Genomic DNA, 56,487 nt, shown 5'->3' on the forward strand with positions numbered 1-56,487 from the left:
CTGCCGAAGGACAAGGAAATGGTCATGCCCGGCGACAACGTGTCGATCACGGTCAAGCTGATCAACCCGATCGCGATGGAAGAAGGCCTGCGCTTCGCCATCCGTGAAGGCGGCCGCACCGTGGGCTCGGGCGTCGTGGCGAAGATCCTAGACATCTGATCACGGATTCCACAGGGGTATAGCTCAATTGGCAGAGCGTCGGTCTCCAAAACCGAAGGTTGTAGGTTCGATTCCTACTGCCCCTGCCACTTAGGTGGCTCCGCAAAGCAAGCCCGCCATAGCCCGGCGGGAAGGCAAAAAAAGCCCGTCATAGCCTGACGGGCTTCGGCGTCTCAGACGACGCATTGAATTTGAAGGCCGCAAGGCCGTAGGAACACAGCCCAAGATGGCCACTTCTCAAATCGAAACCGTCAGTACCAACGCGGACAAGGCCAAGCTGGCCGCGGCCGTCGTGCTGGCGGTGGGCGCCATCGTGGCGTTCTATCTGCTCTCGCGCCAGGGCGCGGTGGTGCAGTGGGTCGCTTTGCTGGTCGGTCTCGCGGCTGCCGTGGGTGCGTTTGGAAGCTCCGAGAGCGGCCGCCAGCTGTGGGCCTTCGGCCGCGATTCGTGGCGCGAGGTCAAGAAGGTTGTCTGGCCGACGCGCAAGGAAACGATCCAGATGACGGCTTACGTGTTCGCCTTCGTGGCGATCATGTCCATCTTCCTTTGGCTCACCGACAAGACGCTCGAATGGGTGTTTTTCGACCTCATTCTGGGCTGGAGAAAATAATGACTGACGAAGCCGTCGAAGCAGAAGCCACGCCGGAAATCAATCCGCTGCTGGCCCCCGCGAGCAACCCGGACCTGCGTTGGTACGTGGTGCATGCGTATTCCGGCATGGAAAAGGCCGTCGAGCGCAACATTCTCGAGCGCATCAACCGTGCCGGCATGCAAGGCAAGTTCGGCCGCATCCTGGTGCCGACCGAAGAAGTGGTCGAGATCAAGAACGGCCAGAAGCGCACCACCGAGCGTCGTTTCTTCCCGGGCTATGTCCTGGTCGAGATGATCATGGACGACGAGAGCTGGCACCTGGTGAAGCACACCAACAAGGTCACGGGCTTCGTCGGCGGCGCCAAGAACCGTCCGGCCCCGATTTCCCAGAAGGAAGTCGAGGACATCGTGAACCAGATGCAGCAGGGCACCGAGAAGCCGCGCCACAAGGTCGAGTTCATTGTCGGCGAGTTCGTGCGCGTCAAGGAAGGCCCGTTCACCGACTTCAACGGCACGGTCGAGGAAGTCAACTACGAGAAGAGCAAGGTGCGCGTGTCGGTCATGATCTTCGGCCGCGCGACGCCTGTGGAACTCGAATTCAGTCAAGTCGAAAAAACCTAGACAGACGATAACAAGGCCAGGTGCCCTGGCCTTGAACTTTTGTGGTTTGCGCCCCTCCGACTCGGCGTGAACACTGGTTGGAAAGAGTCGTTTAACCCCGGGGAGCTGCGGCTGAAAAAGCCAAGGCGTCATCACCCGCAAGGAGTAAAGCATGGCGAAAAAAATCGTCGGCTTCATCAAGCTGCAAGTCCCAGCTGGTAAAGCCAATCCCTCACCGCCGATCGGTCCCGCGCTGGGCCAGCGCGGTTTGAACATCATGGAATTCTGCAAGGCGTTCAACGCGCAGACCCAAGGCGTCGAGCCGGGCCTGCCGCTGCCGGTGGTCATCACCGCGTTCGCCGACAAGAGCTTCACCTTCATCATCAAGACGCCGCCGGCGATCACCTTGATCAAGAAGGCGATCAAGCTCGAGAAGGGTTCCGCACGTCCGCACACGGACAAGGTCGGCAAGATCACTCGCGCACAGCTCGAGGAAATCGCCAAGGCCAAGATGAAGGACCTGACCGCTGCCGATCTGGACGCCGCGGTTCGCACCATCGCCGGCTCGGCCCGCTCGATGGGCGTGAATGTGGAGGGCGTGTAAATGGCCAAGATCACCAAGAAGCAAAAAGCCCTCGTGGGCAAGGTCGACAGCAACAAGCTGTACGCACTGGCCGATGCCATCGGTCTCGTGAAGGAAGCCGCCACCGCCAAGTTCGATGAGTCCATCGACGTCGCGGTGCAGCTCGGCATCGACGCGAAGAAGTCGGACCAGGTCGTGCGTGGCGCCGTCGTGCTGCCCAACGGCACCGGCAAGACCAAGCGCGTGGCCGTGTTCGCCCAGGGCGCCAAGGCCGAAGAAGCCAAGGCCGCCGGCGCCGACATCGTCGGCATGGACGACCTGGCAGCGATGGTGAAGGCTGGCGACATGCCCTTCGACGTCGTGATCGCCGCTCCGGACGCGATGCGCGTGGTCGGTACGCTGGGCCAGATCCTCGGCCCCCGCGGCCTGATGCCGAACCCGAAGGTCGGCACCGTGACGCCCGACGTCGCGACCGCCGTCAAGAACGCCAAGGCTGGCCAGGTCCAGTTCCGCGTCGACAAGGCCGGCATCGTGCACGGCACGATCGGCCGCCGTTCGTTCGACACCGACAAGCTGCAGGGCAACCTCGCCGCGCTGATCGAAGCCCTGGTCAAGGCCAAGCCGGCGACCAGCAAGGGCGTGTACCTGCGCAAGGTCGCCGTGTCGTCGACGATGGGTCTGGGTGTCCGCGTGGACACGCAAACCATCGCCGCGAGCTGAGAGCGTTGATGAGATTTGCCTCGCCCGTCAAACGGTGAGGCGGATGTGGTGGGTCGTGGCAGCTTCGGTTGCCGCGAGCCATCCAAGACCGCTGGTGTGCAGGTTGCCTGCACTTAATCGCCCGACCTTCGTCGAGCAGCCAGCGCAGATGGCGACCCCACTGCAAGGAATTTGAATTTTTGTTCCGAAACAGTTGGTCGCTGCATGAAGCGCGATCCGAAGCTTTCGCCGAGGATCGCATTGAAAAGGAGTAGACCTTGAGTCTGAATCGCAGTGAGAAAGAAGCGGTCATCAGTGATGTGACCAGCCTCGCCGCAAAAGCTCAAACGCTCGTGATGGCGGAATACCGTGGCATCACGGTGGCCGACATGACCAAACTGCGCAACGAAGCGCGCAGCAAGGGTGTGACTCTCAGCGTGTTCAAGAACACGCTGGCACGCCGTGCTGTCGCTGGTAGCGCGTTTGAGATCGTCGGCGACCAGATGACCGGTCCGCTGATCTACGGCTTCTCCGAAGACGCTGTGGCTGCCGCGAAAGTGGTGGCCGATTTCGCGAAGACCAACGACAAGTTGGTCATTCGCGGCGGCGCATTCGGTGGCAAGGCCCTGGACGTCGACGGCGTGAAGCAACTGGCCAACATCCCTTCGAAGGAAGTGCTGCTGGCGCAATTGCTGGGCTTGATGCAATCCCCGATCTCTCGTACCGCCCGCGTGCTCGCGGCGCTGGCCGAGAAGCGTGGTGGTGGCGAAGCACAGGCGGAAGCTCCCGCCGCAGAAGAAGTCGCCGCTTGAGCGCGCGACTTTTGACCCAACTTATTTAGGAAACAAAAATGGCATTCGATAAAGACGCATTTCTGACCGCGCTCGACAGCATGACGGTCCTGGAACTCAACGACCTGGTCAAGGCCATCGAAGAGAAGTTCGGCGTGAGCGCCGCCGCCATGTCGGCTCCCGCAGCCGGCGGTGGCGCCGCTGCAGCAGTGGTCGAAGAGCAGACCGAATTCAACGTCATGCTGATGGATGCTGGCGCGAACAAGGTGTCGGCGATCAAGGCCGTGCGCGAAATCACCGGCCTGGGCCTCAAGGAAGCCAAGGACCTGGTGGAAGCCGCTCCCAAGGCCGTCAAGGAAGGCCTGTCGAAGGCTGACGCTGAAGCCGCCAAGAAGAAGCTGGAAGATGCCGGCGCCAAGGTGGAACTGAAGTAATTCAGTTTCCCTGAAGGGCTGGAGGCGCCGAAAGGCCCTCCAGCCTTTGCCGCTTTCAGAGCGCACCCAAAAGCCGGCTTGTTGCCCCGAAAACAAGACGATTTTTGAGTGTCTTCTGACCCCGACTGCAGAAGACCCCCTTGGTTCGGGCGATGTGCAACGCATCGCCGTCCGCCAGGGCTGGTAGTGGCCAGCCGCCAAGGAGAGTGGTGCTCAGGCACCTCACAACGTCGCTGAAGATCTCAAGCTCCGGAGCTCTCATGGCCCAAACGTCCACGTACAGTTACACCGAACGCAAGCGTATCCGAAAGAATTTCGGCAACCGCGACAGCGTCGTCGAAATCCCCTACCTGCTGCAGATGCAGAAAGACGCGTACACCGCGTTCCTGCAAGCCGGCATCGCGCCCCAGAAACGCACTGTGGAAGGTCTGCAGGCCGCGTTCGACGCTGCGTTCCCGATCGTCTCGCACAACGGTTTCGTCGAGATGAAGTTCCTCGAGTACAACCTCGCGAAACCCGCCTTCGACGTCCGCGAATGCCAGACCCGTGGTCTCACCTTCGCCTCGGCCGTGCGCGCCAAGGTCCAGCTGATCATCTATGACCGCGAGTCGTCGACCTCGCAGTCGAAGGTGGTCAAGGAAGTCAAGGAGCAAGAGGTCTACATGGGCGAAGTTCCGCTCATGACCGACAAGGGCTCGTTCATCATCAACGGCACCGAGCGCGTGATCGTGTCGCAGCTGCACCGTTCGCCGGGCGTGTTCTTCGAGCACGACAAGGGCAAGACCCACAGCTCGGGCAAGCTGCTGTTCTCGGCCCGCGTGATTCCCTACCGCGGCTCGTGGCTCGACTTCGAGTTCGACCCGAAGGACATGCTGTACTTCCGCGTCGACCGCCGCCGCAAGATGCCGGTCACGATCCTGCTCAAGGCCATCGGCCTGAACCCGGAATCGATCCTGGCGAACTTCTTCGTCAACGACAACTTCCGCCTGATGGACAGCGGCGCGCAGATGGAGTTCGTCTCCGAGCGCCTGCGCGGCGAAGTCGCCCGCTTCGACATCACCGACAAGGCCGGCAAGGTCGTGGTCGCCAAGGACAAGCGCGTCACCGCGCGCCACACGCGCGAGCTCGAGCAGTCGGAAACGACGCACATCAGCGTGCCGGAAGACTTCCTGGTCGGCCGCGTCGTGGCCCGCAACATCGTTGACCCCGACACCGGTGAAATCCTGGCCAAGGCCAACGACGAACTGACCGAAGCGTTGCTGAAGAAGCTGCGCACGGCCGGCGTGCAGGACGTGCAGGCGATCTACACCAACGAACTCGACCAGGGCGCCTACATCTCGCAGACCCTGCGCATCGACGAGACGGTGGACGAATTCGCCGCCCGCGTCGCCATTTACCGCATGATGCGCCCCGGCGAACCGCCGACGGAAGACGCGGTGCAGGCCCTGTTCCAGCGCCTGTTCTACAACCCGGACACGTACGACCTGTCGCGCGTCGGCCGCATGAAGTTCAACGCCAAGGTCGGCCGCGACGAGTCGACCGGCCCGATGGTGCTGACCAACGAGGACATCCTGGCCGTGGTCAAGATCCTCGTCGACCTGCGCAATGGCCGCGGCGAAGTCGATGACATCGACCACCTGGGCAACCGCCGCGTGCGTTGCGTCGGCGAACTGGCCGAGAACCAGTACCGCACCGGCCTGGCACGTATCGAGAAGGCCGTGAAGGAGCGTCTGGGTCAAGCGGAACAAGAGCCGCTGATGCCGCACGACCTGATCAACAGCAAGCCGATCTCGGCCGCGCTGAAGGAATTCTTCGGCGCCTCGCAGCTGTCGCAGTTCATGGACCAGACCAACCCGCTGTCCGAGATCACGCACAAGCGTCGCGTCTCGGCCCTGGGCCCGGGCGGTCTGACCCGCGAACGCGCCGGCTTCGAAGTGCGCGACGTGCACGTCACCCACTACGGCCGCGTGTGCCCGATCGAAACTCCTGAAGGCCCGAACATCGGCCTGATCAACTCGCTGGCCCTGTACGCCCGCCTGAACGAATACGGCTTCATCGAGACGCCGTACCGCCGCGTGGTCGACAGCAAGGTCACGATGGACATCGACTACCTGTCGGCCATCGAGGAAGGCAAGTACGTCATCGCCCAGGCCAATGCGGCCCTGGACAAGGACGGCCGCCTGACCGGCGACCTGGTGTCGGCGCGCGAAACCGGCGAATCGATCCTGGTCGGCGCCGAGCGCGTGCAGTACATGGACGTGTCGCCGGCGCAGATCGTGTCGGTGGCGGCCTCGCTCGTGCCCTTCCTGGAGCACGACGATGCGAACCGCGCATTGATGGGCGCCAACATGCAGCGCCAGGCCGTGCCTGTGCTGCGCCCGGAAAAGCCGTTCGTCGGTACCGGCATCGAGCGCGTCTCCGCGGTCGACTCGGGCACCGTGGTCACGGCCACCCGCGGCGGTATCGTCGACTACGTCGATGCGACCCGCATCGTGGTCCGCGTCAACGATGCCGAAGCCACCGCCGGTGAAGTCGGCGTCGACATCTACAACCTGATCAAGTACCAGCGTTCGAACCAGAACACGAACATCCACCAGCGTCCGATCGTCAAGCGCGGCGACAAGATCGCCAAGGGCGACGTGGTCGCCGACGGCGCGTCGACCGACCTGGGCGAGCTCGCGCTCGGCCAGAACATGCTGATCGCGTTCATGCCCTGGAACGGCTACAACTTCGAAGACTCGATCCTGATCAGCGAACGCGTGGTGGCCGAAGACCGCTACACCTCGATCCACATCGAGGAACTGGTGGTGATGGCCCGCGACACCAAGCTCGGTGCCGAGGAAATCACGCGCGACATCCCGAACCTGGCCGAGCAGCAGCTCAACCGCCTGGACGAATCCGGGATCATCTACGTCGGCGCCGAAGTGCAGCCGGGCGACACGCTGGTGGGCAAGGTCACGCCGAAGGGCGAGACCACGCTGACGCCGGAAGAGAAGCTGCTGCGCGCGATCTTCGGCGAGAAGGCTTCCGACGTGAAGGACACCTCGCTGCGCGTCGACCAGGGCTCGCAAGGCACCGTGATCGACGTCCAGGTGTTCACCCGCGAAGGCATCACGCGCGACAAGCGCGCCCAGCAGATCATCGACGACGAGCTCAAGCGCTTCCGCCTCGACCTGAACGACCAGCTTCGCATCGTCGAAGCCGACGCCTTCGACCGGATCGAGAAGCTGCTGACCGGCCGTGTCGCCAACGGCGGCCCGAACAAGCTGGCCAAGGGCACCAAGCTCGACAAGGCTTATCTGACGTCGATCGAGAAGTTCCACTGGTTCGACATCCGCCCGGCGGAAGACGAAGTGGCGACCCAGCTCGAGTCGATCAAGAACTCGCTCGAGCAGACCCGCCACAGCTTCGACCTCGCGTTCGAAGAGAAGCGCAAGAAGCTCACGCAGGGCGACGAGCTGCCCGCGGGCGTGCTCAAGATGGTCAAGGTCTACCTGGCCGTCAAGCGCCGCCTGCAACCCGGCGACAAGATGGCCGGCCGCCACGGCAACAAGGGTGTGGTGTCGAAGATCGTTCCGGTCGAGGACATGCCCCACATGGCCGACGGCACGCCGTGCGACATCTGCCTGAACCCGCTGGGCGTGCCCTCGCGGATGAACGTCGGGCAGGTGCTCGAAGTGCATCTGGGCTGGGCCGGCAAGGGCATCGGCCAGCGCATCGGCGACATGCTGCAGGCCGAGGCCAAGGTGGCCGAGCTGCGCAAGTTCTTGGACGAGATGTACAACGGCTCGGGCCGCAAGGAAGACCTGAGCAAGCTCAGCGATTCCGACGTGCTCGAGATGGCGGCCAACCTGTCGAGCGGCGTGACCTTCGCGACGCCGGTGTTCGACGGTGCCTCGGAAGAGGAAATCCGCGGCATGCTGAAGCTTGCCTATCCGGACGAGATCGCCAAGCTCAAGGGCCTGACCGAGACACGCACCCAGGCCTACCTGTACGACGGCCGCACCGGCGACCAGTTCGAACGTCCGACCACCGTCGGCTACATGCACTTCTTGAAGCTGCACCACCTGGTGGACGACAAGATGCACGCCCGCTCGACCGGCCCGTACTCGCTGGTCACGCAGCAACCGCTGGGCGGCAAGGCGCAGTTCGGCGGCCAGCGCTTCGGTGAAATGGAAGTGTGGGCGCTGGAGGCCTACGGCGCCGCCTACGTGCTGCAGGAAATGCTGACGGTGAAGTCCGACGACGTGCAGGGCCGTACCAAGGTCTACGAGAGCATCGTCAAGGGCGAACACTCGATCGAAGCCGGGATGCCGGAATCGTTCAATGTGCTGGTCAAGGAAATCCGTTCCCTTGGCTTGGATATTGAACTGGAACGCTCATAAGCAAACAAGGAAAGAGTCACATGAAGTCATTACTCGACCTGTTCAAGCAATTCACGCCGGACGAGCATTTCGATGCCATCCGCATCGGCATGGCCTCGCCCGAGAAGATCCGCTCGTGGTCCTTCGGCGAAGTGAAGAAGCCCGAGACCATCAACTACCGGACCTTCAAGCCCGAGCGCGACGGTCTCTTCTGCGCCAAGATCTTCGGCCCGATCAAGGACTACGAGTGCCTGTGCGGCAAGTACAAGCGCCTCAAGCACCGCGGCGTGATCTGCGAGAAGTGCGGCGTTGAAGTCACGCAGACCAAGGTGCGTCGCGAGCGCATGGGTCACATCGACCTGGCCGCGCCCTGCGCCCACATCTGGTTCCTGAAGTCGCTGCCGTCGCGCCTGGGCCTGGTGCTCGACATGACGCTGCGCGACATCGAACGCGTGCTGTACTTCGAAGCCTACGTGATCACCGACCCCGGCATGACCCCGCTGAAGAAGTTCGGCATCATGTCCGAGGACGACTATGACGCGAAGCGCAAGGAATACGGCGACGAGTTCATCGCCAAGATGGGCGCCGAAGGCATCAAGGACCTGCTGGAAGGCATCGAGCTCGACAGCGAGATCGAGCGTCTGCGCGGCGACCTGACCGGCTCCGAAGTCAAGGTCAAGAAGAACTCCAAGCGCCTCAAGGTGCTGGAAGCCTTCCGCAAGTCGGGCATCAAGCCCAACTGGATGGTGCTCGAAGTGCTGCCCGTGCTGCCGCCGGACCTGCGTCCGCTGGTGCCGCTGGACGGCGGCCGCTTCGCGACCTCCGACCTGAACGACCTCTATCGTCGCGTCATCAACCGCAACAGCCGCCTGCGCCGCCTGCTCGAACTGAAGGCGCCGGAAATCATCGCGCGCAACGAGAAGCGGATGCTCCAGGAAGCGGTCGACTCGCTGCTGGACAACGGCCGTCGCGGCAAGGCCATGACGGGCGCCAACAAGCGCGCACTGAAGTCGCTGGCCGACATGATCAAGGGCAAGAGCGGTCGCTTCCGCCAGAACTTGCTGGGCAAGCGCGTCGACTACTCGGGCCGTTCGGTCATCGTGGTGGGCCCGACGCTCAAGCTGCACCAGTGCGGCCTGCCGAAGCTGATGGCGCTCGAGCTGTTCAAGCCCTTCATCTTCTCGCGCCTCGAAGCCATGGGCATCGCGACCACCATCAAGGCGGCCAAGAAGGAAGTGGAATCGGGCACGCCGGTGGTCTGGGACATCCTTGAAGAAGTGATCAAGGAACACCCGGTGATGCTGAACCGCGCACCGACGCTGCACCGCCTGGGCATCCAGGCCTTCGAGCCGATCCTGATCGAAGGCAAGGCGATCCAGCTGCACCCGCTGGTCTGCGCGGCTTTCAACGCCGACTTCGACGGCGACCAGATGGCCGTCCACGTGCCGCTGTCGGTGGAAGCGCAGATGGAAGCCCGCACGCTGATGCTGGCCTCCAACAACGTGCTGTTCCCGGCGTCCGGCGAACCGTCGATCGTCCCTTCGCAGGACGTGGTGCTGGGTCTGTACTACACGACCCGCGACCGCATCAACGCCAAGGGCGAGGGCCTGGTCTTCTCCGACATCGGTGAAGTCCAGCGCGCGCTCGACGCCAACGTGGTCGAGCTCACCGCCAAGGTCGCGGTCCGCATCACCGAGTACACCAAGGACAAGGAAAGCGGCGCGTTCGTGCCGTCGACCTCGCTGGTGGACACGACCGTGGGCCGTGCGCTGCTGTCCGAGATCCTGCCGAAGGGCCTGCCGTTCTCGAACATCAACAAGGCGCTGAAGAAGAAGGAGATTTCCAAGCTCATCAACGTCTCGTTCCGCAAGTGCGGCCTGAAAGAGACCGTCGTGTTCGCCGACAAGCTGTTGCAGAACGGCTTCCGCCTGGCGACCAAGGCCGGTATCTCGATCGCGATCGACGACATGCTGGTGCCGGCCGAGAAGCACGGCATCATCGACCGCTCGGCCAAGGAAGTGAAGGAGATCGAGCAGCAGTACGTCTCCGGTCTCGTGACCTCCGGCGAGCGCTACAACAAGGTGGTCGACATCTGGGGCAAGGCCGGCGACGAAGTGTCGAAGGTCATGATGGCCAAGCTGTCGAAGCAGACCGTCATCGACCGCCACGGCAAGGAAGTCGAGCAGGAGTCGTTCAACTCGATCTACATGATGGCCGACTCGGGCGCTCGCGGTTCCGCCGCGCAGATCCGCCAGGTGGCCGGCATGCGGGGCCTGATGGCCAAGCCCGACGGCTCGATCATCGAGACGCCCATCACGGCGAACTTCCGCGAAGGCCTGAATGTGCTGGAGTACTTCATCTCCACCCACGGTGCCCGTAAGGGTCTGGCCGACACGGCGCTGAAGACCGCGAACTCCGGCTACCTGACGCGCCGCCTGGTCGACGTGACGCAGGATCTGGTCGTGATCGAGCAGGATTGCGGCACCCACGACGGCGCATTGATGCGCGCCATCGTCGAAGGCGGTGAAGTGATCGAATCGCTGCGCGACCGTATCCTCGGCCGTACCGCTGCGGAAGACGTGCTGCACCCCGAAACGCGTGCCGTGCTGGTGAATGCCGGCGACATGCTCGACGAGGACGTCATCGACGCGATCGAGGCCGATGGCGTCGACGAAGTCAAGGTGCGCACGGCGCTGACCTGCGCGACCCGCTTCGGCATCTGCGCCAAGTGCTACGGCCGCGACCTCGGCCGCGGCGGCCTGGTCAACAACGGCGAAGCGGTCGGCGTGATCGCGGCGCAGTCGATCGGCGAGCCCGGCACGCAGCTGACGATGCGGACCTTCCACATCGGCGGCGCGGCCTCGCGTGCGGCGGTGGCCTCCAGCGTCGAAGCCAAGTCGAACGGTTCGATCGGCTTCAATGCCACGATGCGCTACGTGACCAACAGCAAGAGCGAGCTGGTCGTGATCTCGCGTTCGGGCGAGATCGTCATCCATGACGAGCACGGCCGCGAGCGCGAGCGCCACAAGGTGCCGTACGGCGCCATCCTGGCGGTCAAGGCCGACCAGCAGATCAAGTCCGGCCACGTGCTGGCCAACTGGGATCCGCTGACGCGCCCGATCATCACGGAATTCGCCGGTCAGACGAAGTTCGAGAACGTCGAGGAAGGCCTCACGGTCGCCAAGCAGGTGGACGAAGTCACCGGCCTGTCGACGCTGGTGGTGATCGATCCGAAGCGCCGCGGCGCTGCCAAGGTCGTGCGTCCGCAAGTGAAGCTGATCGACGCCTCGGGCGCCGAGGTCAAGATCCCCGGCACCGACCACTCGGTGACGATCGGCTTCCCGATCGGCGCGCTGGTGCAGGTGCGCGACGGCCAGGACGTGGGCCCCGGCGAAGTGCTGGCGCGGATTCCGGTCGAAGGCCAGAAGACCCGCGACATCACCGGCGGTCTGCCGCGCGTGGCCGAGCTGTTCGAGGCCCGTTCGCCGAAGGACAAGGGCATGCTGGCCGAAATGACCGGTACCGTGTCGTTCGGCAAGGAGACCAAGGGCAAGATCCGCCTGCAGATCACCGACCCCGAAGGCACCGTCTGGGAAGACCTCGTGCCGAAGGAAAAGAACATCTTGGTGCACGAAGGCCAGGTGGTGAACAAGGGCGAAAGCGTGGTCGACGGCCCGGCGGACCCGCAGGACATCCTGCGCCTGCTGGGTTCGGAAGAACTGGCGCGCTACATCGTGGACGAAGTGCAGGACGTGTACCGCTTGCAAGGCGTGAAGATCAACGACAAGCACATCGAGGTGATCGTTCGCCAGATGCTGCGCCGGGTCGTGGTCGAGAGCGTCGGCGACACCAACTACATCGCCGGTGAACAGGTCGAACGCAGCGAAATGCTCAACACCAACGACGCCCTGCGCGCCGCTGGCAAGATCCCCGCGACGTTCACCAACCTGCTGCTGGGTATCACGAAGGCATCGCTGTCGACCGACAGCTTCATCAGCGCCGCATCGTTCCAGGAAACGACGCGCGTGCTGACCGAAGCCGCGATCATGGGCAAGCGCGACGAGCTGCGCGGCCTGAAGGAAAACGTCATCGTCGGCCGCCTGATCCCCGCGGGCACCGGCATGGCGTACCACCAGGCACGCAAGGTCAAGGACGCGATGGACGAGGCCGAGCGCCGCGCGATCGCCGAGTCGGAAGCGGCCGAACTGGCCGGCTCCGACAGCGCCGCCGAGGAAGTGACCACCGCGGTCGACGCCAGCGAAGGCGCCGCGACCGAATAACTGGTTAGCATCTCCGGCCATGACCGGAACCCGAAGCCCCCTTTCCGCCCGCGGATCGGGGGCTTTTCCTTTTTCGCCCCTGCCATGAGCGGATTGCCCGATTCACTGCCGTTCTGGATCGGCGGCGCGCTGGCGCTGTTCTGGTTCGTCGGCGCCTACAACCGATTGGTGCGGCTGCGCTCCGCGGCCCTGCAGGCCTATGCGACGCTCGACGCCGCGCTGGTGCGGCAGCTCGAGTTCGTGCTGGCGCGGGCGGCCGAGGCCGAAGCAGCCGCGCCCGCCGCACCTGCCGCACCTGCCGGCCCACCGCCGTCCGGCGCCTCGCTGCAGGCCGCAGCCGGCCAGCTCGCGACCCTGCTGGCCGCCACTCGGCTGCGGGCGCTCGACCCGGCCGGCATTGCCGCATTGGGCACCGCCTTGCACGTGTTGCTGGCGGCGTGGCAGCGTTTGCACCCGGACGCGGTCGTCAGCTTCGACGCCGATGGCACGCTGTCGCGGCCGGTGCCGCTCCCCGGCAGGGTCGAGCCGCTGGCCGACAGCGTACCGATCGCCTGGCCCGAGCCCTCCGCCGCGGCGGAAATCGCCCGCAGCCAGTTCAATCTGGCGGTGGCGCAGTACAACGCGGCGATCGGACAGTTTCCCGCCCTGCTGGTGGCGTGGATCATGCAGCTCAGACCCGCAGCCCCGCTGCGTTGAACGTGGCGCAGGTGTCCGCCTGCGCTTCCCGCCCTTACCATCGACCTCAAGTTGCCAGATCTTCCAGACTCCATCCCCGGTTCGCCGCCCTTGTGGCGCCAGTTGCAGCTCACCGCTGCGTCGCTGGCGTCGATTCGCAGCGGCGTCTCGGGCGCCGTCGCCTTCGAGGCCGTCGAGCCGGCGCTGCGGCCCGGCGTGCAGGCGCTCGGCTTCCAGGTGCTGCGCTGGCTCGGCCGGGCCGAGGCGCTGCGCCGCCAGCTCGCCAAGCGCACGCCCCCGCCGGCGGCCGATGCGTTGCTGTGCACCGCGCTCGCGCTGGCCTGGGACGCCGAGCGCTCGCCTTATGAACCCTTCACGCTGGTCGACCAGGCGGTCGAGGCCGCCAAGCGCAACCCGGCCACCCGGGCCCAGGCCAGCTTCATCAATGCCTGCCTGCGGCGCTTCCTGCGCGAACGCGACGAACTGGTGGCGATCACGGAGCGCGAGCCGGTCGCGCAGTGGAACCATCCGCGCTGGTGGATCGAACGGCTCAGGCGCCAGCATCCGCGCGATTGGCAGCGTGTGCTGGCGGCCGACAACACGCAGGCGCCGATGACCCTGCGCGTCAATCTGCAGAAGACCGATGTCGCCGCTTTCCGGCAGGGGCTGGCGGCGGTGGACCTGATGGCCGTGCCGGTCGGCGCCAGTGGATTGCAGCTGGCGCGGGCTCGCCCGGTGGCCCAGATCCCGGGCTTCCTGGAGGGCGAATGCTCGGTGCAGGATGCGGCCGCGCAGATCGCCGCCCCGCTGCTGCTCTCCGGCCTCGACCTGCGCGGTGCCGCGCCGCTGCGGGTGCTCGACGCCTGCGCCGCGCCGGGCGGCAAGACGGCCCACCTGCTCGAAGTGGCGGGCGGCGCCGCGATCGAGGTCACGGCGCTGGAAGTCGACGCCGTGCGCAGCCGCCGCATCGACGACACGCTGTCCCGATTGGGCTTGAGTGCCAAAGTAGTCGTTGCCGATGCCTCGCGGCCCGCGGCCTGGTGGGACGGCCAGCCCTTCGACGCCATCCTGCTCGACGCGCCGTGCACGGCTTCGGGCATCGTCCGGCGCCATCCCGACGTGCGCTGGCTGCGCCGCGAGAGCGACATCGAACAGCTGGCGGTGCAGCAGGCGATGCTGCTGGCCGCCCTCTGGCCGCTGGTCCGGCCGGGCGGCCGCCTGCTCTATTGCACCTGCTCGGTGTTTTTGGAGGAGGGCGCGCACCAGATCGAGGCGTTCCTTGCACACAACACCGATGCCCGATTGCTGCCCTCGCCCGGGCATTTGCTACCCCAAAGCGGGGTCAATGCGCGCGGCGTCCCGGACAATGCCTTGGGTGATCACGACGGTTTCTTCTACGCGCTGCTCGAGAAGCTGCCACGCTGAAAGGCGCTGGCCGGCTCGGCTGGCCGCGCTCCTGGTGCTTGTCTGGGCTCTGTCGGTCTGGCTGGCGGGCCCGGCCCGGGCGGACTCGCGCAGCACGGCGGTCACCCAGTTGCGGCTCGAGCAGGCGGACGACGGCGTCTACCTCACGGCCCAGGTGCAATTCGACCTGCCGCCGGTGGTCGAGGAGGTGCTCGAGAAAGGCATCGCGATCTATTTCGTCGCCGAGGCCGAGCTGTACCGGGAACGTTGGTACTGGACCGATCTCAAAATGGCCCAGGCGGCGCGATACATGCGGCTGGCCTACCAGCCCCTGACCCGCCGATGGCGCCTCAACGTGTCTCCCGTGCCCATCACCAATTCAGGCTTCGGCGTCTCGCTGAACCAGAACTTCGACACCCTGGCCGATGCCCTCGAGGTCATCAGCCGGGTCGGGCGCATGCGCCTGGGCGACCTGGCCGAGATCGGTGACGATGCCACGCACCCGGTGGCCTTCCACTTCCGCCTCGACACCTCCCAGTTGCCGCGCCCGTTCCAGATCGGCGCGGTCGGCCAGTCCGACTGGAACATCTCGGCCGAGAAAAGCGTCCGGCTCCCGCTGGAGAAACTGAAGTGAGCACTGACCCGCGGGCCACCCCGCGGGCGTCGCCGGCGGCGCGACGTTCGCGCGCCGTGCGCTGGGCCATCGGCGTGGTGGCGGCGCTGGTCACGGCGATCGGCCTGGTGCTGATGTTCCTGCTGGCGCAGGCCACCAACAACCGCGCCTTCTACGAGCGCAACTACGCCCGCCTGTTCGGCATCAACGTGGTGGTGGCGGTGGCGCTCGTGCTCGTGATCGGATGGGTCGCATTCCGGCTGCTGCGGCGGCTGCGGCAAGGCAAGTTCGGCAGCCGGCTCCTGATCAACCTGGCGGCGATCTTCGCGCTGGTCGGCGTCGTGCCCGGCATGCTGGTGTACGTCGTTTCTTATCAATTCGTCGCCCGCTCGATCGAAAGCTGGTTCGACGTCAAGGTCGAGGGGGCGCTCGACGCCGGCCTGAACCTCGGCCGCGCCACGCTGGATTCGCTGTCCGACGACCTCGCGAGCAAGACGCGGACGGCCAGCGCGCAGCTGGCCAACGTGCCGGACACCCGCGCCGGGCTGGTGCTGGAGCGCATCCGCGACCAGTTGGGCGCGACCGACGTCATCCTCTGGACCGGCAGCGGCCAGCTGGTGGCCAGTGCGGGCGCGTCGCGCTTCGAGCTCAGCCCCGAGCGGCCGACGCAGCAGCAACTGCGGCAGGTGCGTGCCGACCGCGCCGTCGCCCACATCGAAGGCCTCGACGAGACGCCGGTGCCGGGCGCGCCGACGCCCGTGGCCAGCGTGCGGGCCCTGGCGCTGGTGCAGAGCCAGGGCTTCGAGTTCAACACCGAGCCGCGCTTCCTGCAGGTCACGCAGCCGCTGCCCCCGGCCGTGGTGAGCAACGCCCTGGCGGTGCAAGAGGCCAACCGCGAATACCAGGAGCGGGCGCTGGCGCGCGAAGGCCTGCGCCGCATGTACATCGGCACGCTGACGCTGACGCTGTTCCTGGCCGTGTTCGGCGCCGTGCTGCTGGCCGTGCTGTTCGGCACCCGGCTGGCACGGCCGCTGCTGGTGCTGGCCGACGGCGTGCGCCAGGTGGCAGGCGGCGACTTGCGGCCCACCGCCGTGCTGCAAGGCCGGGACGAACTCGGCGGCCTCACGCGCTCCTTCGCCACCATGACCCAGCAGTTGGCCGATGCGCGCGGCGCTGTCGAAAAGACCATGGGCGAGCTCGACGCCGCCCGCTCCAACCTGCAGACCATCCTGGACAACCTGACCTCGGGCGTGATCGTGCTCGACGCCCAGGGCTTCATCCTCTCGACCAATCCGGGCGCCACCCGGGTGCTGCGGGCGCCGCTGGCGGCCTTCGAAGGCCAGCAGCTGGCCGAGGTCCCGGGCCTGGCGGAATTCGCGCAGAACGTGCAGCAGCAGTTCGACGACTTCGAGGTCGAGCGTCTCCAGCACGGGCTCGACCACTGGCAGCACGCGTTCGAACTGCACGCGGGCGGCGACGCGATGGGGCAGGACGCGATCAACATCGTCGCGCGCGGCGCCGAACTGCCGGGCGCCGAGCGGCTGCTGGTGTTCGACGACATCTCCGAGATCGTCTCGGCCCAGCGTGCGCAAGCCTGGGGCGAGGTGGCGCGCCGGCTGGCGCACGAGATCAAGAATCCGCTGACGCCGATCCAGCTTTCAGCCGAGCGGCTCGAAATGAAGCTCTCGGGCAAGGTCGCGCCCCCCGAGCAGGCGATCCTCACCAAGTCGGTCAAGACCATCGTCGACCAGGTCGACGCCATGAAGCGCCTGGTGAACGAGTTCCGCGACTACGCGCGGCTGCCGGCGGCCGACCTCCGGCCGGTCGATCTGAACCTGCTGGTGACCGAGGTGATGCACCTCTATCCGCCCGAACACGCCGCCGTCGCGCTCAAGGCCGAACTCGACGAGCGCTGCCCGCCGATCCGCGCCGACGAACAGCAGATCCGGCAAGTCATTCACAACCTGTTGCAAAACGCCCAGGATGCGGCAGAGGCCAATGCCGGGCGCACCGGGCAGGGCGGCGAGGTCGTGATCCGCACCCGGTTGGGCGAATCGGGGCAGCGGGTGCGACTCACGGTGCAGGACAGCGGCCCGGGCTTCGCCGACAACATCCTCAAGCGGGCCTTCGAGCCCTATGTCACGACCAAGGCGAAGGGCACCGGACTGGGCCTGGCGGTGGTCAAGAAGATCGCCGACGAACACGGGGCCCGGATCGAACTTTCGAACCGCATCGTCGACGGGGCTGTGGCTGGCGCGCAAGTCTCGTTATCATTCGCGCTTGCAGCGAAGCCGCAGGGAGCGGTTGCTCACACCGAAGATTCGAAGTCATCCATCACCTGAGCGCTTGCCGGCGCGCGGCAAATGGACCGGCAAACGGACCGATCACTCAAAATACAAACGCGCACAACTCAAGCACACATGGCAAACATCCTCGTGGTCGACGACGAGCTGGGCATCCGGGACCTGCTCTTCGAAATTCTCAATGACGAAGGCCACAACGTGGAGCTCGCCGAGAACGCGGCCGAAGCGCGGGCGGCGCGACAGCGGGCCCGGCCCGACCTCGTCCTGCTCGACATCTGGATGCCCGACACCGACGGCGTGACGTTGCTCAAGGAATGGTCGACGGCCGGCCTCCTCAGCATGCCGGTGGTCATGATGAGCGGTCACGCGACGATCGACACGGCGGTCGATGCCACACGCATCGGTGCCTTCGCCTTCCTCGAGAAGCCCATCACATTGCAGAAGCTGCTGAAGGCGGTCGAGCAGGGGCTGGCGCGCGAAAGCGCGCGCCGTGCCGCCGCCAGCGTGGTGCCGCCGGCGAGCAGCTTCGCCGCCGTGGTGACCACCGTCGGCGACAGTGCCCTGGTGCCGGCACCGCCGCAGCTGCAGGCCGCGGACCTGGGCCCGCAGTCGACGCAAAGCTTTGACCTCGATCGCCCGCTGCGCGACGCGCGCGACGGCTTCGAGAAGGCGTACTTCGAATTTCACCTCGCGATGGAGAACGGCTCGATGACCCGCGTGGCCGAGAAGACCGGCCTCGAACGCACCCACCTCTATCGAAAACTCAAGCAACTCGGCGTCGATCTTTCACGAGGCCGCCGAAGCGCTGTATAATCGCGGGCTGCACACCAAGGCCCGGTAGCTCAGTTGGTAGAGCAGCGGATTGAAAATCCGCGTGTCGGTGGTTCGATTCCGCCCCAGGCCACCAAATTCCAAGCGCCCCAGCGCCCTTTTCGGGTTCTGGGGCGTTCCTACATCTGGCGACGGCTTCTACGGAATGCCCAAAGGCGCTCCTGGGGAGCGATCATCCGGCACCGCCTTCCAAGGCGTCACGCACCGAACAGCTGCTCGATCCGGACCGCTTGAGTGACAGCGTAAAGAGCGCCTCAGGAACCCTGCGGGAGCACCAAGTCCCGAATCCGTCGACTCAGCTCCCGCTTTCCCTTTGCATTGGCCCCCCGCCAAGCCTGCCGCGCGGCAGCGATGAAGCGCTCCTCCGCGGGATCCGGCGCATCGGCGACGAGGTCTTCCTTGTCGAGCCAGCCGGCATCGACATCGCAGTGCCGCTCGATCTGCCGAGCCAGGGTGTCGCCAATGGGCCGCGAACTCTTGATCTGGCTCCACATGCTGGGCGAGATCTCGAGCTTCTTCGCAAAGGCCTGGTCCAGCCCCTTGGCCGGCAGGCCGGCGGCGATCGCCTGTTCGAGAAAGCGCCGATGGAGCAGCAGCGCATTGCGGCGACGGATGACGGTGAGAGGGAGCACTGTTCAAAAACAACAACGAGACAGGAAAAGATTGTCGGGCCTGTTGACGCCTCAGTAAAGACTATTTACAGTCCACTTCCTTCGCGGCTTCGGCCGCATGAATTTCATCAACGCAAGCAGGAACCATCGTGAACGCAGCTCCGAGTCTCACCAGCATTCGACCCGCATCGGGCCGGACGTTCGTGCGCGTCTCGTCGTGCGGCGAACTCGGCAACCTGCCGTCGACGTTCGATCTGCGCCTAAGCCCCATGCACGCCACGCACGCCGACTTGTGGGCGCAAGCGCATGAGGATCAGGTGCCACCGGGTGGAGGGCGCGCGTAGGCGCGTACCTTCAAGCTCTCTTTTGCAGAGGCCCGGACACCGAAAGGTTCCGGGCCTTTTTGTTTTTCAACGAGCGGCATGCCGCCCACATCTCGCAGTGCCATGCATCGTCATCGCCTGCCTCTTGCAGTGATCGCGCTGCACAACACCATGGTCTCGACCCGGTGGACGTTCATTAAAAACTTGCTGCGAGGCGCGACCGAACACTGGATCGGATCGCCGCTTCGCATGATGCGGAACCCGGGCCTTGTGCCCGGTGTCCGCTCCATTTCGGGTGTGTCTTCACCACACCGCCAGGGATCAGCCGCGTGGACGGCCTGGCGGGATGTGCAGGGACGTGGACCATCCCTGTGCAGCGATGTCGACGGGGCAGCGCGCTCGACGCGTTGCTCATCGCGTGAGGGCACAACCGAAATGGATCATTCAAGCCCCGGTGACGGAACTGGCATACGTGTCCGCCTTAGAAGCGGAATTCTGGGAGTTCGACTCTCCCCTGGGGCACCACTTGTCGTTTCAGTCCGTGCGTATGTAGCTCAATTGGCAGGGCACTGATCTCCAAAACCAGCGGTCGAGGGTTCCACTCCTTCCACGCGCGCCAACTCTTCTTGTCTCGTTCGTCTAGTGGCCAAGGACATCGGGCTTTCATCCCGAAGATCGCGGGTTCGACCCCCGCACGAGACGCCAGCTTCAGATTTCCGTGTGTGGCGCAGCAGGCAGCGCGCGTGCTTTGGGAGCACGAGGCCGCAGGTTCGAGACCTGCCGCACGGACCAGACCTTGTTCCGCTCACTCAGTGGCCAGAGTGCCTCCCTGTCCAGGAGGAAGCCAGGGGTTCGACTCCCCTGCGGAACGCCAGCATTTCTCCCGCGTTAGCTCAATGGACCAGAGCACCTGCCTACGAAGCAGGGGGTTGCACGTTCGAGTCGTGCACGTGGGACCAGCCTTCATGGATCGTGAGCAGCACTGGCGACTGCAGCGGACTGCAAGTCCGCAGAGACCGCTTCTCGGCTCCGATCCACGCCTTCATCCTCAACCTCAGCACAGGAGCCACCATGCGCAGACGCCACACCCCGATACGCACGATCGTCGTGCAGCCCGCCAAGCCGCGCAACCCGGTGGTCCTCGCCGTGGTGAAGGGGCTCGCGACCTTGGCCGGCCACCGGCACACAGCCAATCTACGTGCGCGCGAACGCTTCGAGCGCATGGACCTCGACCAGCGCGTGCGAGAGATCGGCGAGTGGTGAACACGGCCGAGCATTCGTTTGCCAGATTCTTCCCGAACCGACCCGGCCATGAAAGGAGGCCACCCATGCACCCACACCACAGCCACGTGCTGCAACTCGACCTCCAGGGCACGCCGCAGGCGTGGATCTCGCTCGAGCACGCGGCGCTCCATGTGGCCACGGGTTCGGTCGCGTGGGTCGACGGCGACGGTCCTTTGGCCTCGTTGCGCGGCGGCTTCAATGTCGCGCGCGGCCGGCAGTCGGTCATCGACGTGCATCCGATCATTGCGCTCAACGGCGCTTCGCGCGTCAACCTGTTCGACGTGGCGCCCGCCTTCGGCAAGGGCAAGCTGTTCCGTCGCGACCGGATGACGTGCGCCTACTGCGGCCAGCGCTTCGCGGAGCGCCATCTGCAGTGCGAGCACATCGTGCCGGAATCGCGCGGTGGACGCTGGACCTGGATGAACCTGGTCAGCGCCTGCGGTGCGTGCAACGGCCGCAAGGCCGACCGCACGCCGGAGGAAGCGCGCATGCCGCTCGTCTACTTGCCGTACGTGCCGAGCCGCTTCGAGGGATTCTTGCTCGAAGGCCGGCGCATCCGCGCCGACGTGCACGAATGGCTGGCCGCGCGCCTGCCGAGAGGATCGCGCCTGAGCTGAGGAATGTCTCCGCTCGGGAGTCAAAGAATCTGCTGAGGACAGCGAACGCTCACGGGCCAGGGGTTCGGACGAAAGTCCGCCCCGCCGGTGTACGTCATCCGGATTCGTCCGTGGATGTCGTACATGCCGCGCCGTTGGAATCAGCCGATGCCGGTCATCGATGGTTTGCACCGCGAGGTGCCGGGTTCGATTCCCGGATGACCACCACTGGATAGCTCAGTTGGGTAGAGCAACGACCTCAAACGTCGTCTGTCGCGGGTTCGAATCCTGCTCCAAACCTGGATTCCAAATCCAGCGATCGAAGGGTCGAAAGACCCAGCCGAATGCGCGCAGTGGGTGGATCGCCGCAATGGCACGGCTTGCCGTGTCCGCGATGTATGAAGCCCTCTGCACGTCAGCGGTGGCGGTTCGGCGCTGAACCCGCCCGGCCCGCGCCCGCGGCCAGCCGAGGTGATCACCGGCAGGTGTTCGCCGACGCGCACCGTGACGCCCGGCCCGTGGCTGTTCAGCGCCCGCCGCCATCGCTGTAACGGCACCTATTCGTCAACACGCAAGAGAACAAGGAGAACAAAACATGAAGATCAAGCGTGTCACTGTGAAGAAGAACGAGCGCGGCCTGCTGCTGCGTAACGGCGACTTCGATCGCGTGCTGCAACCCGGCACGCACTGGCTGTTCGACGGCATCGACACCTTGCGCGTTGAAACCTTCGCGCTGGAACAGCCGGCGTTCACGCACGGCCTGGCCGAATACTTGATGGCCAGGGAGCCGGCGGTGGTCGCGGCCGAATTCGTTCGCGTCGAATTGACCGAAACCCAGGTCGGCCTGCGTTCGGAGAATGGCGTCCTGGTCGAAGTACAGGCACCGGCCACCCGGCGCCTGTACTGGAAGGGCCTGGTCGACGTGACGGTCGAGGTGATCGACATCGCCGAATCGGCCGAAGTGCCGGCAGCCGTCGTGGCGCGTCTCGTGCAGACGCAGATGCGCCAGCGCGCGGTGACCGGTCTTGGCGGCGTGCTGCAAGTGCAGGTGCCCGAACACGGCGCCGGCATCCTGTGGATCGACGGCAAGGTGGAGCGAGTGCTCGAGCGGGGCTCGTACGCATTCTGGAAATTCAACCGGAACGTCGTGGTGGAACTCGTGGATCTGCGTCTGCAGGCGCTCGAAGTGGCGGGTCAGGAGATTCTGACTCGCGACAAGGTCAGCTTGCGGATCAACCTGTCGGCCACCTGGCGCTACAGCGATGCGCGAAAGGCGCACACCCAACTGCAGAAGCCCGCGGAGCACCTGTATCGCGAGTTGCAGTTCGGCTTGCGCGCGGCGGTGGGCACGCGCTCGCTCGACGACTTGCTGGAAAGCAAGACCGTGATCGACGAGGTTGTGACCACTCACGCGCACGCCAGGCTCGCGGCCTATGGCATCGAGGTGGACGGCGTGGGCGTGAAGGACATCGTGCTGCCGGGCGAAATGAAGACCATCCTCGCCAAGGTGGTCGAGGCCGAGAAGGCCGCCGAAGCCAACGTGATCCGTCGCCGCGAGGAAACCGCGGCCACGCGCTCGCTGCCCAACACCGCCAAGGTGATGGAGGGCAACCCCGTGGCCTTGCGCATGAAGGAGCTCGAGACGCTGGAACGCGTGGCCGAGCGCATCGACAAGATCTCCGTCTTCGGCGGTCTGGACCAGGTGCTCAACGGGCTGGTGAAGCTGCGTTGAGCAGGCTCATCAACTGAAAAGAAACATCATGAAGAACGAACAACTTCCGGCCATCGAGACGCCGGTGAAAATCAAGCAGCCGCCGGTGCTTTTCGGAAAAACGCAGGCACTGATCGCCCAACTGGCCGACCGGCTCGGCGCACCGCTGATCGCCTATTGGAACGGCCCGCGCGGCTCGGTGTGCCACAGCGACGTCGTCGCGATGTACCACGTGCTGCAGCGGCTTGGAGAGCACGAGGTGATCTACCTGTTCCTGAAGTCGAGCGGCGGCAGTGGACAGGTGTCGCTGCGCCTGGTGAACCTGCTGCGGCAGCATTGCCGACGCCTGGTCGCGCTGGTGCCGCTGGAGTGCGCGTCGGCGGCGACGATGGTGGCGCTCGGCGCTGACAGCATCCTGATGGGCCCGACGGCCTATCTCACCGCGGTGGACACTTCGCTGAACCACTCGCTGTCGCCGGTCGATCGAGACAACGACCGAGTCGGTGTCAGCCTCGACGAACTGCAGCGCGTGATCCGCCTATGGCGCGAGCAGCAAGGCGACGTACCCGAGAACGCGTACAAGTCGCTGTTCCAGTACGTGCATCCGCTGGTGATCGGCGCGGTGGACCGGGCGGAGTCGCTGTCGATCATGCTATGCCGCGAACTGCTGGCCTACCACATCGTCGACGAGGTCAAGGCCGAGGCAATAGCGGGCGCGCTCAACGGCAAGTACCCTTCGCACAACTATCCCATCCTGCTGGACGAGGCGGTGAAGATCGGCCTGACCGCCGCGCGCATGCCGGCTGAAGTCGCCGCCCTGCTGCTGCAGCTCAACGCGCTCTACAGCGAGATGGGCCAGAAGGCCACCACCGACTTCGACGAGCAGCGTGCACACAGCAATGAGATCGCCAACATCTGGGAATCCAGCGGTGCACAGGTGTACTACCAGCAAGACAAGGACTGGTTCTACCGTTCCGAGGAGCGGCGCTGGATCACCCTGAACGACAACAGCGGCTGGCGTCGCATCGAACGTATCGGCTCGCGCCTGCGGCGCGGCGAGCTGCACGTGGCTTGATGCGCGACGATCGCAAGGAAAACCACCATGAACGAAAAAAACTACATAGAGGAAGAAGTCGGCGACGGCGTGCCCATCAAGATGTGGACGCGCGGCGTGCCGGTCGAAGACGAAGCGAAGAAGCAGCTCTTCAACGCAGCGCGCCTGCCGGTCGTGTTCAGGCACATCGCGGCCATGCCCGACGTGCACCTGGGCATCGGCGCGACGGTGGGCTCGGTGATCCCGACCCTGCGCGCGATCATTCCGGCGGCCGTCGGCGTGGACATCGGCTGCGGGATGATGGCCTGCAAGACCACGCTGCATGCGAACGACCTGCCGGACCACCTCGGGCCGCTGCGCACGGCGATCGAGCGCGCGGTGCCGCACGGCGCGTCGCCGCGCCAGCGCGGCCGCGATCAAGGCAGCTGGGAGAACCCGCCCGATGCGGTCGACCAGGCCTGGGCGACGCTGGCGGACGAGTTCGACGCGCTGTGCGAGCTGCACCCGCGCCTCAGGAACACGAACAACCGCAAGCACCTGGGAACGCTCGGCAGCGGCAACCACTTCATCGAGGTCTGCCTCGACGAAGCCGGCGCCGTGTGGCTCATGCTGCACTCGGGTTCGCGCGGCGTGGGCAACGCGATCGGCACGCACTTCATCGCGCTCGCGAAGAAGGACGCCGAACGGCACCAGCGCCATCTGCCCGACCAGGACCTCGCGTACTTCGAGGAGGGGGCACAGTATTTCGGCGACTACGTGCGCGGCGTGGGCTGGGCCCAGAGCTTCGCGGCGCGCAACCGCGAAGTGATGATGGCCAACCTGATCGCGACCGTGCGCCGTGTGATCGCCAAGCCCTTCGAGTCGCACGTCGAGGCGGTGAACTGCCACCACAACTACGTGCAGCAGGAACGCCACTTCGGCGAGGACGTGTTCGTGACCCGCAAGGGCGCGGTCAGCGCGAAGCGCGGCGAGCTGGGCATCATCCCGGGCAGCATGGGCGCGCGCAGCTTCATCGTGCGCGGCCTCGGCAATCCCGAGAGCTTCGAGAGTTGCTCCCACGGCGCCGGCCGCGTGATGAGCCGCACGAAGGCGAAGAAGCTGTTCACGGTCGATGACCAGATCAAGGCCACCGAAGGCGTCGAATGCCGCAAGGACAAGGACGTGATCGACGAGATCCCGATGGCCTACAAGGACATCGACGCGGTCATGGCGGCGCAGAAGGACCTGGTCGAGGTCGTCCACACCTTGAAGCAGGTGGTTTGCGTGAAGGGGTGAGCGTCAAGCGCTGCTACGAAGTCGCCGGACCGTCGCCGGGGGAAATGACGCGCAGCACATCGCGCGCGATCGATTCCATCCATCGCTGGTCGCTCTTCAGCACCGGGTCCGCGAAGGCCTTCTCGAAGGTGGGGCGGACCATCTTTGCGTAGTTCAAGGTGCCGAGAATGATCGTGAGGATGACGACGGCGGGAAGGTCGCGGCGAACCAGGCCGGCGGATTGCGCGTCGTCCAGCAGCTTCAGGCTGCCCGCCAGGAAAGCTTCGAGCGGCCTCGCTTGCGCCACCTGGATCCGTTCGGAGTTGTCGAGCAACTCGCGCGTGATGAGCTTGAATCCCGTCGGCCTCACCTGCATCCATTCGACCTGGAGTTCGACAAAGGCTTGCAAGCGCTCCTGCAGGCTGCCGGCCGATTCGAAGCGCTTGTGCAGGCGTTCCATCAATTCTTCGGCCTGCTGCTCGAGGACTGCCCGGTACAGCTCCTCCTTGCTCGGGAAGTGGTGGAGCAGCCCGGGATTTCCGACATCGCATTCACGCGCGATGGCCGACAGCGACCCGCCTTGAAATCCATGCTCGGCAAAGTGATGCTCCGCGCGGTCGAGGATGATTTCTTTGCGGGACTTGGGTTTGCTGGGCATCTCGCGATTGTAGGAACGGGCGCTCAGTGGATCGCCCGCTCATGCCCGACCCAATAGGTCGCGCGCAGCTCGCGCATGAGCAGCTTGCCCGACTCCGTGCGCGGAAGCGCTGCGACGAAGTCGACCGTCTTCGGGCACTTGAAGTGGGCGATGTGGGCCCGCATGAAGTGGATGAGGTCAGCCTCGCTGGCCGACGTGCCCGGGCGCAGGACCACGCAGGCCTTGACGGATTCGCCCCATACGGGATCAGGGACCCCGATCACTGCGCCGTCGGCCACGTCCGGGTGCTTCATCAAGGTGTTCTCGACCTCCGCCGGATAGATGTTCTCGCCGCCGGAGACGATCATGTCCTTGATCCGATCGCTCAGGAACAGATAGCCGCCCTTCAGGTAGCCGGCATCGCCGGAGCGGAACCAACCGCCCGAAGCGTCGCGCCCTTCCGGAAACGCCTCCCGCGTGGACTCCGGCTTCCCCCAGTACTCCCTGAAGTTCCGATCGCTGCGGATCCAGACCTCTCCCACGCGCCCCTCGTCCATGTCGGTCAGTGCGACGGGATCGACAACCCGCAATTCCACGCGAGACATCGGTCGACCCGCCGAGCGCAGCAGTTCGGCGCCGCGCCGATGGTCCTCGGGCGTCAGGGTGGTGACCACGCCGGACACCTCCGTCAAGCCGTAGATCTGGGAGAAGTCGCAATCGAAGACGTCCATCGCCGCGCGAAGCACGGGCTCGGTGATCGGAGACCCGGCGTACGCCATGAGTCTGAGACTGCCGAAATCCAATTCGCGCGCAGAGGGCTGCGACAGCAGGAAGCTGATCATCGCGGGCACCACGAGCACATGCGTGATCTTCTGGCTCGACAGCGCCGAGAGGTAGTCCTTCGGATTGAATTCCTTGAACGTCACGCATCGGCAGCCTGCGTAGATCGGGAACAGAAGAAGCAGCATCCCCGCGATATGGAAGGTCGGCAGCGCATGCCCCAGCGTGGCGCTCGGGTCGAGCTTCCACGCCTCGGAAGTCACCTGGCAGGCGGAAAGCAGTCCGCGATGCGTCAGCACGACCCCCTTGGGGCGGCCTGTGGTGCCCGATGAATAGATATGGAGCGCCTCGTCCTCGAGCGCGATCGCGCGGTCCGCGGTACGGTCGTCGAAGCTTGCGTACCAGGTATCGAGCCGCAAGTGATCGCTGCCGGCGCCATCGACCACGAAGGCGCTCGCGCCGCATTGCGCGACGACGTTCGACACGCGGGCCAGAATCTCCGCATCCGCGACCAGCACCCGCGCACCGGAGTCCTCGAGAATGAATTGGATCTCGTCCGGCGCGAGGCGCCAGTTGATCGGGACGCAGACCGCGCCGATCTTCATGGCCGCAAACACGAGAAGGGCACAGTCTTCGGGGCTTCTGGTCAGGATCGCGACGCGGCTGCCGGGCCCCATCTCGAGCGAACGCAGTGCATTCGCGAGTCTGCTCGTGCGCCGGTCGATCTCGGCGAAGGTGACGGACTGCGCGCCGGAAGCGAACACCGTCGCGTCCGGCGTTTCACGCGCCCTTCGGCCAAGGCAGTCGATCAGGTTCGTTTCGTTCATTTCTTGTCTCCTGGTTTTGTATTCGTGCGACGCGCAGCCACCCGTCGACCGGGTCGCCGGCTTTGCATCGCTGATGAAGCGCCTGGCGCTCAGCGCCCGGCTTGCAGGTCGGCCATTTGCTGCTGGAGCTGCGAATGAAAGCGCGGCGCGCTGTATTCGAAGGTGCCGAAGGTGAGCACGTCATTGGCGCCGGACGCCAGGCCCCTTTGAATCGATTCGGCCAGTTCGTAGTCTTCCGCCAGGGTGCGGCGATACAGGTCGACGTTGGCTTGCCAGTACGCCGTCGCCTTGTCCGAAGCCGGCGCTTCTGGAATCAGCGTGAGCTCATGCACGCGCGTCCGGGTGGCGCCGAGGGGCTCCAGGCTGCTGAGTTGCGCGTGGTCAGGCTGGACCAGGATCGTCGTGTTCGGGAAGAAGAAGTAGGTCAGGTTGCCGTACTTCCTCGGATCGAAACCTGTCGCCTCGGGCGCGTCTTCCGAGAACCTCGCCTTGATGAGATAGAGGCGCCGGTTGAGGTCGAACTCGTCGACGATCTGCATGTTGTCCACGAACATGTGGGCGATGGTCTTTCGGTGGGCGACCTTGAAGTGATAGGCCTCGAAGGCGCCATCGACCAGCAGCTTCCAGTTGGCTTCGACCTCGTAGGAGCGCGGCGCGAACGCCACCGGGGCGCCGAGCCCCGCCAGCGATTCCAGGTTGTTCATCAGCGACCCCAGGCTCTGGTTGGGATCCTTCTGCGACAGTTCCGGATCGAGGATGACCCAGACCAGCCCCGCGCGCTCGACCGTGGCCAGCTTGCGCAGTCCGGATTCTTCCTGCTTGAGGCACGGGAAGCCGAAGGATTGGGGCACACCCCGAAGCGCGCCATCGGGCTTGTAGGTCCACGCGTGATAGGGACAGACGAACGCGCGCGCATCGCTGCCGCTGCCCTCGGGCACCACGCGGGCGCCACGATGGCGGCAGACGTTCACGAAGGCCTGAACCTGCCCGCTCTCCTGGCGAACCAGCAGCAGCGGGATGCCGAGGTGGGTCATCGAAAGCCAGGCCCCGGACGATGCGAGCGACGATCCTGCTGCAACGGCTTGCGGACAGCGGCGCAGCAGGTTCAGCTCCTGGGTCGCCCCGGCGTCGCTCGTGTAGCGGCCGACCTCGACCTGGCCACCGTGGGCATCCGCGTCCGCTCGCTCCGCCTGCATGGCGGCGGTCGCTCTGCGATGGAGATCGGCGGCAAAGTCTTGGCTCATCGGGGTGTCTCTCGGTCGCGTGAATCGGGATCGATCAAAGTTTGTCGGCCGCAGTTTACCGACTGACTAGTCAGTCCGTCAATTCGGCATGCTTCGCCCGGTCGAACAGCGACGACCCGCAGCGGTCTCGAGGTCGATATCCGTTCGACCGGCCCGCCTCAGCGAGGCGCGTGGGCCGCGCTCAGGCAGGATTCGAAGGCCAGCACGGTGCGTGAAGGCTTGGGCGAGCGCCGCATCAGGCTGACGAAGCGGCAGGCGTAGTTGAAGCGCTCGGGCAGCACCGCCTTCATCGCGCCGCGCTGTTCGAAGACCTGGGCATAGTGGTCGGGCAGGAATCCGAGAAAGCGTCCCGAGAGGATCAGCGTGGCGATGGCCTCCTGGTCGAAGCCGGTGGCCTTGCGCGCCAACTGGGCCCGGTGACTCAGCTCCATGTTCGGCGAGTGATAGCCGAGGCCGGCGAAGTCGTGCTCGCGCAGCCGCGACCAGGTCAGCTTGCCGTGCGGACCTTTGAACAGCGGATGCCCCGCGCCGCAGTACAGCAGCATGGTTTCATCGAACAGGTCCCCGTAGACCAGGCTCTGCGAGCTGCGGTGCGCCGGAATGATGCCGATCTGGAACTTGCCTTCCAGCACGCCCTGCTCGATGGCGTTGATCGAGCCCACGTGCACGGCCAGGCGCACTTCCGGCGCGATCTCCGAGAAGCGCGCGATGGCCTCGCTGATGCGCGCCTTCGGATTGGTCGCCGTCTTGTCGAACAGCGCCACCTCGAGTTGCCCGCCCATGCGGTTGTGGATGTCGTCGATGCTGCCGCGAAAGGCGTCCACCGAGGCCAGCAGCCGCAGCGTCTCGTCGTAGACGCGCTGGCCCTCGGCCGTGAGCGCGAAGCCGGCTCGCCCGCGCCGGCACAGCACGAGGCCGAGCCGCGTCTCCAGGTCCTTCACATGCCGGCTCACCGTGGAGGTGCCGATGTTCAGCTCCAGCTCGGCGGCCGCCATGCCGCCGCAATCGACCACGCTCTTGAACACCTTGAGCAGGCGCAGATCCATGTCGCTGAGCTGTCCCAGCACGGCGCGGTTCCTGGCAACGCTTTCGGGGGATGTCTTTACTTGCATAAAGTGTCAAGTGAACATTGATATTGCACCATTCTCCACACTGAACGGTCTGCGAACAATCCACCCACCTTATTTCCCTTTCGGAGCCCGCATCGAGCGGGAATCGCCATGACCCTCGCAACGCCCGCCATCGAACCCACGCCCGCCCTGCGGACCGACGCCGCCTGGCTCGACGCGCACTGGATGCCCTACACCGGCAACCGCAACTTCAAGGCCGATCCGCGGATCATCGTGGAGGCCAAGGGCGCCTATTTCACCGACAGCGACGGCCGCAAGATCTTCGACGGCCTCTCGGGCCTGTGGTGCTCGGGCCTCGGCCACGGCCGCCCCGAGATCACCGAAGCGGTGAGCCGCCAGATCGCCAAGCTCGACTATTCGCCCGCCTTCCAGTTCGGCCACCCGCTTTCGTTCGAGCTGGCCAACAGGATCAAGGAGCTCACGCCCGCCGGGCTCGACTACGTGTTCTTCACCGGCTCGGGCTCCGAAGCGGCCGACACCTCGCTCAAGATGGCGCGCGCCTACTGGCGCACCAAGGGCCAGGCGGGCAAGACGCGCCTGATCGGCCGCGAGAAGGGCTATCACGGCGTCAACTACGGCGGCATCTCGGTCGGCGGCATCGCCGCCAACCGCAAGCTGTTCGGCCAGGGCGTGGAAGCGGATCACCTGCCGCACACGCAACTCGCAAGCAACGCCTTCACGCGCGGCATGCCCGAGACCGGTGCCGAGCTGGCCGACCGCCTGCTCGACCTGATCGCGCTGCACGACGCCTCGAACATCGCGGCCGTGATCGTCGAGCCCTTCGCGGGTTCGGCCGGCGTGGTGATTCCGCCCCAGGGCTACCTGAAGCGCCTGCGCGACATCTGCACCGCGAACAACATCCTGCTGATCTTCGACGAGGTGATCACCGGTTTCGGCCGCTGCGGCGCGCTCACCGGCGCGGAAGCCTTCGGCGTGACGCCCGACATCATGAACATCGCCAAGCAGGTCACCAACGGCGCGCAGCCGCTGGGCGCCGTGGTCGCCAGCAAGGAGATCTACGACACCTTCATGGCCGTGGGCGGCCCCGACTACATGCTCGAGTTCCCGCACGGCTACACCTACGGCGCGCACCCGGTGGCCTGCGCCGCCGGCATCGCCGCCCTCGACGTGCTGCAGAAGGAAGACATGATCGGCCGCGTGAAGGCGCTGGCGCCTCACTTCGAGAACGCCGTGCACAGCCTCAAGGGCAGCAAGCACGTGGCCGACATCCGCAACTACGGCCTCGCCGCCGGCCTGACGATCGCCGCGCTGCCCGGCGAGCCGGCACGCCGCCCGTACGAGATCGCGATGAACTGCTGGAAGAAGGGCTTCTACGTGCGCTATGGCGGCGACACGATCCAGCTGGCGCCGCCCTTCATCGCCGAGAAGGCCGAGATCGACCGTCTCGTCAACGCCCTGGCCGACGCCCTCGCCGAAACCGCCTGATCCCCCACCGAGTCATTCCATGCAAAACGACAAGAACGTCACCACCACCATCGGCCATTTCATCGACGGCCAGCGCGTCGCAGGCGGCACCCGCATGCAGCCGGTGTTCGATCCGGCCACCGGCTTCTCGGACAAGAGCGTTGCGCTCGCCGACAAGCTCACGGTCGAGCAGGCCATCGCCTCGGCGCAAGCCGCCTTCCCGGCCTGGCGCAACACGCCGCCGCTCAAGCGCGCCCGCGTGATGAGCAAGCTCAAGACGCTGCTCGAAGCGAACGCCGACCGCATCGCCGCGCTCATCACGGCCGAGCACGGCAAGGTGCTTTCGGACGCGCACGGCGAGCTGCAGCGCGGCATCGAGAACGTCGAGTACGCCAGCTATGCGCCCGAGCTTCTCAAGGGCGAGCACAGCAAGAACGTCGGCCCCGCCATCGACTCGTGGAGCGAGTTCCAGGCGATGGGCGTCACGGCCGGCATCACGCCGTTCAACTTCCCCGTGATGGTGCCCTTGTGGATGTGGCCGATGGCGGTGGCCTGCGGCAACACCTTCGTGCTCAAGCCCTCGGAGCGCACGCCCTCCTCGACGCTGCTGGTGGCCGAGCTCGCGCTCGAAGCCGGCCTGCCGCCGGGCGTGCTGAACGTGGTCAACGGCGACAAGGAAGCCGTCGACACGCTCCTGACCGACCCGCGCGTGAAGGCCGTGAGCTTCGTGGGCTCGACCGCCATTGCCGAGTACATCTACACCACCGGCTGCGCGCACGGCAAGCGCGTGCAGGCCCTGGGCGGCGCGAAGAACTTCGCGGTCGTCATGCCCGACGCCGACATCGGCAACGCGGTCAGCGCGCTGATGGGCGCGGCCTACGGCTCCTGCGGCGAGCGCTGCATGGCGATTCCGCTGGTCGTGGCCATCGGCGACGAAACGGGCGACGCCGTGGTGGCGGGCCTGAAGGCCGAGATCGCGAAGATGAAGGTCGGCCCCGGCAACGACAACGGCAACGACATGGGCCCGCTGGTCACCCAGCCGCACTTCGACAAGGTCAAGGCCTTCGTCGATGCCGGCGTGGCGGCGGGCGCCAAGCTCGTGGTCGACGGCCGCGGCGTCAAGGTCGAAGGCCACGACGGCGGCTACTACCTCGGCCCCTGTCTGTTCGACGGCGTCAAGCCCGGCATGACGATCTACCAGGAGGAGATCTTCGGCCCGGTGCTCGGCGTGGTGCGCGTGAAGACGCTCGAGGAAGCCATGGCGATGATCGACGCCCATGAATACGGCAACGGCACCTGCCTGTTCACGCGCGACGGCGAAGCCGCGCGCTGGTTCAGCGACAACATCCAGGTCGGCATGGTCGGCATCAACGTGCCGCTGCCGGTGCCGGTGGCGTACCACTCCTTCGGCGGCTGGAAGCGCTCGCTGTTCGGCGACCTGCATGCCTACGGCCCCGATGCCGTGCGCTTCTACACCAAGCGCAAGACCATCACGCAGCGCTGGCCCTCGGCCGGTGTGCGCGAGGGTGCGGTGTTCAGCTTTCCGTCCAGCCGCTAGGACCGGCTGCGCGAACGCCGACACGGATCCTGGCCGCGAGAGGGGGCGGCCAGCGTCTACACTGCCTGCAGGCCCGGATGCCGTAGGAGGACGTGTTGTGCGGTATCGCATCGAAGATATCGAGGCCTTCATCGCCGTGGTGGAGGCCGGCAGCATCAGCGCCGCCGCCGTCAGGCTGGATGTGGCGAAATCCGTCGTGAGCAAGCGGGTCACGTCGCTGGAAGACTGCCTGGGCGTTGCGCTGCTTCAGCGCTCGACGCGGCGCGCCACGCCGACCACGAGCGGGACGCATTTCTTCGAGCGAAGCAAGCTGCTCCTGCAGGACTTCGACGAGTTTGCGCAATCGATGCGAGGAGAGCACCGCGGCCTGCAGGGAACGGTCCGGCTCGCTCTCCCGATGAGTTTCGGGCAGCGCTGCATCTTGCCCACCCTGATGCCGTTCCTGCGCAAGAACACGGAACTGGTCGTGCACATGGACCTGGATGACCGGCATGTCGATCTCGTGCAAGGCGGCTACGACCTGGCGATCCGCATCGGCGTGCTGGCGGACTCCAGCCTCATCGCGCGCAGGCTCGCCACCAGCAGGCGCATCCTGTGCTGCAGCCCGGACTACCTGGCTCGACGCGGCGCCCCGGCCACCCTCGAAGACTTGTCGCAGCATGAATGCATCGGCTATGGCCTGGTGTCCTCGAACCACATCTGGCAGTTCCGCAGGATGGGCGATGCGCCGAGCGAGCGCGGCAGCGAGCCCGTCGCCACCAATGTCCGTGCACGCGTGGTGACGAACAACGGCGAGGCGATGCGCCAGGCCGCATTGAGCGGGTTGGGCCTGACCGTCCTGCCGACCTTTCTCGTCGGCGGCCTGCTGCGCTCCGGCGAGCTCGTGGAACTGCCGCTGGACGGACTCGTTCCCACCGACGACACGGTGCATGCGGTCTACACGCAATCGCGCAACCTGTCGTCCAAGGTTCGCAGCATCATCGACGTCCTGGCCGACGCCTGGGCCGGTGACATCGCGCCGTGGGACCGCGTCTCGCCCTGAGCATCATCCGCCGCGGCCGCAGGTTGCCAGCTCCTCAAGCCGCGGGGTCACCGCTCTGCTGAAACGCCGCGTTCGCGAAAAGCGATCTACCCGGAGCGCCTGCCAGGACCCAGATTGGGAGGCAAAGGAGTCGACCATGAAGAAACTTGCCTTCAAGAGACGCAACAACGGACGCCACTGGGTGGGCGACGGTTTTCCGGTGCGCAGCATCTTTTCGTACAACGACGTCGCGCAGGAACTGTCGCCGTTCCTGCTGCTGGACTATGCGGGGCCGGCGGATTTTTCGCCGACGCAACAGCGCCGGGGTGTCGGTCAGCACCCTCATCGCGGATTCGAGACCGTCACCATCGTCTACACCGGTGAAGTCGAGCATCGGGACTCGGCCGGAGGAGGCGGGTCCATCGGGCCGGGCGACGTCCAGTGGATGACCGCGGGCGCCGGCATCGTGCACGAGGAGTATCACGGGGCCGGCTTCGCCCAGCGCGGCGGAGCGTTCGAGATGATCCAGCTGTGGGTGAACCTGCCTGCCAAGGACAAGATGACCTCGCCGGGGTATCAGAACATCACGGACGCCCAGATCCCGAGGGTTGCGCTGCCCGAGGACGCCGGTTCCGTCCGCGTGATCGCCGGCGGATTCGAAGGGCAGGCCGGACCTGCGCACACCTTCAGTCCCATGAACGTGTGGGACGTTCGGGTCAAGGCGGGCCGGCGTGTCGAATTCGAGGTGCCGGAAGGTCATGCCGCGGCGGTCTTCGTGCTCAAGGGCGCGATCCGATTCGGCAGCGATGCGGTGGCGGAGGCCGAACTCGCCGTGCTCGAGCGAGAAGGGACGGCGCTCGCGTTCGACGCGACCGAAGACTCGACCGTGCTGCTGCTGACAGGGCAGCCGCTGAATGAGCCGGTGGTGGGATACGGGCCCTTCGTGATGAACACCGAGGAGGAGATCGCCAGCGCTTTCGCCGACTACCAGAACGGCCGCATGGGGCGAATCACGGCGGCATCGGCGGCTTGATCGCGATGGAGCGGGCGGCTTCGACAGCGTCGGAGCCTGCCTCCGCTCGGGGCCCGCGTGTTCTCGATCGAAGAACGCGCTGTTCCCCGAAGTGCCGCTACCGCGCCTCCGGCGAAGTGACCAGAATCGCTTCAACCCAGCCCGCCAGACAGGAGTCACGAGATGAACGCATTCGCAAATGTTGCCAACTTCAACGGCCAGCGCCCCGTCATCGATCCGGCCGACGCGGCCATGCTGCTGATCGATCACCAGAGCGGCTTGTTCCAGGTCGTCCAGGATATTCCGCTGACCCAGCTCCGTGCGAACGTGAAGGCCCTGGCCAAGGCCGCGACGCTGGCCGGCATGCCGGTCATCACCACGGCCTCGGTCCCGCAAGGCCCGAACGGCCCGCTGATTCCCGAGATTCACGAACTGGCGCCGCATGCCAGGTACATCGCGCGCCGCGGTGAAATCAACGCCTTCGACAACGCCGACTTTGCGGCCGCGGTCGAAGCGACGGGCAAGAAGAGCCTGGTGATCGCGGGCACGATCACGAGCGTGTGTCTCGCCTTCCCGTCCATCAGCGCCGTGGCGGCCGGCTACAAGACCTTTGCCATCGTGGACGCATCCGGGACCGTGTCCAAGATGGCGTCCGAGCTGACGGTCGCGCGCCTGCTCCAGGCCGGCGTCGTCGTCATGGACACCATGGCGGCCCTCTCCGAGATCCAGAAGACCTGGAGCCGTCCGGACGCGCAGGAGTGGGCGGAGGTCTACACCCAGGCGATGCCCTCGTACGGCCTGCTGATCGAGAGCTACCTGAAGGCCCAGAACGTCGCCCGAAGCAACGAGCAGCTCGACTCGACGCGAACTCAGCCCTGAGTTGATCCGTGGAGGACAAGGCCATGAGCGATTTCTTCATCGTCGTCTCGCTGTATGCGAAAGAGGGGCGCGAGGACGAGCTGCGTGCCCACCTGGTCGCGGTGGTCGAGCCGTCGCGCAAGGACGAGGGCAGCCTGCGCTACGAGATGTTCGCGGACCAGGACGATCCGCGCCGCTTCATCTTCGTGGAGCACTGGGCAAACCCCGAAGCCCAGAACAAGCATCACACCCAAAGCGCGCACATCCGCCGCTTCAACGAACAAGGCGCAGACGCAGTGGAAAAGATCGAGTTCTTCCACAAGCTGAACAGCGTTGCCTGATCGAGACATGCCCCAGGGCATCCGCGCGTGCTGCGTTCCAGCACATAGAGACCACGTCAGGAGAACACCATGGCCAGTGAAACCATTCGAGACCCCGTCAAGGACATACTGCTCACCCCCCAGAACGCCGCGTTCGTGATCATCGACTATCAGCCGGTCCAGGTGAACTCGATCGCGTCGATGGACCGGCAACTGCTGATCAACAACATCGTCGGCGCATCCAAGGCCGCCGTGGCCTACGGCCTGCCGATCGTGCACTCCACCGTCAACGTCAAGACCGGCCTCAACAAGCCGCCGATCCCGCAGGTGCGCAAGGCACTGGAAGGCATCCCGACCTACGACCGCACGACCATCAACTCATGGGAAGACGTCGAGTTTCGGAAGGCGGTGAAGGAGACCGGCCGGAAGAAGCTGATCATGACCGCCTTGTGGACCGAGGCCTGCCTGACCTTCCCCGCGCTCGATGCCCTGAGCGAAGGCTATGAGGTCTACGTCGTGGCCGATGCGGTCGGCGGGACTTCGCTGGCCGCCCACGAGGCGGCGTTGCGCCGGATCGAACAGGCCGGCGGCAAGATGATCAGCGTGCCGCAGCTGTTCTGCGAACTGCAGCGCGATTGGGCGCGCAAGGAAACCGTTCCGGCGTTCATCAATCTCTTCATCGAGACCGGCGGCACGGCGGGGATCCAGTTCTCCTACGATCGCGAGTAGGTCAGCACGCCGGGGGCAGGATCGACCCGTTCGCTGCGGGGTCCCCTGGGCCAGGCGGCGTCACGCGCTGTCGCGATAGTTCCTTGGCGCGACCCGGTACGTCTTGCTGAACGCGGTCGAGAAGTGGCTGGCGTTCCTGAAGCCGTTCAGGCTCGCGATCTCGGCGATCGACAACTCGCGGCGACTGCGCAGCATCTGGCCGGCATGCGCCAGCCGCAAGGCGAGGAGGTACCGGTAAGGCGTCTGGCCGACGCTGTTCCTGAAGGCCTTGACGAAGTGGTCCTTCGACATGCAGGCGATGGTCGTCAGGTCCTGCAGCTGGATCGGCTGGGCATAGCTCGCCTCGATGAAGGCCACGACCTGCGCCAGACGGTTCGGACTCATCCGGGCTCCCGCCTGGGCGGCCTCGAACAGGTTGAGCCGGTTCGAATCGATGCTCGAATGGCGCAGCACCAGATGCCGGACCACCGCGTGCTGGAGTTGATCGAGCAGGAAGGTCTCGCCGCCGACCGCGAGGGGGCCGTGGCTTTCCAGTTCGTCGCGCAGCATCGAGAACAGGCCGGCCAGCCAGGGGTCCTCGGCGGCGAAGAACTCGCGGATCTCCGGCGTCTCGTCGAGCTCGATTTCTTCCGTCACGAAATCTTCCAGCACCGCCTGCGGCAGGTACAGATGCATCACCTGCGCCTGGCTGCCGATGTGCCAGTCGGTTTCGCGGTGGCAGGAGACGAAGGTCGAACTGCCGATCTTCGAATGGGTTCCCGTCACCCGGCCCCCGCTGCGGCGCTCGATCCGCGTGCTGCCGCTCAAGTGGTGCACCAGCACGTGCTCGGCCATGTGGCGGGTCGACAGGTCGCAGGCGGGATGCTGCCAGCGGGCGCCGAACAGGCGGCTGTGCTTGCTCTTGAACGTGTAGTCCGGCGCATGCTGCAGCGCACGTGCGATGAGCAGCGGCGTTTCAATCAGGGCGGTCATGTCTCCTCCGTGGCCCGATCGCTTGCCCCGCAAAGGACGGTCGACGTCGGCCCATCTGTGGCCTGCCGATTATGCGGGCTTCAAATGCCGCCCCCGCGTTTCAAAAAAAGCGCGGGCATTGGGTAAATCGGGTTTGTCTGCGCCGCCGGCGATCGATAACGCGCCGGTGCACCTAGAGTCGCCGGGCCATCCACAACGACCAGGAGATTCCCATGAACGCCACCACCCTCGACCCCGCATGGAAAGGCCCGCCCCTGACCCCCAAGGGCTCGCGCAAGGAATTCACCGACACCGCCGCGATTCCGTGGACGCCGTGGGTCATGCCGGGCACCTACTTCAAGCTGTTCTATGTCGATGAGGCGTCCGGCCGCTTCACCTTCCTGCTGAAGGTCGACCCCGGCACCGAGGCGCCGGTGCACTGGCACCTTGGCACCGCCGAGGCCTACATCCTGGAAGGCGGCTTCTACTATTTCGAGGACGACCAGGGCTTCCCCGGCGCCTATACCGCCGAGATGCCTGGTGCGATCCACCAGCCCGTCTCGCCGAAGGGCTGCGTCATGTTCGCCGTGGCGCACGGCCCGCTGTCGGGCTTCAATCCCGACGGCAGCATCGGCGGCATCTGCGATGCCAAGCTGATGGTCCAGCTGGCCCAGCAGGGGAACGCGGCCGCGCACGTGGTCCGGATGGGGTTCCTCGGCGAGCACTGAAAGCGAGCGATCGATGCAGCGGGCGTCCGCGATGCGGAGGCCTTGAACACCGAGTGGCTCAGGCGACCGGGTCGTTCCCGTCGGGCGCGATCCCCAGCTCCGAGCAGACCCGCGCCACCAACTTCTTGAGGTCGGCGACCTCGGCTTCCAGCCGTGCCACGTTGGCCTTGAGCGCCGCGACTTCGCCGAGCGACACATCGGCGCCCACGGCGGAGGCGGCGCCGGAGCCAGCCGCATCCTCGGCCGGCGCACCGCTCAGCAGGTGCGCCCAGCGGCTCTCGCGCGCGCCCGGCAGCCGCGCGAGCTTGACGACCAGCGCCCCTGCCGGCCGTTGCGCCATCTCGTCGAGGAAGCCCTCGACCGCCGAGATGTCGGCGAAGTTGTGCATGCGGTCGCAGGCGATGCGCAGTTCGCCCGCGGTCTGCGGTCCGCGCAGCATCAGCACGGTCAGCAGGATGATCGACTGCGAAGGGATCCGCAGCACGCCGTCGACGTTGTGGGCATAGCGGAAGGTGCGCCCGCCGCTGGTCTCCGACACCAGGCTGTAGCCCTTGAGGCTGTCGAGGGCCGCCTGCGCCTCGGCGTCCGTCACCTCCAGGATCGGGTTGCGGCTGGTCTTCTGGTTGCAGCCCGCGACCAGCGCGTTGAGCGTGAGCGGATAGCTGTCGGGAACCGTGCGCTGCTTTTCGGCCAGGACGCCCAGCACGCGGGTCTCCAGCAGCGAGAGGGTCGGGAGTGGCGAGTTCATGGGGTTAGATTAGAAGTCGACCAGCGCCAGCCCGATGGTGAATACGGTGCGCTTGCGGTTGTAGTCGATCAGCGTGTCGCCGTAGCCGTAGAAGAGCTGGGTCTGGAAGCGCAGGTTGCTCTTGACCGGGTCGCCGATCACCTTCAGCCACTCGAGCCGGATCGCGCCCTTGCCGCCGTGCACCATGACGCCGACCTGATTGAGGCGGTTGACCTGCCAGGCGGCCCGGATGTCGGCGTTGCCCAGGTACTTGGTGATGTCGGGGTTGTCGTCGTCGGCGGCGTTTTCCGAGATGCGTTTCCAGACCCGCCCGGTGATCACGAACTTGTCGCCGAGTTCGATTCCGCCCATCAGGTAGACCCGGTTCCAGCTGCGCGAGTACGGCAGGTCCTGGCCGTTCGATTGGTGCACCAGGCCCAGGCCGGTGTAACGCAAGCGCCAGCCGCCCGGCAGCTGGTAGTCGGTCGGGTAGCTGTAGATCATCTCGGGCTCGTGGTCGGTCGTGCGGAACGGCCGCGAGAGATCTTCGTTGAACACCTGCCAGGTCGACGCCTGCGAGTAGGCGAACCAGAGCCCGTCCTTCTTGACCGGGTCGTCCCCCGTGAGAAGTCCTTGCGCGAGCTTGGTGCGCAGCGACAGGCCGATGCGCATGTCCTGGGACTGGTAGGGCCGGTCGACTCCGGTGTGGTTGGGCGCTGGCGAGGTCGCGACTTCCGGGTCCCTCGCGGCCACCCCGAGGCCGACGCTGAGCGGTCGGTAGCCGCGGAAGCCGAACGTGCCGCAGTTGCTGCCGGCCTCGAGCTCCCAGAAGCGCGACAGCGGCGAGTACTGGTGGTCGCGGCAGCCGTCCTCGGTGGTGAGGGTGATCACGCGCGTCGCCGGCACCGTGGCGTCCACGGGCGGCTGGGTTTCGGCGAGCACCGGCGGCGCCGGCGGCACCGCGGCGGCCGGCAGGGTCTGCTGCTGGGCCCAGCGATCGAAGCAGGCCAGCCGCGCCTCGTTGTTGCCGCTGCCCGCGAGGCCTTGGCACTGCTGCCAGGTCAGTTCCGATTCGGCCAGCGGGCTGGGCGGCTTGCCCACGGCCTCGGCCTGCGCGCCGGTGGCGCCGATGCCTGCGAAAAAAGCGGTGAAAAAAAGAATGCGTTTGTTCATCGATCGCTGGCCGGGTCGCCTGTCTTGTTCATCACGAAGGGATGCGTGCTGTCGTTCGCGGCGTCGCGCCAGACGCCCTTCCATGCCTTGCCGCACGAGGACGCTTCCAGCTCGCCCAGCCAGACGCCGCTGATGGCGTGGCCGTCCAGCGATTCGTCGAGACTCAGCATGCCGTCGTCGTCGATGTCGCCCGCCAGCCGGGCGACCGTGGCTGGCGCGCCGTCGCCGCCGCGCGTGATTGTGCCGCGCACGCCGGCGTAGTCCGGATGTTGGTCGAGCTTGACTTTTGCGACGCCTTTCAGGCCCTCGATGCGCGCTTCCCAGGATCCGAACAAGGCCTCGAGCGGCAGCTCGGAGCCCTTGGCGGGGCAGGCAACCGGCGATGGGCCCGTCGGTGTCGATGGGGCCGCTGGCGCTCCCTGGGCCATCGCGCCGGCGGCAGCGATGCAGGCGGCGGCCAGGCAGGCCGTCTGCAGCCACCTCATGGCGCCGAAGCGGCCGCCGCCGCCGCCGCGGCCGCGTTGTCCTGCACCTTGCGCGCGAATTCGGCGCGCAGTGCCTTGAGTTTCTCGCGCGGGTCTTCCTTGGCGGTCTTCTTGTCGAGCGCCATCTCGGCGATGAAGCGGCTCGGCTGGGCGGCGACCATCTCGCGGCCCTTCTTGCGCCGCTTGGTCCAGCTCACGGCCAGGCTGCGCTGGGCGCGCGTGATGCCCACGTACATCAACCGGCGCTCTTCCTGCAGCCGCGTCAGCGTCTCGTCGCTGATCTTTTCCTGCCGGCCGCCGTCGTCGTCGAGCTTGAAGGGCAGCAGCCCCTCGGTCACGCCGACCAGCATCACGTGCGGCCACTCCAGGCCCTTGGAGGCGTGCAGCGTCGACAGCGTGACCACGTTCTGGTCCTGTTCGCGCTCGCTGATGGTCGACAGCAGCGAGATCGTCTGCGCCACCTCGAGCAGGCTCTTGCGCTCGCTCTCGACCGTGGCGCCCGAGGCGTCGTCGATCGTGCCGCCGCAGCGCTGCGACATCCAGTCGCAGAACTCCATCACGTTGGTCCAGCGGCTGGCCGCGGCCTGCTCGCTGTCCTCGCCGTCGTACAGGTGCTTCTCGTAGTCGATCTCCTTGAGCCACTCGGCCAGGAAGGCGCGCGCGTCCTCGGCGCCCATGGTGCGGCGGGCCTTGTATTCGAGGTCGTTGATGTAGCGGCCGAACTCGTGCAGCCCCTCTTGCGCGCGTTTGGGCATCACGCTCGGCAGCGAGGGGCTGAACAGCGCCTCGAACAGGCTCAGCTTGTACTGGCTCGCGAAGGTGCCGAGGCTGGCCAGCGTGGTGTGGCCGATGCCGCGCTTGGGGGTGGTCACCGCGCGCAGGAAGGCCGGGTCGTCATCGTTGTTGACCCAGAGGCGGAACCAGCCGCACAGGTCCTTGATCTCGGCACGGTCGAAGAAGCTCTGCCCGCCCGAGACCTTGTACGGGATCTGCGCGCGGCGCAATGCCTGCTCGAACACGCGGGCCTGGTGGTTGGCGCGGTAGAGGATCGCGAAGTCGCGGAACTCCTTGTGCTGCGGGCCCTGCGCGGTGGCGTCGCCGGCGCGCAGGCTCTGGATGCGCGCCACCGTGCGCTCGGCCTCGTGGGCCTCGCTGTCGGCGTCGACGATGCGCACCGGCTCGCCCTCGCCGAGTTCGCTGAACAGCGTCTTCGGGAACAGCTTGGGGTTCGGCCCGATCACGTTGTTGGCGGCGCGCAGGATCGCGCTGGTGCTGCGGTAGTTCTGCTCGAGCTTGATGACCTTGAGGGTCGGGTAGTCGACCGGCAGCTTCTTGAGGTTGTCGAGCGTGGCGCCGCGCCAGCCGTAGATCGACTGGTCGTCGTCGCCCACCGCGGTGAAGCGGCCGCGTTCGCCGACCAGTGCCTTGAGCACCTCGTACTGGGTCGCGTTGGTGTCCTGGTATTCGTCGACCAGCACGTGACCGAGCGCGGCCTGCCATTTGGCGCGCACCTCGTCGTGCTGCTGAAGCAGCTTGAGCGGCATGCCGATCAGGTCGTCGAAGTCCACGCTCTGGTAGGCCGCCAGCCGCTCTTCGTAGCGGGCCATGATGCGCGCCGTGATGCGCTCGTTGTCGTCGGCCGCCTGGGCCTCGGCCTGGGCCGCGTTGAGGCCCATGTTCTTCCACTTGCTGATGGTCCACTGCCAGATCCGGGCGGTGGCCGCGTCGGTGGTGCCGCCGGCGTCCTTGAGGATCTTGGTGACGTCGTCGCTGTCGAGGATGCTGAAGGCCGGCTTCAGGCCCAGCACGGCGCCGTCCTCGCGCATCATGCGCACGCCCAGCGCGTGGAAGGTGCAGACCACCACGTGCCTGGCGTCGCGCCCGATCAGGCCCTTGGCGCGCTCGCGCATCTCGGAGGCCGCCTTGTTGGTGAAGGTGATGGCGGCGATCCGCTTGGGCTCCAGGCCGGCCTGGATCAGGCGCGCGATCTTGTGCGTGATCACGCGCGTCTTGCCCGAGCCCGCGCCCGCAAGGACCAGGCAGGGGCCGTGCATGTAGTTGACGGCTTCTTGTTGCGCGAGATTGAGACCGGAAGACATGGAGTTCGGGAACGGAAGGCGCAAACGGCCAATGATACGGGTGCCTTCGCGGCGGCTCGGCCGGGTGGATGTGCTAGGGCTTCGGCCGAAGCCGGCTCCGGCGCCCACGCACAATCGCTTGCGTGCTGCAGATATTCCTGGTCACCGTTCCCTTCTTCGCCCTGATCGCTGCCGGCTATGCGGCCGCGCGCGGCGGCCTGTTGCCGCTGTCGTCGATTCCGGGGCTGAACGCCTTCGTCCTTTATTTCGCGCTGCCGTGCATGCTGTTCCGCTTCGGTGCCAATGCGCCGATCGACCAGTTGCTGGACGGCGGCGTGGCGCTGGTGTGGGGCCTGAGCGCGTTGATCGTGGTCGGCGCCACGGTGGCCCTGAGCCGCAACGGGCGCATCGGCTGGAACGACGCTGCATTCGGTGCGCTGGTGGCGGCCTTCCCGAACACCGGCTTCATGGGCGTGCCGCTGCTGGTGGCGATCCTCGGCGCCCAGGCGGCCTCGCCCACCATCATCACCATCGCGTTCGACATGATCGTCACCTCGTCGCTGTGCATCGCGCTGTCGCGGCTCGACGGCGCCGACGAACATGGGGCCGCCAAGGCGGCGCGGCAGGCGCTGCGCGGCATCCTGCTGAACCCGATGCCGTGGTCGATCCTGCTGGGCGTGCTGGCCTCGGCGACGCGGCTGGCGCTCCCGGGCCCGGTCGACCGCACGGTCGCGATGCTGGCCGAGGCGGCTTCGCCGGTGGCGCTGTTCACGATCGGCGCGGTGCTGGCGCGCTCGGCGCTGCTGGCGCGCGAGCACCGCGCCAGCGCGGTCGTCGCGCAGGCCCTGGGCAGTGCGGCCGGCGGGCCCGGGTCGCCGCCGCAGGCGCGGCTGGCCGATGTGCTGCCGGTGGTCGCGATCAAGCTGATCGCGCATCCCTTGCTGGTCTACGGCGTCGCCCGCGGTGCCATGGCGCTCGGCCTGCCGCTGGGAACGCCGGCCCTGGTGGCGATCGTGCTGGTGGCCGCGCTGCCCAGCGCCAGCAACGTGTCGATGCTGGCCGAGCGCTTCGGCGCCGACAACGGCCGCATCGCCCGCATCATCCTGTGGAGCACGGTGGCGGCGTTTTTCAGCTTTCCTGTGATCGCGCTCGCCCCCAGGTTGGCTCACTTCGTGTAGCCGCCCACCCCCTACCGGGGGCGCAGTCAGCGGCCCGGCGAAGCCGGTTCCGCGACTGCCCACGAACGGGCGCGCTGCGCGCAGCCGCAGACAGACACAGCGCGCGTTCCCCGGCCGGCGCAGCCAAGCCCGTTGGTGAAACACCGCGGAACCGGCTTCGCCGGGCCGCTGGTGTTGCCCCCGGTAGGGGGTGGGCGCCCCGACACGAAGTGCGGGGCAACCTGGGGGCGAGCTATGGCGTCAGGACCCCGAGCTTGTAGGGGTCGGCATCGGACAGCAGCTCGCAGTGCGACGGGTCGCGCCCTTGCGTGCCGTCGCAATAGAAGGTGTTGTGGACCCGGCCGAACAGCGTGGGGGTCGAGGTGAACAGAACCCCCTGGTTCGGGTTCCAGGTGTCCTTCGCGGCAGGTGCGCCGGAGGCCGGGGCCGGCATCGCGGCGGGGCCGGACTCCCCGGCCGGCGGGTTGAACTCCGCCTGCGTCCGATGCGCCGCATCCTCGCCCCGCCAGCGGCTCGCGAGTTCGCCGGGCTGCGGCCGGCTGGCGACCGGGATCAGCAGCGTGTGGATCTGGAAGCCGCGCCCGAAACGGTGCTCCTTGCCGGCCAGGAACGCGAAGGCGCAAGCTGCCTGGCACTGGCCCTTGGCCTCGGTGTTGACGCCAGCGGCCTGGATCGCACGCGCATACGCCCTGGCGACCTCGGCCGAGCCGCCGAGCGCGTTCTCGAAGACCACTGTGCGCACCTGGCCGCTGGCCAGCTGCGACTCGAAATCCTTGAGGGCGCTGCCATCGAGCATGCCGCTGACCAGCAGCCGGCTGCCTTCGAGCTCCAGCTCCGCCGCCGGTGCGCCGGTGGCCAGGCAAGCAATCGCAAGGCCCAGGCCCCACAAAGTCCCAGAGAGCGTCTTCATGAGATGACCTTTCGCAGAACCCCGCAGTGGGTCCTGACGCATCCATAGCTTGGGCAGCGAGCCCGCGCTTCGTCAACCGTTGTTGCAGAGTATTTCGTGCTTTTCTCTCACGAAGAAGGGGTTTGCGTGAACTATTGCCTTTGGCTAATGCTTCTGTATTCAGAAGCGCTGCTAAAGTGGGCTCCTGCATCGGGAGAGTGGCATGACGACTTGGACACGCGGGGTGCTGTGGATGGTGTGGCTGGCCGTCGTCGGCTGGCTGTGGCTCGGCGGGGCGCTCGGAACCGGGGCTGCCCTGGCAGCGGCCGTGCTGAGCCTGCTGCTCTTCGTCCCCGGGGCTGTCCGACGCCGCCGATCCGGCCTCCAGTACGTGGAAATGGGCAAGGAGCCGGTCGGGTTGCTGTAGCGCTCCCGGTTCCGCGGCGTTCCCCCAATGGGCGCGCCGCTCGCGTCAGATGCTCTGCGGATCGACGTCCACCAGCCAGCGGATCACGCCCTTGCCCTCGGGCTGTCGGCGCAGCGCGTGCAGCAGCGGCTGCCATTCCGCCAGCAGCCGCTGCAGGGCGGCGCGCGAGCCGCTCTCGATCAGCATCTGCGCCCGCTCCACATTGGCCACCCGCTGGATCGCGAGCGGCACCGCGGGGTAACGCGTGACCCGGTCGGCGCCCGGCAGCGCGTCGGCCGCGGCACTGGCGGCATTCAGGAATGCCTGCGCCGCGTCCTGCGTGCGCGCGTCGGCCCTGAGCAGCGCCTGGAAGGCGAATGGCGGCATGCCGGCGGCCGCGCGCTCCTCCAGTTCGCCCTGGGCGAAGGCCGCATAGTCGTGCCGCCGCAGGGCGGCGAACAGCGGGTGCTGCGGATGATGGGTCTGGATCCACATCTCGGCGGTCGCCTCCTGCGCCGTCAGGTAGGCGGCATCGCGTCCGGCCCGGCCGGCCGACTGCATCAGGAGGCTGAACAGCCGCTCGGGCGCCCGGAAGTCGCTCGAGAACAGCGCGCCATCGGGGTTGATGGCCGACACCAGCGTGATGCGGCGGAAGTCGTGGCCCTTGGCGATCATCTGCGTGCCCACCAGCACGTCGACCTCGCCGGCGTGCACCGCGGCGAGCTGCGACTCGAGCGCCCCCTGCTTGCGCGTGCTGTCGGCGTCGATGCGGGCCACGCGCACCGCGCTGCCGTCGGGCCGCCGGACCGCGGCGAACAGTTCGCCCAGGTGCTCCTCCAGGCGCTCGGTGCCGCGCCCGACCGGTGCGATGTCGGGATTGCCGCAGGCCGGGCAGGCGCGCGGCACGCGCTCGGTGAAGCCGCAGTGGTGGCAGCGCAGCGTGCGGTCGATCTTGTGGAACACGCGGTAGGCGCTGCAATGCGGGCATTCGCTCTTCCAGCCGCAGTCGCCGCAGGCCAGCACCGGTGCGTAGCCGCGCCGGTTCAGGAACACCATGCTCTGCTCGCCGCGCGCGATGCGCTGGCCGATGGCGTCGAGCAGCGCGCCCGACAGCACGGTCTTCGGCGGCTGCAGGTTCATGTCGACCAGCCGCACCGCGGGCAACGCGCCGGCACCGACGCGCGAGGGCATCGCCAGCCGCAGGTAGTTGCCGCCGGCGTCCTCGCCCTCGGCCGGCCGGCTGCGATGCCAGCTTTCGAGCGATGGCGTCGCCGAGCCGAGGATCACCTTGGCACCCTCGCGCCGGCCGCGCCAGACGGCCAGGTCGCGGGCCGAGTAGCGTGCGCCTTCCTGCTGCTTGTAGCTGGGGTCGTGTTCCTCGTCGACCACGATCAGCCGCAGCGCCGGCATCGAGGCGAACACCGCCATCCGGGTGCCGAGCACGATGCGCGCGGCGCCGCCGTGCGCCGCCAGCCAGCTGGCGAGCCGTTGCGGGTTCGTCATGCCGCTGTGCAGCGAGACCACCGAGTCGGCGCCGAAACGCGCCTTGAAGCGGGCTTCGAGCTGCGGCGTCAGGTTGATCTCGGGCACCATCACCAGCGCCTGCGCCTCGGGCTCGCGCTCGAGCAGCGTCGCCACGCAGCGCAGGTAGACCTCGGTCTTGCCGCTGCCGGTGCTGCCGAACAGCAGGAAGGGGCCGGGCTCGGCATCGAAGCGGGCCAGCGCGGCGGCCTGCTCGGCGGTGAGCGCCACCGCGGGGGCGTCGGGCGCTGCGTTGCCGGCGCGCGCCGCAGGGGCTTGGCGCTTGAGCCGCCGTGCCAACTGGACCGCGCTCAGGTCCCGCAACTGCGGCGGCAGGGCCGCCAGCGCGATCTCGCCAAGCGAGCGCTGGTAGTAGCGCGCGGCGAAGGCCACCAGGTCGCGCCAGGGCTCGCCCAGCGCAGGCAGGGCGTCCAGGGCGCCGGCGACCGGCTTGAGTTCCATCGGGGAAGGCGGGTCGGCCTCCAGGCTGCGCACCGCCCAGGCCACGCCCAGCACCTCGCGGCGGCCCAACGGCACCCGCACGAGGGCCCCCGGAGTCAGGGCGACGTGGCTTTTGTAGCTAAGTACATCCCCTAGTGCACTGTGCGCCGGGGTCTGGACGGCGACGTCGATGCACCAGTTCAAGGCGGGTTCCCGCTGCGCGGGTTTGTTAAAGCGACTTTGAGCAAATGGACTTAAGTTGTTGATTTTTCAGTGCTTTGCGGTCCATCCAGAGTTTCTGTGGATAACTTTGTTGATATCCGGCCTCGACTCGTCGCCAGCCCTTGAAAATCAAGGCTTCGGCTGGAATGCACGCAAAAAAAGCAAAGTTCAAAACCTATATGAATCAATGACTTAGCTTCGCTATCGCTTTAGGAGCAGCCTTTATCGAGCGTCAGATGTTTTTGCGCACCGCAGCAGCCGTTTTGTGCATAAGTCAGTCCCTCCTCACCGTTTTGGCGCTTGACAAACGCTCGGGCAGTCGATCTCCGGTGCTTACAAGTCATAACAATGCGCTCAGGAACGAAGCAGGCGCGACTGCGCATGCACCGCGTTCACGAGGGCTGCCACGTGGTCGGGCGGGGTGAACTGGCTGATGCCATGGCCCAGGTTGAACACGTGCGTCGCTCCGGTGGTGTCCGGGTCGGTGTGCGGGCGGCCGAAGCTCTGCAGCACCTTGGCTACTTCCTCTTCGATCTGGCGCGGCTGCGCGAACAGCACATTGGGGTCGATGTTGCCTTGCAGGGCCTTGCCCGCCGGGCCTTCTCCCACCAGCGCGCGCGCGCGTCCGAGGTTGACGGTCCAGTCCAGCCCCAGCACTTCGCAGTCGAGCGGCTGCATCTCTTCGAGCCAGAGTCCGCCGCCCTTGGTGAACACGATGCGCGGCACCGGCCGGCCGTCGGCGCCGTTGCGCTTGAGCTGCGACAGCACGCGCTGCGTGTAGGCCAGGCTGAAGGCCTGGAAGGCGCCGTCGGCCAGCACGCCGCCCCAGCTGTCGAACACCATCACGGCCTGGGCGCCAGCGTCGATCTGCGCGTTGAGGTAGGCGGCCACGGCGTCGGCGTTGACGGCCAGCAGCCGGTGCATGAGGTCGGGGCGGCTGTAGAGCAGGGTCTTGACTTGCCGGTAGTCGCTCGACCCCGCGCCCTCGACCATGTAGCAGGCCAGTGTCCACGGGCTGCCCGAGAAGCCGATCAGCGGCACCCGGCCGGCGAGCGCGCGGCGGATCGACGTGACGGCATCGAAGACGTAGCGCAGCTTGTCCATGTCGGGCACGGCCAGGGCTGCGATCGAGGCCTCGTCGCGCACCGGCCGAGCGAATCGCGGGCCTTCGCCGGCCTCGAACGAGAGGCCGAGCCCCATCGCGTCGGGCACCGTCAGGATGTCGGAAAACAGGATCGCGGCATCGAGCGCGAAGCGCTTGAGCGGCTGCAGCGTGACCTCGGTCGCGAAATCCACGTTGGTGGCCAGGCCCATGAAGCTGCCGGCCTTGGCCCGGGTGGCCAGGTACTCGGGCAGGTAGCGTCCGGCCTGGCGCATCAGCCAGACGGGGGTGTGGTCGGTGGCCTGGCGCCAGCAGGCGCGCAGGAACGTGTCGTTCTTCAGGGGGGCGAAAGGCATCCTGCGATTGTCGCAGGGGCATCGAATGACCTTGGCGCAGCAGCGTTTTGGCATGCGCCTTCGTCGCGGCCGGGCGGCTCGGGCCGGCGCCGGGCCGCCCCCTCGGGGAGCGTGGGTCCGGTCAGGACTTGTACTTGATGGAACAGCCGTAGGGCCGGGTGGCCGCGGCGCTGATCGCCTTGCCCCCGAAGGCTTCGCCGAGCGCCTGGTTGACGTAGTTGGTGGCGGTCTTGATGTCCTCGGCGCGGGACGAGGGGATGCTGTCGATGCCGCCGGCATAGACCAGCGTGCCCTTGGGGTCGACGATGAAGATGTGCGGCGTCGTGCGGGCCCCGTAGGCGCGGCCGATGACCCCGTCTTCGTCCATCAGCACGGCCGTCGGCGCGCCCGATTGCGCCTTCATCCAGGCAGCCAGCGCCGCCGGCTTCAGGTAGTCGCTGGCGCCGCGCTCGGTCGAATTGATGGCCAGCCAGACCACGCCCTGGGCGGTGGCGGCCTTCTGCGTGGCGGGCATGTTGCCGCTGCCGTAGTGCTTGCCGACGAAGGGGCAGCCCGGGTTGGTCCATTCGAGCACCACGAACTTGCCGGCGAAATCCGACAGGCGGTGCTGCGCGCCGGCGGTGTCGACGGCGACGAAATCGGGTGCGGGCTGGCCGACGGCGGGCGCGGCGGCGGCTTGCGCGTTCATCAGGAAGGTGGCGCCGAGTGCGACGGCGGCCGTCATGATGGCGCGCCGCGAGGCTCGACTGAGGGCGGCGCGGGCATCGCGCGCGGCGCGGTAGGAACGCGAGGCGGAGGATGACGATGACATGGTCAGCTTGTACTCCCGGTGATAAATACTCAACAACTGCGACAGCTTAGAACAGATTCCTCATGTTCATGTGACAACCCGTTAAGGCCGGCGCCGGGCCGCCCCAAGGCGGCCTGCGGCCCCCTCGGGGGGGCAGCGACCACACGCAGTGAGGGAGCGTGGGGGCTAAGGCCGGCGCCGGGCCGCCCCAAGGCGGCCTGCGGCCCCCTCGGGGGGCAGCGACCACACGCAGTGAGGGAGCGTGGGGGCCAGTAAGGCCGGCGCCGGGCCGCCCGAGGCCTCGAAGGAGCCAATGATCCCCGGGTCAAAGCGCCGCAAGCGCGGCGCGCAGTTCATCCTTGCCGAGTATTTCCGTCAGCACCACGGGCGGCTTTCCCGGTGCTTGCAAGACATAGACCGGGACCCCGCTGCGCCCGAGCGCGGTCAGCGCCGCGGTGATGGCCGGGTCGCGCCGGGTCCAGTCGGCACGCAGCAGCGCGACCTGGCGGGCGTCGAAATCGGCCAGCACCTCGGCGTCGTCCAGCGTGCTGCGCTTGTTGTACTGGCAGGTCACGCACCAGGCGGCCGTGAAATCCACGAACACCGGCCGGCCGGCGGCCGCCAGTTCGCGCGCGCGTTCGGCTGACCAGGGCTGCCAGCGCTGGCCCGTGGCTGCCGAGGTGGCTGCGGGCTCGGCCGGCCGCACCACATGGCCGCCGATGGCGCCCGCCAGCACGGCGGTCAGGGCCACGGTCAGGCCGGTGAGCACGAGCCGGGTGCGGCCGCGCAGCGTCAGGGCCCAGGCGATGGCGGCGAGGCACACGAGCAGGCCCAGCAGGGCGCCGGCGCCGTCGATGCCGCTTTGCTGGCCCAGCACCCAGACCAGCCAGGCGACCGTGGCGAACATCGGGAACGCGAGCAGGCGGCGCAGCGTGTTCATCCAGGCGCCGGGCCTGGGCAGCAGGCGGGCCACGGCCGGCACGAAGCCGGCCGCCAGGTAGGGCAGGGCGAGGCCGAAGCCGAGCACGCCGAACATCAGCAGGGCCTGGCTGGCGGGCAGGCCGATCGCGAAGCCCAGCGAGGCGCCCATGAACGGCGCGGTGCAGGGCGAGGCGACCACCACCGCGAGCACGCCCGAGAGGAAGTCGTTGGCCAGCGGATGGCGGGCCTGGACGGCGCCGAGCGACGCCGGCGCCATGCGGCCGAACTCGAACAGGCCGGCCAGGTTGAGGCCGATCAGGGTGAACAGGGCCGCGAGGACGGCCACCACGGCGGGCGACTGCAGCTGGAAGCCCCAGCCGAGTTGCGCGCCCGCGGCGCGCAACGCCAGCATCGCGCCACCCAGCGCCAGGAAGGACAGGACCACGCCGCCGGTGTAGGCCAGTGCGGCCAGCCGATGGGCGCGCCGGTCGTCGGCATGGCGCGTGAAGCCGAGCACCTTGATCGCGAGCACCGGGAACACGCAGGGCATCAGGTTCAGCAGCAGGCCGCCGATCAGCGCGCCCAGGAGGGCGACGATGAAGCCGCCTGCGGCCTGTGGCTGCGGCACCGCGGCATTGGCTTCGAGCGCGGCCTGCAAGGCCGGCGAGACCTGGGCCGGGGCCGCGGTGGCCGGCCAGACACCGGCGACCGGCGCCTCGGCGCGCCAGGCGATCGGCTGGCCGGCCTGCCGGTCGGCCTCGGCGAGCGTCACCACTACCGGCATCAGCGCCGGGCTGGCGCTGCGCTGCGCCGCCAGCGGCACGGTGGCGGTCCAGGCCTCGCCCTGCCAGGCCTGCGTCCAGTCCTTGCCCTGCACGGCGGCGGAGTGGATCACTTCGGCGGTTTCGGGGAAGAATTCGAGGGTCTTGCCTTGTGCGGCGGCGGGCAGGCCTTCGAGGCGGACCTGCAGCTTGTCGCCGTCCACCGTGATCTGGCCCGGCCGGGCCAGCGGCGCCGGCTGCGCCGCGAAGGCGGCATCGAATTCCGCCTTGTGAAGCGCCGTCGAGCCCTGCAACGGCAGCTTGAGCAGGAACTCGCCTTCTTCGGGTATGCACTCTTTGCTGCACACCAGCCAGGAAGCCTTGAGCCTGACGTCGATCTGGGCGGCACCCGCGAGGGCCGGCTGCGGCTTGAAATCGGGCGCCACCGTGAGCGGCACCGGCAGCAGCAGCGTGTCCTCGTAGCCGAAATTGGCCAGGTTGCCGATCCGGATCTTCCTCGGCACCGGCCAGGCGATGTCGCCGGTGGAGACGCCTGCCGGGAGCGACCAGGCCAGTTCGGTCGGCAGGCCGGAGTCGCCCGCGTTCTTCCAGTAGGTGTGCCAGCCGGGCTGGTGCACGATCTGCAGGCCGAGCCAGACCGGCGCACCGGGGGTCACGCCGTCCGGCGCATGGGCGACCAGTTCGGCCCGTACGTGCGGGGTCGTGACCACCGGGCCGATACGGGAAGTCAGCTGGGCCGCGGCTGGCAGGCAGACTGCGAAGGCGGCGAAGAGAAAACTCGCGAAACGAAGGCGGGAAAGATGAGGCATGCCGTCAGTCGGAGCGGGCCGGCGCGGCGAAGTTCCGGCGCCGGCTCACGAGCCCCACCCCAGCACCACGCGCCGGCTGTTGGCGCTCTTCTTCTCGATCTTGGTGACCACCACGGCGCCGATCTCGCGCGTGTTCGCGACGTGCGTGCCGCCGCAGGGCTGGAAATCGATCGCCTGGCCCTCTCCCACGGGTCCGATGCGGATCGTTCGGACCGTGCCCGTGCCGCGCGGCGGCTGCACGCTCATGCTCTTCACCAGGGCCGGATTGGCGTCGAGCTCGGCATCGCTGATCGCGCCGACGGCCAGCGGGTGGGCGGCAGCCACCAGCCGCGCCAGGCCGGCCGTCAGGGCCTCCTTGTCGAGCGGCTCGGTCATGTGGAAGTCGAGCCGCGTGTAGTCGGGCGTGATCGAGCAGCCGTTGACCGGCTGCGGCACCAGGTGGCACAGCAGGTGGGTCGCGGTGTGGAAGCGCATCAACCGGTGCCGGCGCTCCCAGTCGATGCGTGCGGTCACGCGGTCGCCGGGCCGCAGCGCGGCCGCCAGCGCCTCCTGGCCGGGCGCGGGCACGTGGAGGATCCGGTCGGTCGGCCGGCCTTCGGCATCCTTGGCCTTGCGGGTGTCGGCGATGGCGAGTTCGCGGCCGTCGGCCAGCAGCAGCCGGCCGCTGTCGCCGGCCTGGCCGCCGCCCATCGGATAGAACACCGTGCGGTCGAGCAGGATGCCGGCCTCGTCGACGCCCATCACGAGGGCCTCGCACTCGCGCAGGTAGGCATCGGAACGGAACAGGTCGTCGGTCATGGGTCGATGGTAGCGGTGCGGCCGGACGGGGGTGCGCCGACCTTCGCAAGCGCCTACGGGCGACAATGTGTCGCGGCGCCGCCGGCATCATTCACCGATGCGCCAAAGGACTTCCACCATGACGATGCCCCATCCCTCGCGGCGGTGGCTGCTCGCGCCGATCGCCGCCGCGCTGCTGCTGGCCGCCTGCGGCGACAGGGCGACGCTGCCGCCCGAAGCGGAAACCGGCCCGACGCCGACGCTGCCGGCGCCGAACCCCACCCTGCTGCCCACCGTGAACATCGCGCCCTCGGTGGGCTGGACCGACACCGCGGGCCCCACCGCGCCCGAGGGCTTCGCGGTGACGGCGCTGGCCCGCGGGCTCGACCATCCGCGCATGGTCTACGCCTTGCCCAACGGCGACGTGCTGGCGGTCGAGAGCAACCAGCCGCCCAAGCCCGCGGGCGGCCACGGCGGCGGCCTCGTTGCCGAGATCCGGCGGAAGGTCACGGGCCTGGTCCAGAAGCGCGCCGGCGCGGACGTGCAGAGCGCCAATCGCATCACCCTGCTGCGCGACGCCGACAACGACGGGGTGGCCGAGCTGCGGCAGGTGTTCATGCAGGACCTGGTGTCGCCGTTCGGCGTCGTGCTGGTCGGCGGCGAACTCTTCATCGCCAATGCCGACGCGCTGGTCAAGGTGCCCTACGTCGAGGGCCAGACCACCATCACCGCGGCGCCGGTGAAGGTGACCGACCTGCCCGCGGACCCCAATCACCACTGGACCAAGCACGTCGTCGCCAACCGCGAGGGGACCAAGCTCTACGTCAGCGTCGGCTCCAACAGCAACGTGGGAGAGAACGGGCTCGAGGTCGAGGAGGGGCGGGCCGCGATCTGGGAGGTAGATCTCCAGAGCGGCGAGAAGCGCCTGTTCGCGAGCGGGCTGCGCAACCCGACCGCGCTCGCCTGGGAGCCGGACACCAACGTGCTGTGGGCCGTGGTCAACGAGCGCGACGAGCTCGGCAGCGACCTGGTTCCCGACTACCTGACCTCGATCAAGGACGGCGCCTTCTATGGCTGGCCCTGGAGCTACTTCGGCGGCTACGTCGACACGCGGGTGCAGCCGCAGCGCCCCGACATGGTCGCCAAGGCCGTGGTGCCCGACTACGCGCTGGGCTCGCACCGCGCGCCGCTCGGCATCGCGTTCTCGAATCCGCGCGGCATGCCGCCGGAATTCGCCAGCGGCGCCTTCATCGGCGAACACGGCTCCTGGAATCGCAGGCCGCTCGCGGGCTACAAGGTGGTCTTCGTGCCCTTCATCGGCGGCCGGCCGAGCGGCCCGCCGGTCGATTTCCTGACCGGCTTCCTGAGCGCGGACGACAAGGCGCAGGGCCGGCCGGTGGGCGTGGCGCTTGACAGGCGCGGTGCCCTGCTGGTGGCCGACGACGTCGGCAACGTCGTCTGGAAAGTCAGGAAGAAGTAGCGATTGCCGCCGCCGGGTCTCAGAACCCTGCCAGAACCACCTTGCCCTGCGCCTTGCCGCTCTCGATCAGCGCGTGGGCGCGGCGCAGGTTGGCGGCATTGATGGTGCCGAAGGCCGCGTTGGCGGTGGTGCGGATGCGGCCGGCGTCCACCAGTTGCGCGACTTCGGCGAGCAGTTCGCCCTGGCGCGCCATGTCGGGTGTCTCGAACTTCGAGCGCGTGAACATCATTTCCCAGTGCAGCGAGATGCACTTGCCCTTGAGCGCCATCGCGTCGAGCGACGGCATGTCGTCGATCACCGCCAGTTGGCCCTGGGGCTTGAGGCTCTCGATGATCTGGGCGTAGTGCTGGCCCGTCTGCGTCAGGCTGGCGACCGTGTCGACCTCGCCGATGCCCGCGGCCTTCAGCTCCGCGGCCAGCGGCTTCGCGTGGTCGATCACCGCGTGCGCGCCGAGCGCGAGGCACCAGGCGCGCGTTTCGGCGCGCGAGGCGGTGGCGATCACGCGCAACCGGGTGAGCTGACGCGCCAGCTGGATCAGGATCGAACCGACACCGCCGGCGCCGCCGACGATCAGCAGGGTCTGGCCGGCGCCGCCGTCCCGGGGCACGCGCAGGCGGTCGAACAGCAGCTCATAGGCCGTGATCGTGGTCAGCGGCAGCGCGGCGGCCTGGGCGTCGTCGAGGCTCTGGGGCGCCAGCGCCGCGATGCGCTCGTCCACCGCGTGCAGCTCGCTGTTGGCGCCGGGCCGCACGATCGAGCCGGCGTAGTAGACCCGGTCGCCGGGCTTGAACCGCGTGACCGCCGTGCCGACCGCCTCGACCGTGCCGGCCGCGTCCCAGCCCAGCACCCTGGCCTGGCCGGCGTCCGGCGCTGCGTTGCGACGCACCTTGGTGTCGACCGGGTTGACGGAGATCGCCTTCACGCGCACCAGCAGGTCGCGGGCGCCCGGCGTGGGATCCGGCAGCTCGAGGTCTTCGAGCGCGGCGGGGTTGTCGATGGGGAGCGATTGGCGATAGCCGATGGCTTTCATGGGGCGTCCTGGGTCGTTGCGATGCCGGGACTGTAGAGTGGCAAACACAAATTGATAAGCTGACATTTCGAAGCATTACTTTCAAATGAAAATTGAAAATACCGCCGATCTGCGGGTGCTGGTCCACACCGCTCGGGCGGGCACGCTCACCGCCGCGGCATCGGCGCTCGGCATCACGCCGGCGGCGGCCAGCGCGACGCTCAAGCGGCTCGAGTCGCAGCTCGGCGTCCGCCTGTTCGAACGCTCGACCCGGGCCATGCGCCTGACCCCCCAGGGCCAGACGCTGCTCGACTACGCGGTGCGCGCCTTCGAGTTGCTGGCCGAGGGCGAGTCGCTGGTGCTGGCCGACCGTGGCGCGCTGGTCGGCACCGTGCGCGTGGCGGCGCCATCGGACCTCACGCGGGTCGTGCTGCTGCCCTGGCTCGACGAGTTCCTCGACCTGCACCCGGGCCTGCAGCTGTCGCTCTCGGTCGGCGACCGGCCGCTCGACGTCACCCGCGACGAGGTCGACGTCGCGCTGCGCTATGGCCCGCTGGCCGATTCGCGGCTGGTGGCGCGGCGGCTCGCCGAATCGCGGCCGGCGCTGTGCGCGTCGCCCGCCTACCTGCGCCGCCATCCGGCGCCGCAGACGCCGCAGGACCTGCTGCAGCACAACTGCCTCACCTTCCACCGCGGCGGGCGACGCCAGCGGCTCTGGCGCTTCGTGCGCAACGGCCACTGGACCGAGGTGCGGGTGGACGGCGACCGGGTGGTCGACGACGCCTCGCTGGCGCGCGAGTGGGCCTTGGCCGGGCGCGGCATCACCTTGAAGTCGGCGCTCGACCTGCAGCGCGACGTGGCGTCCGGCGCCCTGGTGCATCTGCTGCCTGAATGGGAGACCGAGCCCTATCCGCTGCACGCGCTGCTGCCCAGCGGCCGCTTCGTCCCGGCGCGGGTGCGG

48 protein-coding genes and 9 tRNA genes (1 of these 57 only partly in view) are annotated in these 56,487 nt (G+C 67.1%); 40 read left to right on the forward strand and 17 right to left on the reverse strand.

Annotated features, from left to right (window positions below):
• The 16 genes from AC1DYK_RS22945 to AC1DYK_RS23020 form a co-directional block, all read left to right on the forward strand.
• Window positions 1-159 (forward strand): EF-Tu C-terminal domain-related protein (locus AC1DYK_RS22945; RefSeq protein WP_478168459.1); only part of this gene is annotated, 159 nt, incomplete at its 5' end.
• Between the two features lie 13 nt (window positions 160-172).
• A tRNA-Trp gene (locus tag AC1DYK_RS22950) sits at window positions 173-248 on the forward strand.
• 137 nt (window positions 249-385) lie between these two features.
• The gene (gene secE / locus AC1DYK_RS22955; RefSeq protein ID WP_442285261.1) at window positions 386-769 is read left to right on the forward strand and encodes a preprotein translocase subunit SecE; all 384 of its coding nucleotides are present in this window, start codon (window positions 386-388) and stop codon (window positions 767-769) included.
• Window positions 769-1,371, forward strand: a complete 603-nt coding sequence (gene nusG, locus AC1DYK_RS22960) for a transcription termination/antitermination protein NusG (RefSeq protein WP_478168406.1) — start codon at window positions 769-771, stop codon at window positions 1,369-1,371. The genes secE and nusG overlap by 1 nt, the downstream gene beginning before the upstream one ends.
• 151 nt (window positions 1,372-1,522) lie before the next feature.
• Window positions 1,523-1,954 carry a 50S ribosomal protein L11 gene (rplK, locus tag AC1DYK_RS22965; protein WP_007831051.1) on the forward strand — a complete coding sequence of 144 codons (432 nt, stop codon included), beginning with the start codon at window positions 1,523-1,525 and terminating at the stop codon, window positions 1,952-1,954.
• Window positions 1,955-2,653 carry a 50S ribosomal protein L1 gene (rplA, locus tag AC1DYK_RS22970; RefSeq protein WP_442285264.1) on the forward strand — a complete coding sequence of 233 codons (699 nt, stop codon included), beginning with the start codon at window positions 1,955-1,957 and terminating at the stop codon, window positions 2,651-2,653.
• A gap of 257 nt (window positions 2,654-2,910) precedes the next feature.
• A complete protein-coding gene (rplJ, locus tag AC1DYK_RS22975) occupies window positions 2,911-3,444 on the forward strand; it encodes a 50S ribosomal protein L10 (protein WP_478088598.1) in 534 nt (177 codons plus the stop codon).
• A 38-nt stretch (window positions 3,445-3,482) separates the two neighbouring features.
• Window positions 3,483-3,857: a 50S ribosomal protein L7/L12 gene (gene rplL, locus AC1DYK_RS22980; protein WP_055801198.1), complete on the forward strand. Its 375-nt coding sequence runs from the start codon at window positions 3,483-3,485 to the stop codon at window positions 3,855-3,857.
• Window positions 3,858-4,117: 260 nt separating this feature from the next.
• A complete protein-coding gene (gene rpoB, locus AC1DYK_RS22985) occupies window positions 4,118-8,242 on the forward strand; it encodes a DNA-directed RNA polymerase subunit beta (protein ID WP_478168407.1) in 4,125 nt (1,374 codons plus the stop codon).
• Between the two features lie 20 nt (window positions 8,243-8,262).
• Window positions 8,263-12,501, forward strand: a complete 4,239-nt coding sequence (gene rpoC, locus AC1DYK_RS22990; RefSeq protein WP_478168408.1) for a DNA-directed RNA polymerase subunit beta' — start codon at window positions 8,263-8,265, stop codon at window positions 12,499-12,501.
• 84 nt (window positions 12,502-12,585) lie between these two features.
• Entirely contained in the window at window positions 12,586-13,197 is a 612-nt protein-coding gene (locus AC1DYK_RS22995) for a LemA family protein (RefSeq protein ID WP_478168409.1), read from the forward strand.
• 51 nt (window positions 13,198-13,248) lie between these two features.
• Window positions 13,249-14,601, forward strand: coding sequence for a 16S rRNA (cytosine(967)-C(5))-methyltransferase RsmB (rsmB, locus tag AC1DYK_RS23000; protein WP_478168410.1), 1,353 nt, complete (start codon window positions 13,249-13,251; stop codon window positions 14,599-14,601).
• A gap of 34 nt (window positions 14,602-14,635) precedes the next feature.
• Complete coding sequence (locus AC1DYK_RS23005; protein ID WP_478168411.1) at window positions 14,636-15,214, forward strand: DUF4390 domain-containing protein; 579 nt, start codon at window positions 14,636-14,638, stop codon at window positions 15,212-15,214.
• The gene (locus AC1DYK_RS23010) at window positions 15,211-17,535 is read left to right on the forward strand and encodes a sensor histidine kinase (RefSeq protein WP_478168412.1); all 2,325 of its coding nucleotides are present in this window, start codon (window positions 15,211-15,213) and stop codon (window positions 17,533-17,535) included. Before AC1DYK_RS23005 ends, AC1DYK_RS23010 begins: the two co-directional genes overlap by 4 nt.
• A gap of 78 nt (window positions 17,536-17,613) precedes the next feature.
• Entirely contained in the window at window positions 17,614-18,309 is a 696-nt protein-coding gene (locus AC1DYK_RS23015; RefSeq protein WP_478091800.1) for a response regulator, read from the forward strand.
• Between the two features lie 18 nt (window positions 18,310-18,327).
• Window positions 18,328-18,403 (forward strand) — tRNA-Phe (locus AC1DYK_RS23020).
• 178 nt (window positions 18,404-18,581) lie between these two features.
• Here AC1DYK_RS23020 and AC1DYK_RS23025 read toward each other — a convergent pair.
• Window positions 18,582-18,959, reverse strand: a complete 378-nt coding sequence (locus tag AC1DYK_RS23025; protein WP_478168413.1) for a hypothetical protein — start codon at window positions 18,957-18,959, stop codon at window positions 18,582-18,584.
• A gap of 750 nt (window positions 18,960-19,709) precedes the next feature.
• On the opposite strand from AC1DYK_RS23025, the gene AC1DYK_RS23030 reads away from it, so the two are divergent.
• The 12 genes from AC1DYK_RS23030 (at window position 19,710) to AC1DYK_RS23085 (ending at window position 25,181) form a co-directional block, all read left to right on the forward strand.
• A tRNA-Leu gene (locus tag AC1DYK_RS23030) sits at window positions 19,710-19,786 on the forward strand.
• A gap of 18 nt (window positions 19,787-19,804) precedes the next feature.
• Window positions 19,805-19,880: transfer RNA gene (locus tag AC1DYK_RS23035), tRNA-Trp, on the forward strand.
• A gap of 9 nt (window positions 19,881-19,889) precedes the next feature.
• Window positions 19,890-19,966: transfer RNA gene (locus AC1DYK_RS23040), tRNA-Glu, on the forward strand.
• Window positions 19,967-19,977: 11 nt separating this feature from the next.
• Window positions 19,978-20,053: transfer RNA gene (locus AC1DYK_RS23045), tRNA-Pro, on the forward strand.
• A 6-nt stretch (window positions 20,054-20,059) separates the two neighbouring features.
• A tRNA-Asp gene (locus AC1DYK_RS23050) sits at window positions 20,060-20,135 on the forward strand.
• Between the two features lie 8 nt (window positions 20,136-20,143).
• Window positions 20,144-20,220: transfer RNA gene (locus tag AC1DYK_RS23055), tRNA-Arg, on the forward strand.
• 112 nt (window positions 20,221-20,332) lie between these two features.
• Window positions 20,333-20,524, forward strand: a complete 192-nt coding sequence (locus AC1DYK_RS23060) for a short-chain dehydrogenase (RefSeq protein ID WP_478168414.1) — start codon at window positions 20,333-20,335, stop codon at window positions 20,522-20,524.
• Window positions 20,525-20,589: 65 nt separating this feature from the next.
• A complete protein-coding gene (locus AC1DYK_RS23065; protein WP_478168415.1) occupies window positions 20,590-21,162 on the forward strand; it encodes an HNH endonuclease in 573 nt (190 codons plus the stop codon).
• A 209-nt stretch (window positions 21,163-21,371) separates the two neighbouring features.
• Window positions 21,372-21,437 (forward strand) — tRNA-Leu (locus AC1DYK_RS23070).
• A 299-nt stretch (window positions 21,438-21,736) separates the two neighbouring features.
• The gene (locus tag AC1DYK_RS23075; protein ID WP_478168416.1) at window positions 21,737-22,873 is read left to right on the forward strand and encodes a slipin family protein; all 1,137 of its coding nucleotides are present in this window, start codon (window positions 21,737-21,739) and stop codon (window positions 22,871-22,873) included.
• 28 nt (window positions 22,874-22,901) lie between these two features.
• On the forward strand, window positions 22,902-23,927 hold the full coding sequence (locus AC1DYK_RS23080; RefSeq protein ID WP_478168417.1) for a hypothetical protein: 1,026 nt from the start codon (window positions 22,902-22,904) through the stop codon (window positions 23,925-23,927).
• A 27-nt stretch (window positions 23,928-23,954) separates the two neighbouring features.
• Window positions 23,955-25,181, forward strand: a complete 1,227-nt coding sequence (locus AC1DYK_RS23085; protein ID WP_478168418.1) for an RtcB family protein — start codon at window positions 23,955-23,957, stop codon at window positions 25,179-25,181.
• 13 nt (window positions 25,182-25,194) lie between these two features.
• Here AC1DYK_RS23085 and AC1DYK_RS23090 read toward each other — a convergent pair whose 3' ends face one another.
• The 4 genes from AC1DYK_RS23090 to AC1DYK_RS23105 all read right to left on the reverse strand — a co-directional run bounded on the left by AC1DYK_RS23090 (window position 25,195) and on the right by AC1DYK_RS23105 (window position 29,760).
• On the reverse strand, window positions 25,195-25,818 hold the full coding sequence (locus tag AC1DYK_RS23090) for a TetR/AcrR family transcriptional regulator (protein WP_478168419.1): 624 nt from the start codon (window positions 25,816-25,818) through the stop codon (window positions 25,195-25,197).
• A 23-nt stretch (window positions 25,819-25,841) separates the two neighbouring features.
• Window positions 25,842-27,404 (reverse strand): long-chain-fatty-acid--CoA ligase, encoded by a 1,563-nt coding sequence (locus AC1DYK_RS23095; RefSeq protein WP_478168420.1) that lies wholly within the window; start codon window positions 27,402-27,404, stop codon window positions 25,842-25,844.
• 89 nt (window positions 27,405-27,493) lie between these two features.
• Window positions 27,494-28,648: an aromatic ring-hydroxylating oxygenase subunit alpha gene (locus tag AC1DYK_RS23100; protein ID WP_478168421.1), complete on the reverse strand. Its 1,155-nt coding sequence runs from the start codon at window positions 28,646-28,648 to the stop codon at window positions 27,494-27,496.
• 158 nt (window positions 28,649-28,806) lie between these two features.
• Window positions 28,807-29,760 (reverse strand): LysR family transcriptional regulator, encoded by a 954-nt coding sequence (locus AC1DYK_RS23105; RefSeq protein ID WP_478168422.1) that lies wholly within the window; start codon window positions 29,758-29,760, stop codon window positions 28,807-28,809.
• A gap of 108 nt (window positions 29,761-29,868) precedes the next feature.
• Between AC1DYK_RS23105 and aptA the strand changes: the two genes are divergently transcribed.
• From aptA to AC1DYK_RS23140, 7 genes are all read left to right on the forward strand, one after another.
• A complete protein-coding gene (gene aptA, locus AC1DYK_RS23110) occupies window positions 29,869-31,224 on the forward strand; it encodes an omega-aminotransferase AptA (RefSeq protein ID WP_478168423.1) in 1,356 nt (451 codons plus the stop codon).
• A 19-nt stretch (window positions 31,225-31,243) separates the two neighbouring features.
• Window positions 31,244-32,761, forward strand: coding sequence for a CoA-acylating methylmalonate-semialdehyde dehydrogenase (locus AC1DYK_RS23115; protein WP_478168424.1), 1,518 nt, complete (start codon window positions 31,244-31,246; stop codon window positions 32,759-32,761).
• Window positions 32,762-32,858: 97 nt separating this feature from the next.
• The gene (locus tag AC1DYK_RS23120) at window positions 32,859-33,803 is read left to right on the forward strand and encodes a LysR family transcriptional regulator (RefSeq protein WP_478168425.1); all 945 of its coding nucleotides are present in this window, start codon (window positions 32,859-32,861) and stop codon (window positions 33,801-33,803) included.
• 136 nt (window positions 33,804-33,939) lie between these two features.
• Entirely contained in the window at window positions 33,940-34,815 is an 876-nt protein-coding gene (locus AC1DYK_RS23125) for a pirin family protein (RefSeq protein ID WP_478168426.1), read from the forward strand.
• Between the two features lie 162 nt (window positions 34,816-34,977).
• Window positions 34,978-35,673, forward strand: coding sequence for an isochorismatase family protein (locus tag AC1DYK_RS23130; protein WP_478168427.1), 696 nt, complete (start codon window positions 34,978-34,980; stop codon window positions 35,671-35,673).
• A gap of 23 nt (window positions 35,674-35,696) precedes the next feature.
• A complete protein-coding gene (locus AC1DYK_RS23135) occupies window positions 35,697-35,993 on the forward strand; it encodes a putative quinol monooxygenase (RefSeq protein WP_478168428.1) in 297 nt (98 codons plus the stop codon).
• 69 nt (window positions 35,994-36,062) lie between these two features.
• Entirely contained in the window at window positions 36,063-36,701 is a 639-nt protein-coding gene (locus AC1DYK_RS23140) for a hydrolase (RefSeq protein ID WP_478168429.1), read from the forward strand.
• Between the two features lie 60 nt (window positions 36,702-36,761).
• On the opposite strand, the gene AC1DYK_RS23145 is transcribed toward AC1DYK_RS23140, so the two are convergent.
• Window positions 36,762-37,673 (reverse strand): helix-turn-helix domain-containing protein, encoded by a 912-nt coding sequence (locus tag AC1DYK_RS23145; RefSeq protein WP_478168430.1) that lies wholly within the window; start codon window positions 37,671-37,673, stop codon window positions 36,762-36,764.
• A 212-nt stretch (window positions 37,674-37,885) separates the two neighbouring features.
• On the opposite strand from AC1DYK_RS23145, the gene AC1DYK_RS23150 reads away from it, so the two are divergent.
• Complete coding sequence (locus AC1DYK_RS23150) at window positions 37,886-38,380, forward strand: 2,4'-dihydroxyacetophenone dioxygenase family protein (protein ID WP_478168431.1); 495 nt, start codon at window positions 37,886-37,888, stop codon at window positions 38,378-38,380.
• 58 nt (window positions 38,381-38,438) lie between these two features.
• Here AC1DYK_RS23150 and AC1DYK_RS23155 read toward each other — a convergent pair whose 3' ends face one another.
• Genes AC1DYK_RS23155 through AC1DYK_RS23170 form a run of 4 tightly spaced genes read right to left on the reverse strand, consistent with a single transcriptional unit; the run spans window position 38,439 to window position 42,864 of the window.
• The gene (locus AC1DYK_RS23155; protein WP_478168432.1) at window positions 38,439-39,128 is read right to left on the reverse strand and encodes a YceH family protein; all 690 of its coding nucleotides are present in this window, start codon (window positions 39,126-39,128) and stop codon (window positions 38,439-38,441) included.
• 9 nt (window positions 39,129-39,137) lie between these two features.
• Window positions 39,138-40,280, reverse strand: coding sequence for a phospholipase A (locus AC1DYK_RS23160; protein ID WP_478168433.1), 1,143 nt, complete (start codon window positions 40,278-40,280; stop codon window positions 39,138-39,140).
• On the reverse strand, window positions 40,277-40,765 hold the full coding sequence (locus AC1DYK_RS23165; RefSeq protein WP_478168434.1) for a hypothetical protein: 489 nt from the start codon (window positions 40,763-40,765) through the stop codon (window positions 40,277-40,279). Before AC1DYK_RS23165 ends, AC1DYK_RS23160 begins: the two co-directional genes overlap by 4 nt.
• A complete protein-coding gene (locus tag AC1DYK_RS23170; RefSeq protein WP_478168435.1) occupies window positions 40,762-42,864 on the reverse strand; it encodes an ATP-dependent helicase in 2,103 nt (700 codons plus the stop codon). Before AC1DYK_RS23170 ends, AC1DYK_RS23165 begins: the two co-directional genes overlap by 4 nt.
• 122 nt (window positions 42,865-42,986) lie before the next feature.
• Between AC1DYK_RS23170 and AC1DYK_RS23175 the strand changes: the two genes are divergently transcribed.
• Complete coding sequence (locus AC1DYK_RS23175) at window positions 42,987-44,021, forward strand: AEC family transporter (protein WP_478168436.1); 1,035 nt, start codon at window positions 42,987-42,989, stop codon at window positions 44,019-44,021.
• Between the two features lie 232 nt (window positions 44,022-44,253).
• Here AC1DYK_RS23175 and AC1DYK_RS23180 read toward each other — a convergent pair whose 3' ends face one another.
• Entirely contained in the window at window positions 44,254-44,931 is a 678-nt protein-coding gene (locus tag AC1DYK_RS23180; protein WP_478168437.1) for a hypothetical protein, read from the reverse strand.
• Between the two features lie 202 nt (window positions 44,932-45,133).
• On the opposite strand from AC1DYK_RS23180, the gene AC1DYK_RS23185 reads away from it, so the two are divergent.
• The gene (locus AC1DYK_RS23185; RefSeq protein ID WP_478168438.1) at window positions 45,134-45,337 is read left to right on the forward strand and encodes a hypothetical protein; all 204 of its coding nucleotides are present in this window, start codon (window positions 45,134-45,136) and stop codon (window positions 45,335-45,337) included.
• 45 nt (window positions 45,338-45,382) lie between these two features.
• Here the strand turns inward: AC1DYK_RS23185 and AC1DYK_RS23190 are convergent, their stop codons facing one another.
• From AC1DYK_RS23190 to AC1DYK_RS23210, 5 genes are all read right to left on the reverse strand, one after another.
• Window positions 45,383-47,482, reverse strand: a complete 2,100-nt coding sequence (locus AC1DYK_RS23190; RefSeq protein WP_478168439.1) for a primosomal protein N' — start codon at window positions 47,480-47,482, stop codon at window positions 45,383-45,385.
• Between the two features lie 372 nt (window positions 47,483-47,854).
• Window positions 47,855-48,958: a uroporphyrinogen decarboxylase gene (gene hemE, locus AC1DYK_RS23195; RefSeq protein WP_478168440.1), complete on the reverse strand. Its 1,104-nt coding sequence runs from the start codon at window positions 48,956-48,958 to the stop codon at window positions 47,855-47,857.
• Window positions 48,959-49,079: 121 nt separating this feature from the next.
• Window positions 49,080-49,769 carry a redoxin domain-containing protein gene (locus tag AC1DYK_RS23200; RefSeq protein WP_478158447.1) on the reverse strand — a complete coding sequence of 230 codons (690 nt, stop codon included), beginning with the start codon at window positions 49,767-49,769 and terminating at the stop codon, window positions 49,080-49,082.
• Between the two features lie 304 nt (window positions 49,770-50,073).
• Window positions 50,074-52,260: a protein-disulfide reductase DsbD family protein gene (locus AC1DYK_RS23205; protein ID WP_478168441.1), complete on the reverse strand. Its 2,187-nt coding sequence runs from the start codon at window positions 52,258-52,260 to the stop codon at window positions 50,074-50,076.
• Window positions 52,261-52,305: 45 nt separating this feature from the next.
• On the reverse strand, window positions 52,306-53,058 hold the full coding sequence (locus tag AC1DYK_RS23210) for an alanyl-tRNA editing protein (RefSeq protein WP_478168442.1): 753 nt from the start codon (window positions 53,056-53,058) through the stop codon (window positions 52,306-52,308).
• 118 nt (window positions 53,059-53,176) lie between these two features.
• Between AC1DYK_RS23210 and AC1DYK_RS23215 the strand changes: the two genes are divergently transcribed.
• Window positions 53,177-54,517: a PQQ-dependent sugar dehydrogenase gene (locus AC1DYK_RS23215; RefSeq protein WP_478168443.1), complete on the forward strand. Its 1,341-nt coding sequence runs from the start codon at window positions 53,177-53,179 to the stop codon at window positions 54,515-54,517.
• A gap of 19 nt (window positions 54,518-54,536) precedes the next feature.
• Here the strand turns inward: AC1DYK_RS23215 and AC1DYK_RS23220 are convergent, their stop codons facing one another.
• The gene (locus AC1DYK_RS23220) at window positions 54,537-55,547 is read right to left on the reverse strand and encodes a zinc-binding alcohol dehydrogenase family protein (RefSeq protein WP_478168444.1); all 1,011 of its coding nucleotides are present in this window, start codon (window positions 55,545-55,547) and stop codon (window positions 54,537-54,539) included.
• A gap of 85 nt (window positions 55,548-55,632) precedes the next feature.
• Here AC1DYK_RS23220 and AC1DYK_RS23225 point away from each other — a divergent pair, with 85 nt between their 5' ends.
• Window positions 55,633-56,487, forward strand: partial view of a LysR family transcriptional regulator gene (locus tag AC1DYK_RS23225; protein ID WP_478168445.1) — the 5' portion only. It continues 72 nt past the right edge of the window; 855 of the gene's 927 nt are visible here — the first part of the coding sequence; it begins with the start codon at window positions 55,633-55,635; its stop codon lies beyond the right edge, outside the window.

This window comes from Variovorax sp. P2_H12 (genome assembly GCF_056403395.1).

Excerpts from the sequence above, each read along its gene's own strand:
- secE (WP_442285261.1), top strand. The coding sequence starts at position 386 with ATGGCCACTTCTCAAATCGAAACCGTCAGTACCAACGCGGACAAGGCC.
- nusG (WP_478168406.1), top strand. The coding sequence starts at position 769 with ATGACTGACGAAGCCGTCGAAGCAGAAGCCACGCCGGAAATCAATCCG.
- rplK (WP_007831051.1), top strand. The coding sequence starts at position 1,523 with ATGGCGAAAAAAATCGTCGGCTTCATCAAGCTGCAAGTCCCAGCTGGT.
- rplA (WP_442285264.1), top strand. The coding sequence starts at position 1,955 with ATGGCCAAGATCACCAAGAAGCAAAAAGCCCTCGTGGGCAAGGTCGAC.
- rplL (WP_055801198.1), top strand. The coding sequence starts at position 3,483 with ATGGCATTCGATAAAGACGCATTTCTGACCGCGCTCGACAGCATGACG.
- rpoB (WP_478168407.1), top strand. The coding sequence starts at position 4,118 with ATGGCCCAAACGTCCACGTACAGTTACACCGAACGCAAGCGTATCCGA.
- rpoC (WP_478168408.1), top strand. The coding sequence starts at position 8,263 with ATGAAGTCATTACTCGACCTGTTCAAGCAATTCACGCCGGACGAGCAT.
- AC1DYK_RS22995 (WP_478168409.1), top strand. The coding sequence starts at position 12,586 with ATGAGCGGATTGCCCGATTCACTGCCGTTCTGGATCGGCGGCGCGCTG.
- AC1DYK_RS23015 (WP_478091800.1), top strand. The coding sequence starts at position 17,614 with ATGGCAAACATCCTCGTGGTCGACGACGAGCTGGGCATCCGGGACCTG.
- AC1DYK_RS23060 (WP_478168414.1), top strand. The coding sequence starts at position 20,333 with ATGCGCAGACGCCACACCCCGATACGCACGATCGTCGTGCAGCCCGCC.
- AC1DYK_RS23065 (WP_478168415.1), top strand. The coding sequence starts at position 20,590 with ATGCACCCACACCACAGCCACGTGCTGCAACTCGACCTCCAGGGCACG.
- AC1DYK_RS23075 (WP_478168416.1), top strand. The coding sequence starts at position 21,737 with ATGAAGATCAAGCGTGTCACTGTGAAGAAGAACGAGCGCGGCCTGCTG.
- AC1DYK_RS23080 (WP_478168417.1), top strand. The coding sequence starts at position 22,902 with ATGAAGAACGAACAACTTCCGGCCATCGAGACGCCGGTGAAAATCAAG.
- AC1DYK_RS23085 (WP_478168418.1), top strand. The coding sequence starts at position 23,955 with ATGAACGAAAAAAACTACATAGAGGAAGAAGTCGGCGACGGCGTGCCC.
- AC1DYK_RS23090 (WP_478168419.1), bottom strand. The coding sequence starts at position 25,818 with ATGCCCAGCAAACCCAAGTCCCGCAAAGAAATCATCCTCGACCGCGCG.
- AC1DYK_RS23095 (WP_478168420.1), bottom strand. The coding sequence starts at position 27,404 with ATGAACGAAACGAACCTGATCGACTGCCTTGGCCGAAGGGCGCGTGAA.
- AC1DYK_RS23100 (WP_478168421.1), bottom strand. The coding sequence starts at position 28,648 with ATGAGCCAAGACTTTGCCGCCGATCTCCATCGCAGAGCGACCGCCGCC.
- AC1DYK_RS23105 (WP_478168422.1), bottom strand. The coding sequence starts at position 29,760 with ATGCAAGTAAAGACATCCCCCGAAAGCGTTGCCAGGAACCGCGCCGTG.
- aptA (WP_478168423.1), top strand. The coding sequence starts at position 29,869 with ATGACCCTCGCAACGCCCGCCATCGAACCCACGCCCGCCCTGCGGACC.
- AC1DYK_RS23115 (WP_478168424.1), top strand. The coding sequence starts at position 31,244 with ATGCAAAACGACAAGAACGTCACCACCACCATCGGCCATTTCATCGAC.
- AC1DYK_RS23125 (WP_478168426.1), top strand. The coding sequence starts at position 33,940 with ATGAAGAAACTTGCCTTCAAGAGACGCAACAACGGACGCCACTGGGTG.
- AC1DYK_RS23130 (WP_478168427.1), top strand. The coding sequence starts at position 34,978 with ATGAACGCATTCGCAAATGTTGCCAACTTCAACGGCCAGCGCCCCGTC.
- AC1DYK_RS23135 (WP_478168428.1), top strand. The coding sequence starts at position 35,697 with ATGAGCGATTTCTTCATCGTCGTCTCGCTGTATGCGAAAGAGGGGCGC.
- AC1DYK_RS23140 (WP_478168429.1), top strand. The coding sequence starts at position 36,063 with ATGGCCAGTGAAACCATTCGAGACCCCGTCAAGGACATACTGCTCACC.
- AC1DYK_RS23145 (WP_478168430.1), bottom strand. The coding sequence starts at position 37,673 with ATGACCGCCCTGATTGAAACGCCGCTGCTCATCGCACGTGCGCTGCAG.
- AC1DYK_RS23150 (WP_478168431.1), top strand. The coding sequence starts at position 37,886 with ATGAACGCCACCACCCTCGACCCCGCATGGAAAGGCCCGCCCCTGACC.
- AC1DYK_RS23155 (WP_478168432.1), bottom strand. The coding sequence starts at position 39,128 with ATGAACTCGCCACTCCCGACCCTCTCGCTGCTGGAGACCCGCGTGCTG.
- AC1DYK_RS23160 (WP_478168433.1), bottom strand. The coding sequence starts at position 40,280 with ATGAACAAACGCATTCTTTTTTTCACCGCTTTTTTCGCAGGCATCGGC.
- AC1DYK_RS23165 (WP_478168434.1), bottom strand. The coding sequence starts at position 40,765 with ATGAGGTGGCTGCAGACGGCCTGCCTGGCCGCCGCCTGCATCGCTGCC.
- AC1DYK_RS23170 (WP_478168435.1), bottom strand. The coding sequence starts at position 42,864 with ATGTCTTCCGGTCTCAATCTCGCGCAACAAGAAGCCGTCAACTACATG.
- AC1DYK_RS23180 (WP_478168437.1), bottom strand. The coding sequence starts at position 44,931 with ATGAAGACGCTCTCTGGGACTTTGTGGGGCCTGGGCCTTGCGATTGCT.
- AC1DYK_RS23185 (WP_478168438.1), top strand. The coding sequence starts at position 45,134 with ATGACGACTTGGACACGCGGGGTGCTGTGGATGGTGTGGCTGGCCGTC.
- hemE (WP_478168440.1), bottom strand. The coding sequence starts at position 48,958 with ATGCCTTTCGCCCCCCTGAAGAACGACACGTTCCTGCGCGCCTGCTGG.
- AC1DYK_RS23200 (WP_478158447.1), bottom strand. The coding sequence starts at position 49,769 with ATGTCATCGTCATCCTCCGCCTCGCGTTCCTACCGCGCCGCGCGCGAT.
- AC1DYK_RS23205 (WP_478168441.1), bottom strand. The coding sequence starts at position 52,260 with ATGCCTCATCTTTCCCGCCTTCGTTTCGCGAGTTTTCTCTTCGCCGCC.
- AC1DYK_RS23210 (WP_478168442.1), bottom strand. The coding sequence starts at position 53,058 with ATGACCGACGACCTGTTCCGTTCCGATGCCTACCTGCGCGAGTGCGAG.
- AC1DYK_RS23215 (WP_478168443.1), top strand. The coding sequence starts at position 53,177 with ATGACGATGCCCCATCCCTCGCGGCGGTGGCTGCTCGCGCCGATCGCC.
- AC1DYK_RS23220 (WP_478168444.1), bottom strand. The coding sequence starts at position 55,547 with ATGAAAGCCATCGGCTATCGCCAATCGCTCCCCATCGACAACCCCGCC.